The organism is Acidiphilium sp. C61, from assembly GCF_905116885.1.
GTDB lineage: Bacteria > Pseudomonadota > Alphaproteobacteria > Acetobacterales > Acetobacteraceae > Acidiphilium.
Window position 1 is genome coordinate 1 of the sequence record NZ_CAJHNI010000004.1, and the last position, 56,488, is coordinate 56,488.

The window sequence follows — 56,488 nt, forward strand, 5'->3', positions numbered from 1 at the left end:
GCGGTAGCGGAGGCACTCGGCCACGACCCGGCTATCGCCCGCCGCCGCCCGCCCGCGCGCCGCAGATTATCGACGATGCCGATGCGCCGTGGCTACAGGGTGACGATGCGCCCCAGGCCGGCAGCAAGAGTGCTGCGACGCCTCCGGTAGCATCACCTCCGGCCCGGACGGATGCGCCGACCTCTGATGGTGGTGAGCCGTTATTCGTCACTCCGGGGGGCAGCATCGTTGCAGTGCCCGCGAAGGAGCCAATTTCCGGAGTGCAGAAAAAGGAGCCGCCGCCGGCCGGACCGGCTGCAACCAAACCTGCCGCCGAACCTGCCGCCGAAGCGAATGTTACCGACGTGAAGACGTTCCTGAGTAGGGTTGTGAACGCCACCGTTCTCGATGAGGGCGAGGACGACTGACTCTTCCAGAGGTGGCCTACTGCCGGGTGCCCGCCGGAAGGCTCTCGATGCGCGAGACCAACGCGACGTTGGTCTCCTCGAAGACCCGAATCAGCGCCCTTGCCTTCCCGGTGCGCCCGCCGACCATGCAGAGCTTCGCCTCTCTGGCCAGGCGGTGCAGCGCCTCGTGCAGGACCTGTATGTCATCAAAAACGGGCTGACACGAGAAATGCCTCGCGCCATCGGATTTCAGCCACCGTCCGAGATGGCAGTTGTCGACTTCCGTCACGTCGAGCAGATGGTCGGGCAGGAAACCTCTGTCATTGAACGTTTTGATGAAGAGGTTTGTCCGGTGTACGTGGCCGGCAACGATCGTGTCTACCAAGTTGATGCTGGCCGGCTTCATCGGCCTGCTTTCGGTACGCTGGCAGTCGCGGATCCGCTTTTCGACCTCGATGCTCGGCATTGGCTTCGCGTAGAGGAACCCCTGAAGGTGGCTGACCCCCATGGTCGAGAGCAGGCTCTCCTGGTCGGTGGTTTCAACGCCTTCGGCGACAATATCGATGCCCAGCATCCGGCCGGCCGTGATGATTCCAGCGACAATCGCCATGTCCTTGGGGAAGTCGATCATCCGAGCCACGAATTTCTGGTCGATCTTCACCGTGTGTGTGGACAGGCGCTGCAGGTAGGAAAGGGAGGCGCTGCCGGCCCCAAAATCGTCGATCGCCACCCGGATGCCGCGGATGATGCATTCCTGCAGGCGCTCCTCGGCTCGTTCCAGGCTGGGGATCGGCGCGGTCTCGGTAATCTCGAACTCGATCCTGCCGGGCAAGATATCCGGATGCCGGCCGAGCGCGGCATCAAGGTCGGCAATGAAGCTGTCGTCGTTCAGATACCGCGGGCTGACATTCATGCAGACCCGGATATCGAGACCGCCCAGGTGCCACGCCTCAGCCTGGGCAAAGGCCGCTTCCATGACCCGGGCACCCAGAAGGCGCGCGTGAGCATCGGTGTCCAGCGCTGGCGCGAAAGACGCAGGCCCGGCCAGTGCACCAGTATCATCACGGAACCGTGCAAGCGCCTCGACACATTCGAAACCGCCTGTCGTCGACTTGATCGGCTGATAAAACAGCGTGAGCGTGTCCGGATCTGGAAGCCGCAGCCCCCCGCCCGCAATGTCAGCATGCGCATCAACGCCCGGAGGCACCGATCTCATTACTGCGAGTAGAGGCATTGGGACCATCACTTCATTCCGATATCTACCCGCGGCGCCTGCGTCTTCACCTGAAATCCAGGTTAATTGTCTGAAATATTTGATTAAGGATGAGGCGGCTGAACCTCATCGCCGGGGAGGGCGCGGGGCGTGTACGGGTGCCATTTCGAGGCCGGGGCGCCGCGGTAGCGGCGCCTGGCCCGGTGCGACAAGCAGGGCAGGCGCGTGCTGCCGCAAGACAGCAAGCGTCCTGTTGTGAAGTCGCGGGTCGACTTCCAGCGATGACGTGTCGGCGACGGATCCGATCGCGGGGATCAGGAACACAACAGCAGTCTCCATCGAAGCCTTACCCATCGTCAGGAACCCTCAAGTTTCGTGAGCCAATCTTTCATGCTGCCGTCAGCCTCGATGTTCGTATCGCGTCGGCGCAGCATCATTTTCGAATCCAACTCTATCCCGAGAATAATATTAGAACCAAGAATTTTCGACTACATCCGGAAAAATACGACCATCACGCCCCGTCTTGCCGGTATTTTGCTTGTTTTAACGTGGCGCAGTTTACTATACTAGCGCGATGGAGAACCAGGATATCACCGCTGGTAACGAAGATCTGATCGATGCCGCAGAACTGGACGAGCACATCGACCGCCTGCCGGACGATGCGAGTATCCGTCGGTGGCTTGCATCGCTGCCGCCCTATCTTGCTGATTTCGGACGAGACCTGCCTCAGGAGGATCTCGGCGTCCTTCTGAAAATCGCCATGCGGTCTGATGTCGATGAGCCCGACTTCGCATCTGTCTGCGATGATATGGGGCGGGGCGGCCGACTCAGGATGCTCGCCGTGATGATGGCGTCAATGGACGGCGACGGCCACCTCCTGATGGAGATCCTGCTGGGCCACGGGCCGGCGCAGAGCATGATCCGCGAGGACATCGACACCCTTGCGGCCCGCATCGGCTCTCGCGCGCTCGAGATGCTGATCGAGACACCCGGCTTCATTGCAGGGGTACGAGCGGCAATGCCGCTCGTGTCGCGTTCGCCGTCGATGGCGAGGTTCCCCCGCAACACCATGGAGCGTTCCGATGCGTAGCCGGGTCAGAGTCATAAGGGTCGCCATCGGCGCCTCAGCCTTGCTGGCGGCCGCCTCGCTCGCCGCGGTCGCGCAGACAAGCTGGAACGACCCGTCGCTCGGTGTTTCCAGCAGCACGGCCACGAAATCGACCGGGGACTGCTGGGCGCCGGTCCAACAGCACCTTGCCGCCGCCGAGCAACAGTCAATCGCCAACGGGTCGATGCTTGCCTCGCAAAACTTCCAGTTCCTGCCGCATGGGCAGACTTTCTCGCAGGCGTCCTGCCTGTCGAACCTGTTGAGCGGTAGCCTCGACACTCTTTTCACTCCGCCCAACCTCAGCGGGATTGTGAGTGCGGTCGTGAGCAAGGCGTGCTCGATCGCGACAAACTACGAGCAACAGGCGATCGCCCCGGTTGCGCGAGGTTTGCAGCAGGGGCTGCCGTCCTATGAGATCGCTCCTGGCATTTCCACAGGCGCGATCTCAGGCGGGATGTACATTTCTCCCAGTGTCGGGGGCGGCAGCGCGGGTCCGGTTTCCGTCAATGTGACACCAATGCTCGGCGGACAGGGCGAGAACTTCACATCGCAAACCTACTTCAACGGTCTTTTGGGGAAACAATGAGCATTTCCATCCGCGCGCTCCTCCTTTCTGGCGCCGTGGCCCTGCCCGGCCTGGCGCTCGCCGCGTCACCGACGCCCGTTCAGTTTTCAGCCAAGGGGGCCGCAGCGACGCAGGCTGATCAGGTGTATGCCGCCTTCCTGCGCAGCCATCCAAAGGCCCGCCTGGAAGCCGCCAGTCTCGACCTCTGGCACGGACACACCAGCGTTCTCGCCGTCCGGTTCGTCGACCCCTCGACCTGCACCGGTGACGAGTGCCACACCGTGCTGCTCGATCAGGTGGCCGGCCGCTGGCACGAGATGATGGCGCAGCGGCTGAGCACCCTCGCCGTCATCCCTCATCCGGCCGCAGCTCCGGCAAACCTCATGGTTGACGGCAGGCATGTCTGGCAGCGGCTCGCCGATACCTTTGTGCCCCAGATCCAGAGTTACATCGACGGCGCGCCGATGGTCGCCTCGACTCCGGTGGACGCATCCCATGCCGCCGTGATGGCGTCATATCTCGGGGCGGCCAAGGCGTTCGTGATGCAGTCGGTCAAGGTCGGCGGCAAGCTTGGCACGATCGACGTCGTTCAGCCTACGGGGGTGAATTGCGGCGAGGCCGGATGCCCGATGGTCGTTTTCGGCAACCAGCATCCGGTGCTTTCAACCACATCGCCGGGCCTGTTCGGCCTCGCGCCGGGCGCAGACACCGTCGATGGCGTCCGGGGACTCGTCGTGGCTGTCGTGAACGGGCTTGACTTCTACCGGTGGGACACCGCTGCCGGCAAATACGAGATGACACGGACGACCTATACGTCGTCCGTTACCCCGGTGCCGTGACATGAGCTCGTCAGGCTGGAGCCTTGTTCGCGCCCTTCTCGGCGCGACCGCTCTCGTAGCGGTCGCTTCCGGCGCAGCGCATGCCGCGTCGGGGCAGTGGATCAGCGATCTCGCCATGAAGGAGAGCGGCGGGAACCAATACCAGACGAACCCATATTCCACGGCAATCGGGTCCTACCAGCTCACAGAGGCCGCGCTGGTGAGCGCTGGTTATGCGACGCAGACCGGCCCTGTCACCGCGGCCGACTACAACGGCAACGACAGCAATCTCGTCTTCACCGGCAAGGATGGCGTCAATTCGGTCCAGGACTTCATGGCCAACCAGGCCGCCCAGACCAATGCGGCGGAGACTTACGCCAAGCAGGTCTACGGAACACTGAGCTCAAACGGGACGGTCTCCCAATATATGGGCCAGACGGTCAACGGTCAGGTGATGAACCAGTCGGCCATGCTGACCGGAGCCTATGTGCTCGGCCCGCAAGGGTTCAAGGACTACCTGGCGAATGGCGGGAAGGTCTACACCAACGGGGTCTACGATCCGACGCTGACGGCCGAGGTGCAGTCGCGTATCGCCGACGGCTCGCAGTATAACGCGTCGGCCATTACAGGCGGCTACACTACCGTGCCGAACAGTGAGCCGGGCGCAAACACTGGGCCGGTGACGCCGAATACGGTGGCCAGTTCGCTCTACTGCAACCCTTATGTATCAAAGCTCCTGGTTGAAGGTGCGAAGGGCTTCGTCAACCAGGCGCGCGCCGAGGTGATTGACCCTCAGACTGGCTACACCCTGCTTAACGGGAACAGCGTCGCCCAGGCCGCCGGCCTGGCTCCGGGCGGCTCTACAGTGGGCGGCGGCACCGGCACGTTCGGCGAGTTCGGGTGCCTCTCCAACCTGCTGGGCGGAAGCCTCAATGTGCTGTTTGAGCCACCCAACCTCTCCGGCATCCTGCAGCAGCTGGAGAATTCGGTCTGCTCGGCCGCCCAGAGCGAGATGTCGAACCTCGTCCAGCCTGTCACCAACGCCCTGTTCAACAACACCAGCCTCGGCGGCTTCTTCCCCGGCCTCGGGCTCGGCGCGCTTGCTGGCGGCATATCGACCAGCCTTACACAGGGCGGCGGTAACGGCTTCTCCGTCAATGGTGGGGTTGGCTCTTCAACGACCTGGTACTCGAGCACCGGCACGCCGGGGCAGGCCCAGGTCTACTTCAACGGTCTGCTGGGAGGATCCCACTGATGTGCCGCAAAATCCTCATGGGGACCGCGCTCGTCTCCATCCTGTTCACGGCCGCCCCCGGCATCGCCATGGCCAGTTACGATCCGGCCGTGCAGCAAGCCGTCATCGCCGCCAACAGGAGCATCACCTCAGCGGTGAACCAGAATGCCTCGACCATCAGTTCAAGCCTGCAGACGGACTTGCGCCTGCTGTCGGGGCAGAACACCTTGAATTCCAAGGGGGTGATTCAGGCGCTCAGCAACATCGCCACCGAGCAGGACAACCGAGCCGTCGAGTTGAAGATTGAGCAGGCCACGCTCAACGCCGAGAATCAGGCGAGTTCAGGCACGTCGGCTTGCAACATGATCACCGGCACTCTTGCAGGTCAGGCCATCAACGCGCAGGTCGCTCAGGCCCAGGAGCAGGGTACCGATGCCGAGCTCGCCTGGGAGATGGGTGGCGACAAGACGACGCCCTCGCCGAGCTACAACGGACAGGCCAGTGCGGTCGACAGTCTCATAGCCGCGCACTGTCAGAACAGCGCGACTGAGCAGGATGTCGAGGAAGGGCTTTGCCCGGCCGTCACTGCGCCGGCCTCCAGCCAGCCCGGCGCAGCTGGCGCGGTGAGCAACACGGTGCCGCCCGATGTTGACGGCGGAAGGATGATCAACCAGCCCAACGACGTCATTCCGGCGAATATGATGCCGTCGATGAAGCAGTTCATGGCGCTGGCCTTCAATCCAAATCCGATGGGTGCGATGCCGCCCGGTGGTGCCACCAGCCAGAGCGGCAAGCAGGAGGCTTACGACCGCCTCGTCGCCGCTGCCCAGGCATCAATCCCCGACAGCGTGGTGGCCGGCGTTCTGGCCGCCCGGACCCCTCTCCCGGACAGCAACCAGCAGATTCAGGGTGGCAGCGTTGGGGCGGGCCCGGTCTCGGTCACCCAGTGGGCAAATGGCACCGAGCAGCAGATTGCCGGTGCGGGCGCGGAGCCTGCCGGCGGCTACTTTCCCAATGGCGTGTCAGAAGATGCGTGGATCACGGTCAGGGCTGATGGCTGGTACATGAACCCGGATTGGTCCATTGCTCTGAACGGATATTCCGAGACCCAGGCGGTCAAGGATCTCGCGATGATTGCGTCGTTCCGAGCCTTCCTGCAGAACAAGCAGTATCACCAGGGTGAGAAGGAGTTGCTTCTCCTCGCCTCCATCGATCGGTCGCTGCAGACACTCGTCCACATGCACTGATCGCGTGTTGCTTGCATGTCCCCCGTCTACAATCGTCTGAACCAGACACTCGACAGGGCGTAATCCCATGAGCGACGACGAGCAGACCAACAAGCCTGAGGCCGGTAATGGCGAGCCGCCCCCGAAGGTTGTGAGCCTCCGGGGGCGGCGCCCGATCCGCATGCAGGATCTGAGCGACGACCCCACCCCTGTAGAGCCGCCCGAACCGGACATCGACCATCGGACGAACCTGGAAAAGGCCCGCGATATAGTGGCTGCCGTGCAGGGGGAGATCGACGAGAAATTCGGCCTGCAGGCCACTTTTGCCCGGCTGGATGCGGAGGATGCGGAAGAGCGGCAGAGGCGCGAGCGTCGCATGCTTCAGATGCAGGCCATTGCAAAGGCCCAGCAGGCCGGGCTGCATACCGACTACCAGAGGCGCATCAACGATGACTACGACTACGCCAGGGCATACCTCGAACAGGAATCGGACGAGCCTCCCGAGCGGCTGATTGTTCAGTCGACGGCGCCGAACTTCGCACAAAACGCTCCTGGAACGGCCGCTGCTACGCCGGATAGTGATGCATGGGCCGGAGACAGCCCGGAAGCCATTGCCGCCGCGGCGACAACTCACGACCATGATGCCGGTACTGGCGAAGGGCCGGCGCTCATCATGGCACGGGCGATTGATGAGTGCCGGCGGATCGATCTTGAGCTCGGTGAAAATCCGGACCCGGTCGAAGTGATGATGGCCGAGGCAAAGAAGCGGATCATCATGCGGACGGCGACAGATGCCGCGCGCAAGGTTGGCGACCTGAACCAGGACGATCAGATTCTGGCTCGAGAGATGCAGTCCTACAACCAGACCAGCAAGGGCGGCTCGGTGTCGTTTCTCGGCGCTCTCGCCCAAGGGCTTCTTGGTGGCAACGCCCGTGCGCACCGTGTGGCAAAAGAGATGAGGGAAATCGTCGACCGCCGGCGTCAGGTGATCGAAAAAATGGATCTCGAGCGGCGTTGGCTGACCACAGCGGCGGACCGGGTGATCGAAAAGCACCGCGATGCGCGGGCCAGTTTCGAGGGCGCGGCGGGTATCCTGTCCGAGGCCGGCCGGGTCTTCGGCGATACCGAGATCGGCCGCGAGCTTGCCGCATCGGTGACGATCGCCGCCCAGCAGGCCGATGTGCCCGTCGAGCAGCTGGTTCGCCAGATCTCCGGACACGAGCCGGTCAGTCCTGGCAACCGACAGGTCGTCGACCAGCTGCGGACCCAGTATGGTGAGGCAATGGAGCGGGCCGGTGATGACGCAGCCGAGGCGCGCTCAGCTTCCGCCCTTGCCAGGGAGCAGCTGGCCCGCGGGCGGTCCGCGATCGAAGATGCGATCAACGGGCTTGAGATGCTGGCAAAGAACAGTCCTGACCTTGAAGGGCTCGACCGCGGCAAGCTGGCGGACTGGTTCGGCGATTCAACCCAGCCGCTGGATGGCGCGATGGACGTCACCAGTCCGGCTGCCATCGCCGCCGAGCGCGGGAGGCTGAACGCTCAGATCGCCGAGCGCATCCAGGCAATCTTCGAGATGATTGACCGGGTGCTGCGCGCGGTCGTGAACCGGATCAGCGCCGGTCGTCATGGAGTCGAGGCCGCAGCCGCGGCGGAGGCGGAACCGGCGCCTTCCGTCTGATGCCCCGCGATCTCTGGATCATAGAGGCGCCGGGCAAGATCGCCACGCTCAGCAAGAGCCTCGCGGCCCTGAACCGCGAGGCTGATGTGATCGCGACGTCCGGCTACATTATGACGTTCAGAGGCTGGCTCGGGATCACCCCGGACCTCCGGGACAAGGGGCGCGTGCCGGTCAACGAAGAGATCGTCCCCCGTCTGCGCGAGGCGGCGAGGGTGGCGAGTCGAATCTTCATCGCCACAGACGCCGACAGCGCGGGCAACGTGATTGCTCTCGACGTAGCCCAGGTCATCGCGGACATCGCGCCATCGCCGCAGCGGGTCCGACTATCCGGCCTCGACAGCGAGTCGGTTCGCCGGGCTCTCCGCGATGCCGGCCCCGTCACCGCGTTCGACGCAGCGGCCGGTCGCGGCCGGGCCATGATTGATCGCATCATCGGTGTCGCCTTCTCCACTGGAAGCGGATCCACGGGGCGTATCAAGGCATCCGTGCTGTCTCGGGTCAGCGAGGCCCCGCCGGGCTACGCGAACGTTTACACCCTCGTCGCGCCGGCTAGCGACTCCGGTCCGGCATTTCACCTCGAGATCTCCCCCGATCGGCAGATCGGAATGGAGACCCTGGAGACGCTTCTGCGCGCCGGTATACGCCCCGTCCAGCCCGGCGATCTGTGCGACACCGGCTTCGCACCCCGGCATTTCGGCGACATCCTGATCGCGGCAACGGACGAGGCGGCCCGCAACGGTGAGGACCGCTCTGTGGCCGAGATCGGCCGGGTGTTCCAGCAAGTCTACACCGACGGCAAGACGAGCTATCTCCGTTCGAATACCCGTGGCTACTCCGAATACGCCCATGCGAAGATTAGAGCCTCGGCGGGATGGCTCGGGCCGGGAGTATCCGTCAACGAGAAGACGATCCGGGCCAGTGCCCGCAACGGCCACGACGCGCCGTACCTGACCGCACCGGCCTCCCCGGTTGGTGCGCCCGGCATGCTCACCCCCAACCACCTTCTGGCGGAAATCGGCAACGGCAACGTAAGGGCCACCCACTACTGGCCGGTGCAGGTCCCGGATGCCGCCGATCTCCGCCAGGCGCTCATTGAGGCGGGCGTAGACGCCGCCACGGCCAGGAAGCTCAGCGAGCGGCGATGGCTGCGCTGGGATGGCGCCGTGCCGCCCGGCCTGAAGCAGCACGTCACCTCATCGCGGCTTACCAGGCGCGCCGATGTCGCCGTGCTGGCCCTGATGCTGGAACACGGCATCGGCAAGGCTGGTTCGTGGCCCAACGTCCCTGAGGCCATGACCGGCGGTGAGGAGCCGCTGGTCGACCTCGATGGCGCCGGCAGTATTGCTCTCACCGCCGCCGGGCAGGCGGCACTCGATGCGACACCAGCTTTCCTGCGCGACCCGTCCTTCAGCACGGCCGTCGAGGCGGCCTGCATTGAACAGGCGGGCGGCGGCGATCAGCCCTGGCGACAGATCGTCATCTCTGTGATGGAGGCCCTGCCCATGGATGCGAAAGCACAGGTCAGGAAAACTCTGATGACAGGGCATGGGCCGCGGGAGGAGAGGGTTGAAGCATCCCAGATCAGCGTTCCAACGATCGCCGACCTCGGCGTGGACACCAGCGTCCGCGTGGACGAGCCGCAGCCCGTCATGGCGCCTATCAGGTTCGCCTGAGAATGTCATATGCATAATAATTTGAAATTGACTTTTTCAATATAATTCCGTATCTCTGAACGCGCCAAATGATCGATTCCAAACGCAGAAGGCGCGTCATTTATGTATTTTTCATGTTCGCCGGGTTATGCAGGGTCGGGCCTCCGCAATCTTCGCGGACTGCCCCTACTCAGCGAGATCAGGCGGATTGGAATGCAGGGCATTTGCGAATCATCGAATAGCGGTGCAGAGCAATCTTGGCGCTATGACGCAGAATTCCTCAATGAGGCGATCTCTGAGTGCCTTATTGCCGACATGAGGTCGGCCAGCCTCAGCCTCCCCGGGCTTTTCTCCGGCATCTATGATCGGAGTGGCGACGTGTCCATGTCGGCGGAACGCATTTCCCGTGGGGCGTCTCGATATGCCCGCGCCGAGTTCACCTGGACCGAATACGCCTCAGCCCGACACCTCGGCAGGATCGGCGTTCTCGCGATTTCACCGGTCTACCGGGCCGAAAGCGCGTTCGACCTCCTGGTGTTTCGCAAGGCCGGCGGGCGTATCGACGCACCGCCGGGCATCGTCGAGGTCGACCTCCACAAGTCCATGTGGTTCCTGGCGCATGAGGCGAGCGGGTCGGGCCCGGTCACCGCGGATGCTTTCCACCATACCGCCGCCTCCTTCCGGGTGGCGACGACACCGTTTGGTGAGCCCGGCCAGGCGAACCGCGCATGGCGCGTTCTGCCGCATACCCGAAGCGTCTTGCACACCCCGATCCCTCGTACTCTTCGATCGATGTTCATGACCAAGTCGAAGGTCGTCTCGAGCGGCGAGCCGCTGGATCCGTCTTTCCTGCCCGCAAGCGATGGCATTGTTGAGGTTGCCCTGACCTGGCTGCTGGCCTTTGCGGCAACAGACGGCTTCCAGGGCGCCACCCTTAACGGTGCCCCGCTGATCGCTTCAGAGCGGCTGGAGCGGGAGAACTGCCTCTTGCCGCGCGGCCCGGTCCGACTTCGTGGGTTCTGCCAGCCGCGCGGGGCCCGCTCGCGATGATCAAGCGGTTCGCCATCCGGCTCGGCCGGAGGAAGACGGTAGGCATGGCCCCGGGAATGCCGCTCGCATCACGCATCCTCGCCCTTGCTACGGCGAGCCAGGTATGGCCGGTTCCTGAAATCGGCCAGACGATCAGCTTGCTTTCGACGTCGGAGTGCTGGAGCGTCTCCCCGGGTCATCTGCACCGGGCGATCGCCGGGCTTCGGTCGACACCCGACCTCGGAGAGTCCGCCATGTCCGCCTTTGCCGCCCCCGGCGGCGATCCGCTGTGGGTCGAGTACGCTATGGAGGCAAAGAGACCGGCCCGCGGCGTGCTTGCCTGCCCCGACCCGGTCAATGCAGGACGGATCGCATTTTCGGGCTGGACCATGGGCAGCCAGCAGGTGCCGTTCTGGATCCCGGTCATTGCAGAGTGGCGACACGATGTCGATCATGCACCGGATGGGAGACCGCTGACACCGGTAGACCGCATTTTCTTCAGGCAGACCCCCGGCGGGATGAAGATGCTCAAGATCGCCGTTGATAACGGGGAACTCTCGAAGGACCTGAAGATCGAGGACTTGTGCGGGCCGATGCTCGATGTTGTTGCTCACACAATCGCGGTGATTACTGAACACGGAACCCATAGCAAGGACCGTCAGTCATGAGCCCCGATGTCATCCGCCTTCGCGAACTCCGCGTTGATCTCCACAACGAGGCTCTTGCCTCGAACACTCGTGCAACCTCCATAATGGCCAACGCAATGGGGATGATCGAGGCGGCCCCCTCCGGCGACAATTATCTCACCTTCGACAGCGCCAGCACCGACGCCTTGATTAACCGGCTGAAAGCCCGTCATGAGGTGGCGGAGGATCTTGCTCTGGCCGAACCATCGCAGCACCCCTTCTGGTGCGAGTTCACGACCAAGGCGGGCTCGTTCGCCACGATCACCACACCGTGGACGATACAGGGCGGCAGAGAGACCCTCTTCATTTCACGCCGCTTCCGTCATGGCGTTCCCGACCAGGCACCCTACCAGATGGTCTGGTCTCTCGAGGGCCTGCGTCGCCGGCTCCATTTCGATGAACTGGTCCAGGTCCAGTATGTCCGCACATCGATGCATCGCCCTGTCAGCGAGGTCGTCCGGGAGGATGTCCGTCGCGCTGGCCTTGCCATCGCCTCCATGACCCTTGCCGTCCAGGCGCAGATCTCCCGTGCAGCGGCCCGTCGGACCCGTGCCGAGGCTGAACTTGCACGGCTTGCAGAGCTGGAGCGGTTCGGTTCTCGCGGCCTTGTGCCGACGCTCATCCCGGTTCCGACAACTATCCCCCTGCCCGTCCTTCGTCATGCCGATATTGTTGACTGCCACCCGCACGCCGAACCGGCCGAAGCGCCGGCCATGAGTTTCTGACCAGGAGATGATGATGACCGGTCGCGACCAAACCGAGATCCAGATCGACAGCCTGCTCGTCGATGTGAAGATCATGACCCGCGGTCGGTCGGGCGAAATCAGCCTGATCCATGCGAACGCCTCGACCACTCGTATCGGCCTTGCCCGCGCGCGCGACGGACAGACCGTCGACTTGCGGGTCAAGCTCGGTGAAGCCCCTTCGGTTGCTCTGATGAATGGCAGTCGCGAGGAAATGCGGACCTGGCTGGAGTATGTCGCCTCGACGGCGACAGCGAACCTGCGCCGCGGCGCGCCCTCGCCGGTCCTCCGTATTACGGGACCCGGTGGTTCGGATGCCTCGTCCTCTGGCATGGATGCCGACTTTGTTGGCGTCGCCCCGCGCCCGTTCAGTCCCGCCAGTATTTTCGGGGCGCGATTGGCATCCCGCCTCACCATTGCTGGTGCCGTCGCCGGTGTCGTTGCCCTTGTGGCATTGCACTCTTTCCCGGGGCTGGAGACTGCTGGCTTTGGCGTATCCCAGCCGGCCATCGCTTCGAACACCACCGCGGCGCTGCAGACCCACGAGGCGCAGGACAGTGCGCCTCCGCCAACGCCAAATTCAGCGCCGGTCGCCCTTCCCGATTCGACATCAGCCGGGGTCGTCGCGCTTACAGCTGAACAGGTAAGCCGGGCGCCGAGGGATTCCTGGGGCACTCCGTCAGTGCCCAGGACAGCATTCTGGATGAAACCCGGCACGCATGCCTATTTGCCCATGCCGGGCGGCGGAACCGTCACCACGCCGTCTGGGCTCGCCGCATTCGGGCTTGGAGAATAAGACGGCCCCCAATTTAGGGGGGTAAAGCTGAAAATTCCAATTTTGGATCAGGCAATCAGTGGGGCGCACCGCCCCACTGATATTTATTGATTATTCCCGATCGCGCAGTGAATATGCGGTATTTCCGGTCAGGGGATTTTCACCGTGCATCTGCCAAAATTCAGATTTTTTGCCATTCTGATCTTCATTTTTCCGGGTTTGGCATTCGGATGTGGCACAGGGCATCCATTTTCAAAATCAGTGCATGTCGTGCCGGGTCCTTCCCAGCAAATGGTAATTTTAAGGCAACCAGACCCAGATGGGTGCAAATACGTTCTCGAAATCAAAAAAGCAGGACACATCATCCTGCATACAAGCATTGTTACCGGAAAAAAGAATTCTCAGCCGCCCTCCATGCATTTAATTGGGAAATCCACCAATGCAATAGAATTTGATATTTCCCTGGTTCATATTGGGGCGCTGAATCGGGACCTCGATGAAATTCTGATTTATGAATGGAAGACAAACGCGGACGCAGGCTCAAGCAACCTCAGGATGTTTGGGTATTTCAAGGGTGGGATCCGCAGGCTCCTGGATTTGTGGGGGTATCCCGGCGAGATGTCCTACCGGATGGCTGACGGGGAACTTCACGTCAGCGGCGATATGACGAAGAGCTGCTTGGTCTGTGGAAAGCCGAAGAGCCTGACTCTGAACTGGAACAACCGGCTCGGCGGCTTCACCCTACTTCACCCGGCAGACCACGCCTACGCCAAATACCTTGGCTACGATCTTCCGGGTGACGGGGTCAGATTCAGCTATTCCAGCGTCGTGTCCCAATACCACCAGGCCAGCGCGCACCTCCTCAAAATGTATCACAAGGCATATGACCCGGCCGACCAGACGGGGCGTGAGAAGCTGCGTCGCGCAGAGATCGCATGGATAGAGGAGAAGAGATCGGTCTGCGGCCATCAGCAGGAGGCGCTGGAGCCCGGAAACCTTGCGATCGCCGAATGTCTGATCGGGAAGACGGCTTCCCGCAGCCTTGAACTGGAGAGCGATACCGAAGGTGCTCAGGAAGTTGCGCAGGCGGCGCCGGCGGACGGGGGCGGCGGATCGAGCCCCGAAGGTCGCGCCACGCAGGCAACTCTGGACAAATGCCGGGACGGGTTCTTTATCTTGACCAATCAGCTCATGGTCACAAAGGCTCTGGCGACACGGAGCGGGTACTACGTCACCGCGATTACCTCGGAACCCTACCCGCCCCTATCGTCTGGCGATGTGAGCGACAGCTCATCAGGCCGCGTTGTCTGCGGCTACAAGAACACCTACGAGTTCAGCAAGAACCCAGTAGCGATGGGCATGCAGGTCCTTTACCGCGACGTCAGCTACGACCAGTTCGTCGTGAGGGACAGCAACGGCAAGGTTGGTGGAGTCCATTTCGTCAAGCCAAAGAGCGAGAAGCCAGGCGCCATGCAGTACCTGAAAGACGCCCTGCAAAGCCTTATCCACTGAAGCGCATTCCGAACTGCCCAAGGTGAAGCGGGCGACCGGCGGGGCGTTTGGAAAGGTGGCTGGCCACACGGTGCGGCCAACCACGCTGGAGAATCAGGTGCCGCTGCTGTTCGAGATCTGGGCAAGCGTGTCGTTGGGGCCGTAGCAGAAGAGCACGGTATGCTTGTGCTCCTTGGTCATGCTCTGGGCCGGGGTGAAGAAGATTTCAGCCAGCCCGAGCGTTGCGACATCGCCGAGCACCTCACCGGTGGTGATGAGCCCTTTGGAGAGCAGGTTGTGGCCCTCCGTGTAGAGCTTGTAGACGTCGCAGGACAGGCCCTTGTCATTGATGTGCCCCTGAGGGGCGCCAACCACCGAGACAACCTTCAGGCGCGGCTCGTTCTTGTGGAATTGCGACAGGTCAACCGGGGTGGGGCGGTCCGCCTCCATCATCGGGCTGCAACCCATGAGTGCGGTGCAGGTAATTGCCACGGCAAACATGCTGCGGGCTGCGGTACGAGGGTTCATGATTGGCCTCTTGATGTGAACGTCGTGTTCAAAAGCTATACAAAATTGAATCTATGAATGCAATGCAGAATTGACTTTTGATTTTGAATTTATATTCCTGCGCCCCCCCGCGGGAAGAACATGCCGCAGGATGCCATGATGTCGCTGCCGACGCGGGGCACGATGCGGCTACCCGCCTGGCCAAGTGATCCAGCCACCAGCCGGAACAGCTCAGTAAGCCGCTTCTCTTCCGTTTCGGCCCCCTGTCGCTGATCATGAGGGTTGTAGCGAACAAGATTGAATTTGGCCTTTATCCCCCGCACTTTCAGCGCTTCGAGCGTCGTGGCGACGTCATCAGGATCGTCGTTCTCGCCGGCGATGAACGCCCAGTGCAGAGCAATCGCGCGCCCAGTTCGTGCCTGGTAGTCGGCGATCAGGTCGAGCGCATGGTCGACTGGCTTTGCCCTTGGCAGCCAGCGGCGTCGAAATGCCGGGTTTGTCGAATAGAGCGAGTAATAGAGCATGCTCCGCGGGTCGGTCAGGAGGCTATCGAGCCTCCCGGTGTATTCGTCTGGGATGATGCTGGAGACGAGGAAGCGGGAGGCGAGATCCGGCATCAGGTTGCCAAGGAGCTCGAAGACGAGGCTCGACTCGCGAAGGAAATCCGGGTTGGACAGAGCCTCGCCACGGGCCATGAAGTTGTAATGCACACGCTTCGCCTCGGTCGCCACCATTCCAGCGTGCTGCAGCACGCGGTTGGCCTGCGCCACGTAATCATGGGCGCCGACCGGCACCATCATCGTCTGGCCGGTAGCTGTCAGATGGCAGAAGCGACAGGCGTGGCGGCACCCTGTGTGCGAGGAGAGATAGACGATGAAATAGTCGGGGTCGCGCTGAACAAACCGGGCCTCGATCATACCCCCATCCGCCGTCGGGAGTGTGAAGTTGACCGATGCATCCACCTGTGAAGCGTGCTTTTGCCATGACATGAGCCAAGCATGGCGGGCTGATGTGAAAGCAACGGCAAAGGAGGCACAGCAGGCTTCGCCCGGGCCACGTTGCTTTCATGCCTGAGGATTAGAGTTGGCGGGAGCCAAGGAGGGTTCCATGTTCGAAGCGAAAGCCGATGCCATCATCACCGGCCTCATGCTGAAGGATCCAGCCACTTTCGATCTCGACCTTGCCGAGGGCATGCAATCCCTGTTGCTTATGGCGGGGGCGTCTGAGGTTGCGTTCAGCTTTTCGGGCGTCGATCCTGAGGTGAGTGACGAGGGGCGACCGGACGTGAGGATCCGCTTCGACTCTCCGGGCATTGTCTCGCCAAGGATCATCAACCTCATCCAAACCCGACTGCTTGCCGTAGCGGGTCGCCATGCCGTGGCCAGTGGGCGCGAGATCCTCGAAAACCTGGGAATCACAATCCCATCCAGCTCGCGCCGGCTCCTGGATAATTCGCCCCCCGTGCTCCTCGACATCGATGTGGCGGTCAGGTGTTCCGAGAGCTCACGTTACGCTGGCATCTGTACGGATTCTTGGGCGTTCCACAAAGGGTGCATGCCGGATTGGTATGCCGAGAGCCTCGTTGTTTTGACGCATGACGACACCTCCGCCCCGGAAATGGAATGATCACGGACGGGAAATTCGTCGAGGCCGCCGGCGCCGTCGAACCGATCGGTCAGGTCGACCTGCAGCGCCCGGTGGACCTTGACGGCGCCGGCAATCATGGCCTCGTTTCCTTCAGGGCCAGTATCGGCCATCTCATCATTCACGATGTGCATGCGGAGTGCTTGCACGGCGGCGCGGTCATGAAGGAAGTCAGCGGCTTCACAGACGTGAGTCTTGGCCCCGCCTTTCTTGAGAGATCGTATTTCGGGGACGACGTACGCAGGTTCGTACGCCGGTACGGGATCAACACCGCGAGTACGGCAGTCGTTGTTGCAACGGCATGCCAGGAAGTTGTCCCCGTGGTTCTGTCGTTCGAAGGCGGCCGGCTCCCCGTCGCCCCTGAGAACCTGCACAGTGTGTTCGGCCGTAGGCGATATCTGCGGGTGCCGCCCGATTGGGCACTTGCCACACCTCCGGCCGACGGAGCGCTGCCTGGCCCCTCCATGGATCGAGGCGCCACCGCGCCCGAAATCTGCCAGGACCACGTCATCCAGCTTATCCCGTTCACGCGGCGGCGCGCCGAGATATGGCGTTCGGATCTGGACGTGGATGCCAACCGGCAGCTTCTTCAGGATTGTCTCGAAATTTTCGCCCTCAACCCGCTCAATCGGCTTCAGGGCCTCGCAACCAACGCGGAATGCGATGGGCTGGATCAAGGCTGCTCGCCCGGCTTTTGAAAGCGGCATGTCCGGTCCTCGATAGGCGAAGGCTGCGGCGTTGGGACCGGGGCTGCTCTTCCGGCCGGACTGTTCACCCGCCCGGAAGAGCAGCCTGATCCGGCAGCTCCAGAAATGAGGATAGGAGGCCGGCCAGGGCCTGTCGTTCATCCTCAAGACCGCCGCTGACCGCGATCGCCACCCCGCCAGTCTCACAGCGGCTCACACGCGCCTCGATATCGTAACGCCCGTCGAGATGCCCGTCCGGTGTCACCCTGTGAAAGGGGGCATTGATGATCAGCAGATCTGGTGTGCTCTCGGCGTCGATCCTGTACCCCCCGACGAAGCCACCGGTCTCCGGAATCAGGTCTTCCAGCCGCTCGACCTCGCGCTCTGCGTCTTCGATTGCCGCAAGCTGACTCTCCCGGCTGCCGGTCAGGCCGTCGGCTGCCGTTCGACGGGAGAGTGCCTGGAGAATGCTGTCGAGAATCGTGGTCAATGCGGTCTACCTCCAGAAAGTGCTTCTAGGAATACAGTTTCATGCTGTATAATTCCAGTGTTATATGGCGCATCTGTCGCGTGCCTGTTGGTCGCTGCAGTTCGGAGGAGTCGTGGCCGTGGAAGATGAGATCACCAGATCAGACTCCCAAAGTGTGCGAGAGCATCCGCCGCGGCCGGCTGCGGATGCTCTGCTCGCGCTCTTGGTGGCAGCCCGCAATCTCGGCATGCAGACGGCACCGACTGCGGACGAGCCCAACAAGGTGATCACGGTGCATGCCATCTCGGACTTGCCGAGCCGGGTCTTCGCCATGGTCAAGGCCATCGAGGCGCTCGATGAGATCGACTCATCAGAGCTTGCCCAGGTGATCGATGGGGCGGTGACGATCCTGCGTCTGAAGATAGCTCTTCATGCCGTGCTCGGCTGGATCGCAGCAAGAGGTCTACCGACGCGCGAGGTTTCCCAGATGGTCGTCGAGGCGGTGAACGGGCCGATCAACCCGAACGGGTCGGCCGTCAAGCTTAACCAGATGAGGACCGCGCTGCTGGAGACGATGGGCGCGGCGGCGCCGCGGGGCCCGACGCCAGGAATGTAGGCCGGTTCAGGCCGGGGCGGCCGGGGCTGCCGGGGCGGATGGGTTATCGAGGTCGAAGCCGTTCATCGACAGGATCTGGGCCTCGAGCTGGCTCGGGTATAGCCTCGCCTCTTCTCCGACAACCAGGGCTGTGGCCGGGCGATAGTTGCCGACCTGAACCTCGCCACCCGAGTCGATCACGCCCGGCGCAAAGGCATCGTCGATCGCATCTGACAGGTCTGCCGCCTGGCTGACAATGTCCTCGTCGCGCTGGTCCGCCCGCTCTGTGGTGACGCCGGCGGGCCGCCGGCCACGCGTAAGGGCCCTGGCCAAGCCGATCTCACCCGTTGCCTCGCCCTCCTCGGGTGGCTTTGCCGGGGTTGGAGGCGTGGCAACCACATTGCCACCCGTCGTCAGCCATTCGGGCGCGAGTCCCTCGGTGGCCTGCTCGGGTGCCGTATTGTCGACGTAGAGACGCCCCGCGAACCGGTAGACCCCCGGCATGTCCGTATCTTCGACATCGCAGGTGAGGCTCCGCGCACGGAGCAGCTTCTCCGCCATGACGGTCGGGACACCGAGGATTGTGGCATCGGCCGTGCGAAGACACAGGCCCCCATTAGGATCGGAGGATCGTGACAGCCCGTCCGTGTCAAGAGTGATCCAGCGCATGCCCATGTCAGGCACCGGTGGGATGCATGCGGAAGATGAAACCAGAAGATGAGATCTCGCAGGAAGAGAGCCGCGCCCGACGGGCGCCTCCTCGACCGATGCGGACATGCCATCCCAGTGCGCCGTCAAACCAGACCCGGAAGCTTGCAACCCCCTTGCGGCCGCGCTTTGTGGAACCGGTGCGGACGAGGACATTCGATGTCCCGACCAGATGGCCGCGCACGACTGGGTCCGAGATCAGGCGGATGTCGCGCGGCTCATCGGCGGAGCCCGGCGCTTTGCCTGGCGGCTGAAATCCGTTCGTGACGACTGGGATCTGCCTGACCATAGCCACAAAATATCAATTTGCCGATATATATTCAAGAAAAACAGGTGCTCTACCCGAAGCGCGATGCACCTGTCCATCCATGTTCAGTAAGCGTGTTCGAGCCACGGGGCGATCGGTCGGCGCGTGGCGGTGGCGGATTTCAGGAGGGGCGCGACAATCTCCGCCGGCCTGTATGATGGCGCCTCCCGTGCCGTGACATCGGAGGAAGTGAGCAGGTCGAAAGCCTCCTTGTGGAAGGCATATTCTTCCGGCGTGAGGCACGCATTCTCGATTCCGACCGGAGAGCCACCGGTATAGCCAGCAGCACACAGGATCATCTGGACCTCGAGACCCCTGCCGCGGCACTGGCGGGCCAGCCAGATCTCGCCATGGCAGTAATAGCCGACACCCCGCGGTTGGCGGCCGTTGTGGTCAACAAGGATGAAGCAGATCTCATCCCCCCAGACGCTCTCGTCGATCCGTTGGATCGAAAGCCCTGCATGCAGTGCGGAGTCGGCAGCGGCACGCCACATCTCATGCATAGGCAGGTTGCGGGCCGGAGCTGTGAGAGCCCGGCGGAAGACCCGCGTTGATTCCTGGTCACCACGGCTGAAGGTCGGATGTACGAACACATCCCCAACAAAGGCCGCGAAGGTCATTCCCGCGATGACAAAAGTGCTGGGCTGCATGGCCAATCCACTCCGGTGCTTGTTCGATCCCCCTAGTATGTGCCCGGTATGTGTAAGTGACATTAAATGCCGGACAGTAATTCGGACCCAAAAAATAATTTTTTGAGGTTTGAATTATCTATAGAAAATTTCTGATGAACTTCGACCGCCCATAAAAAAATCCCGGCACATTTCTGTGCCGGGTTCACTAAATCGTGAATTTTTGGGGGCGGTCGAGTGGGTCAGATGCCCGGCGCGGGGTCCTCTTCGCCTTGCGCTTCGGCCTCGTCGCCGATGAAACCACCATGGAGCGGCATCGGGTGCTGGTTCTGCGCGATGCGGTGCATGCCAAGCGCCGCACGGACCCGGGCGTCGTCGAAGGTGACCTCGCGCGGCTGACCCGTGATCTCGTTGAGCGCAGCGCGGCGCTCGTCGGTCTGGTAGTACTCGCGACCGCCCTTCCAGATGTAGAGGCGAACGCTGTCCGCCGGCGCACCATGAGCGGCCTGCTCGACGACGTGCATGATGGTCATGCCCGAGATCGCCTGTCCTTCGACCATCGGCATGGTGCCGACACGGACGCCATCGGCGTCGAAGACGTCCCGCTCGACGGTCGGATCGGCGTAGTTCTCCGAGATCAGGTAGACGCGGGTGCTCGGGCGGTAGCCCGGCATGATGCCTTCGAAGTCGAGCTGGGCGACCCGGACCGACTCGGCGTTCCCGGCACGGTAGGCTTCGCCGACACGGGCGAGCACCGTCTCAAGGGCTTCGCCCATCACGACGCGGGGCAGCGACTCGCCGGTCATGCGGACCTGCTCCAGGAAGTCGGGATACGCGCCGAAGATGTTGTGCAGCAGCTTCACCGAGGGCGAGCCGATACGGGCGTAGTAGTCGCGGGACTCGTCATCGAGTGCGATGGCATTCTGATAGGCGCGCGAGATCTGCTCGTGGCGCTCGGTGGCATCCACGTAGCCAGCCGCCGCGGCGGGGTAGAGGGGGTTATTGTCGGGCATGGATAGCTCCTGCTGGAAAAAAATCAACGGCCTGACAGTAGCGGAGCGACATGAAAGCAACGCCAGGCGTTGGCATGTTTATACAACGCACCATACCTAATTGCAATATATTTCGCCGCCTATGGGCCGAGCATTATTCGCACGCAATGCGCGTTCTATATTGCAAGCCATATATATAAATTGTATATATTTGAACCCTGCCGACACGGTGTCGGCACTGACGAATTCTTCAGTGCGGTGAAATTGCGTGGAAAATATTGAAGCTATCAGAAGGGCTTTGTTGCTTACGCACTCGTCCGCCAAGTTTTGGTTCCATTCTTGAAGCCAATCAGACCCCAGGATCACCCCATGACATACGTTTCGGATATCGCTGCGGAGCACGACCTGGCGACGGATTTCGAGACCGCCCGAACCACCCCGGCCGACCCATTCGCCCTCGAAATCGACCACTCACGGGATGACCTGATCACTCCGTTTGGACGAGCAACGCTGGATGACCGCTACCTGCTCCCCGGCGAGACCTACCAGGATCTCTTCGCCCGCGTGGCCCGCCGCTATGCCGATAACCAGATGCACGCACAGCGCCTCTACGACTACATGTCCAGGCACTGGTTCATGCCGGCCACACCGGTCCTATCCAATGGTGGCGCCGGCCGTGGCCTGCCAATCAGCTGCTTCCTGAACGAAGCCAGCGACAGCCTCTCTGGCATTGTCGATCTCTGGAATGAGAACGTGGCCCTTGCCTCGAATGGGGGCGGGATTGGGTCCTACTGGGGCAATCTCCGTTCGATCGGCGAGAAGATCAACAAGTCCGGCAAGACTTCAGGCGTTATCCCCTTCATCAAGGTCATGGACAGCCTCACACTCGCGATTAGCCAGGGCTCCCTGCGCCGCGGCTCGGCAGCCGTCTATCTGCCGGTCTCGCATCCGGAGATTGACGAGTTCATCGAGCTTCGCCGTCCCACCGGTGGGGATCCAAATCGGCGCGCGCTGAACCTGCACCATGGCATCGTCATTCCTGATGCCTTCATGGATGCGGTGCGGGATGACCTCGACTGGAACCTTGTCTCGCCGAAGACCGGCGAGATTATCCGCACCATCAAGGCGCGAACACTCTGGATCCGAATCCTCACCGCCCGTATTGAAACGGGAGAGCCATACCTGATCTTCGGCGATACCGTCACCCGTCTTCAGCCGGAGCACCACAAGCGCGCCGGGCTGAAGGTGAAGCTTTCCAACCTCTGTTCCGAAATCACTCTACCAACCGGCACTGATCATCTCGGCAAACAGAGGACAGCCGTGTGCTGCCTGTCATCACTGAACCTTGAGACCTGGTTTGAGTGGCACGACAACGAGCTGTTCATCGAAGACGTGATGCGGTTCCTCGACAACGTGCTGCAGGACTTCATCGACAACGCGCCCAGTTCCATGGAACGCGCCAAATACGCCGCGATGCGCGAGCGCTCGGTCGGCCTCGGTGTCATGGGCTTCCATTCCTTCCTCCAGTCCATCAACACGCCCTTTGAGAGCGTCATGGCGAAGGTCTGGAACAGGCGGATGTTTAAGCATATCCGGGAGGCTGCCGATGCGGCGTCCATGCGTCTCGCCCATGAGCGCGGCCCCTGCCCCGACGCCGCCGATTACGGCGTGATGGAGCGCTTCTCGCACAAGCTGGCGATCGCGCCGACCGCCTCGATCTCGATCATTGCGGGCTGCACCAGCCCCGGCATCGAACCGATCGCGGCCAATGTCTTCCTGCAGAAGACCCTCTCGGGGAGCTTCACGGTTCGCAACCGCCACCTCAAGAAGCTGCTTGCCGAGAAGGGGCGGGATGACGATGCGACCTGGTCGAGCATCACGGTCAACAAGGGCTCGGTGCAGCACCTCGACTTCCTGACCGACGAGGAAAAGGCCGTGTTCCGCACCGCGTTCGAGATCGATCAGATCTGGATCATCGACCTCGCCGCCGACCGTACGCCATTCGTCTGCCAGAGCCAGTCGGTCAACGTCTTCCTGCCGGCCGACATCCACAAGCGCGACCTGCACCAGATCCATTTCCAGGCGTGGAAGCGTGGCATGAAGTCGCTGTACTACTGCCGCTCGCTCTCGATCCAGCGGGCGGATACCGTGAGCGAGAAAGCCAGTGCGGTTGAGATCGATACCACCCAGCCGACCCAGGCGCCTGCGCAGGCGAGGAACTACGAATCCTGCGAGTCATGTCAGTGAAGCTAACCATTTCGCCGCTAGACCTCGATCTCGGAGGCTGCCCCCTGGTCGAGGCTGCCCGGCGCTTCGGGGCGGCCGCCCATGGGGCAATCGGTCAGATGCGGAGATACGTGGCCGAGCCCTACTTCGCGCACCCGGTTCGCGTTGCCGGGACGATCGCAGCCCTCGGCTATGGCGATCATGTCGTGGCTGCGGCGTTACTGCACGATGTCGTCGAGGATACCCCGGTCACGATCACTGATCTGGAACTGCGCTTTGGGGGCAGGGTCGCTGGGCTCGTTCACTGGGTGACCAACGTGGCGACCAGCCGCGATGGAGACCGCGCCGCGCGCGCCTCGATCAACCTCCTCCACATCGCGGCCGGCCCGTCCGAGGCGCAGACCATCAAGGCCGCGGACATCCTCGACAACACCCCCTCGATCATAAGCCACGACCCCTCTTTCGCTGCCGTCTACGTGCCCGAGAAGATCGCGACCCTGCGGGCGATGACGCAGGCTGATCGCCGGATCGTGGCTCGAGCCATGGCTGCATGTGAAGCGTTTCAACCGGCGCCTCACGCTGAGCCGACGCGCTGACTAAATGCGGATTTCTTGACTCTTTGTGCTTTGTCTTGTATTCGTAGCGGACCCGATGCGCCTCATTTTGCGTCACATGCACATCGCCCGCTTAGACTGGCTCCAAAGGAGAGCTTACATGACCAAGTTCAAGGAGTTCCGTCAGCGGGTCGATGAGGCGATGGATCGGTTGTTCGCTGTCGACTACCAGACGCTTATCGGCAATGCGCCGGCTCTGGACCGGGATCTCGGATGGCTGAATCATGCGTTCGAGGCCGGCTCCAGCCCCGAAGCATTCGCTCGTGCATTCGGCGAAACCTATCACTTCGTCGTCGTTCCGGACGGCATCGATGATAAGGCGGCGACCAGTGCCATCAGGGCCCGGATCTCGCAGCACAATCTCGACTTGGCCGGCATCTTCGAATTCGGCAACGACCCGGAGTGCGTCTGGTTCGCCGGCACCGATGGCGCCGCCTACTCCCGGAACGGGGACCAGGTGTGGCGCCTGTCGCTTGAGAGGACGGGTCGGAACGCACCCTTTGTGGTCTCGCGTTTCGTCGGTGGCGCCCCTATCGACTTTGCCTTCGACCCTCATGACCGCGCCGGGCGCATCCAGGTTGCGACGGACAGCGTGTTCGAGAGGGTTGCGACCGGCCACGATATTGATCTCGCGCTTGACGCCGCTGTTGCCGCCTACACCCGCTCGGTGCACGCGCAGGACAGCCACGTCATCGAGGGGCAGGCCACCGACAGTCAAGACGACGCGCCGACCATCGGCTGACGCCGAGGCTGCGCATCATGTGGAGGCAGGTTATCCGATGCCACTCGAACTGAATTTCATGCCTGACCTCCCTGCCGTCGCGCGCGGCGTAACCAACGATCTGATGCAGTCGATCTTCTGGGTCGGCCATGTCCGGGTGATCGATCATTCGGTTCGGGCGACCAGCGGGATGAACGTGAAGCTGTCGATCATCAGCCCTCAGGAGCAGGTCCATCCGTTCCTGAGCCAGCGCGTCGGCGCGGCCTCTGGGCAGCGCTTCCTCACCCGCTTCAGCACGGCCCCCGAAGTCGGTGAGCCCGAGCCAGTCCATGCTGGTGAAGTCGTGCTGGTCTGGTGGCAACACGACAGCAATGGCCAACACATCAATCTCAAGCTCGATGACGGGCCAGACGGCGAGGCGGTGAACCCGTTTCAGCAGGTCCGGGCCGGCCGTGACGGCGGCGACGTCCTGGCTGCAGCATTCTTCCGGATCGAGGACGATGAGTCCGTCACCCGTCGTCGCCGCAAGCGCTTCGCCGACATGTCCCCGGTCCAGCAGAGCCAGATTCTCTGCCGCACGGACCCCGAGTTCCAGGAATGGATTATCGGCATCGGGGCGATGATCGGGATCGTCCCAAGCCCGGGCGAGACGCCGGCCGAGTCCGCGGCCCGGATCGTCCGCGTCTGGTGCGGCGTCACCAGCCGCAGTGAACTTGGCCGGCCTGACCGCGGCGACGCCGTCAGCCAGTGGAACGAACTGCTGGTTCGGTTCAGAAACCGTCCGCAAGGCTGAGCTCAGGAGCACCCATGCACTACGCAGCCCACCACCTCGTGAGCATCCTGATCCACGCCGTCATCTACGGTGTCATTTTCCGCCTGATGCGTGATCTGAGCCCGGCGCAGCTGGCAGCCGTCCTCGGCTTCGCCCTTGTCGGCGGACTCTTCTTCTTCCGCCGCCGCCGCTACTAGCCGCTCAGGGGACGGTGGGGTCGTCCCCGTAAACCAGGAAGATCCGCTCGACGGGCTGACGGTTGCCGATCGTTCGGTCCCACCAGATACCCTCTGCCTCGAGCCACGGACCCACCGGCGGCGTGACCGTGATCTCAAGGGAGAAATACGGGGATTCGTCCTGCCGGTCCGGATCGACGGCAAGCCGCTCGATATGAACACCGACATGGATGCGTTCGATCGAGATCGTCGGATCCTCGTAGCGCATGGCCGCCCGTACGAGATCGGCACAGCGGTCGAGCAGCGCATCACGCAGGGTCTCGCCGTGAGTGTCTATGAAGCGGATCGGCTCGAAGCCGGTGTCGATCCGGAATTCGAGGTTATCGTCCTGGCCGCGGACGCCATCGATAAGAGGCGCGCCGTCCTGGTTGGACATGGCAATCCCCGCGGCAAACCGGTCGACAGGATCAACCTGTTTCGTCTCGTTCATTGGTCGGCTCTCTTGAAGTCGGTTGTCCACAAGAATCGCTGAAAGCGCTCTGCAAAGTCAACGAAATAGGCGGAAATTCCTCAAATGCCAGAAGATATGACATCGTCTGCCACTTCTGGCGCGGGGGCAGGCTGCATGATGTCCCGGAGGGCAAAATCACGTGATACATGCTTGTCGAGATCGATCGCTTTCAGGAACCATTGCGGCTCCGGATGCCATTCGGTAGATCCGTACCATAGGCCGCGAATCTCGACGCGACGCTCGGCCAACTCGCCTCGCCAGTTGCGATATACGAAGCCGACACGAAGGTCCTCTTGATGCTCAAGCATGCCGGGGTCGAGGCGTTCGCCGCTATGGGACGGCTCCATGCCAAGCACCGCCGACGGCTTGGCTGCCTGCTTGAGACGGATCTTGTCGATATTGAGCCACGCTCTTGCCAACTCAGCTTCGACAGCTTCGGTCTTGTCTATCCCGTACGCCGTGCACAGGGCGGTCAATGTCAGCTCTACGCCGCCAACCTCCTGGCGCCGCTCGCCGACCGGACGCCCATAGACATAGTCGACCAGGCGGTGCGCCCGCTCGGGAGGCATGTCGCACGCTTGCACAAGCTCGATGGCCTCCTCCAGGAACCGGTTCCCCCGTTCTTCGCGGTTGTTCGCGATTGTGGGGCCAAAGCACCTCATCATCCATTCATGTGTCCGGCGCTGGAGGCTGCCCGAGACCAGTGCCGCGATGTCGCGTGCGATATCAGCCGGGTCCCGCCCGTGCGCGCCAGCGAGAATGCCGGCGATTTCAGGTTCGAGCGGGCTGCTGGTGGCGGTGGCTTCCTCGTCTGACGAGGCGGGGTCTGCGGCCTGCGCATCCATGATCGATGTCTCCTGTGCCTGAAGTTGCGTGCCGGCTTCTTGCCGGCGCTGCCTTATGCGTGGGCGTCATCGGAGCCCTCGCCGTAATGGTCGAAATTGCGTGTCTCCGCGGAGGTTTCCTTGCGCGGGTCGAGGCGCGCGGCGGTGCCGGCGTGGTACAGGCCGAGACCGGCCAGAGCGACGCAGCCCGATAGGCTTAACCGTGGGATACTGTGGTCCAGGCGCCGCTGTGCCTCCCACCCCGGTGGATCGATCATCCGGCAACGGGCATCCTTGCCAATGGTCCCGCCCTCCTTGCGGTAGACGGTGTTGACCAGTCGGACCATCACCTCGTGCTCGCGGCGCGCCCTCGACTCGCGGGGGCCGAGCAGCGTGTCGATCTTGTCGTCGGGAGGGCGAACGGCATTCTGTCTGAAGCGCGCCACAAGGCTCTCCGCATCACGGACCCATCCTCCGCCTTGCTGCCGGGCCATCTCCTCGATCCAAGCCACCGCGCGCTCAATATCTCCAGCCGGCCAGAACGGATCGGCGCCGCGGATCGCTTCCGCACTCATCCGCCCGCCCGCCCGACGCGCCATCTCCGCCGCCCCCAGCCCGATCGTCTGGATGATCGCGCCGAACGTCGTCAGATCGTCGAGGATCGTTCCGTCAGGGACGATGCTCGAAATTGCATACCAGGTCGGTTTGACCGGCCGATAAAAGGCGCGCAGCCGGCCAAGAAACTGCAGCAGCTCTTCCTCGCGGTATTGGGCCTGGATGAGCGCGCCCCAGCCGCCCGGGTGAACCGGCACGCCGAGCTTGGCCTCACCGCCACGCATGGCAATCGTCTTCTGGACGATCGGCATGCGGATCGGCACGCCGTCCGCGTATCCGGTGCCCTCCCGGTCGAGCGGCATCTCGGGCTCGTCGTCGTCATAGGCCAGTGCCGCGGCCAGACCGTCGAGCACGTCGACCGGAAGCTCCAGCCTGCCGATGCTGACTGCGGCGACATGGTTCTTGTAGGCGTCAATGCCGCGAAGAGCACCAAAATGCCCCCAATCGATGTTGTCGGGCGAGGCCCAACTCTCGGTAATCGCCCGCCTGACTGCGATGGTCGCCCCAACAAGCACGCGCCCGTCAGCGTGGCGGGCAGCGATTGCAGACAGGACGTCGCGCACCTCGCCCAGCAGCTTGGCCGACCAGATGCGAGCCGGCGTTGCCTCTTTCGGCCCGAGCAAGCTCGCATTCGAGAAGGTGCGGGGGAGTGGCGCCTCCTTCAGGCTGCCGGGCGCTAGCATGACGCTGTGGAGGCGGTCATACAGGCCGGAGATCTCGACAAGGTCGGTCACCTGGACCTGGTCCGGATCGACGCCCCAGACCTTGGCGATAATCGCTGGCGCAGCGGATGCGTCGATCATCAGCAGGGGTGTGCCCTGCCAGTTCGGCAGTGTGCGCCAGGACAGGCGGATCCGTCGGTCGCCGGTCGTCGCGTTGTGCAGGACCTGGATGCGGGCATCGCCGGCCATGCCATGCACGACCGGCGCAGCCTCCTCGCGCAGGCCAACGATCCGTTCGGAGAGGATGGTCCAGAACCTCCACTCTTCCCGGGCGTGATGCCCTGTCGGCGCGGCCACCACCTTCTGCACCTCATCGAGGGACATGTTCGGCTTCAGAGAACTCGAACGCTGCATGCTTGCGGAGCAGAGGCGCCTGCAGGCATGGATCATCGCCGTCGACTGGCTCTCCGGCATGGCGGCGAACGCCTCGGCCGGGTCGCGCCGTTCCCGAAACGCCTCCTCGACGATGCTCACCGCATGCCGGCGATGTTCGGTGAGCCCGTCCTGCCACGCGGTGAGGTCGAAATCCTCGACCGACTGTTCGCGGCGGGTTGGCCGTGGCGGCCGGCGGGGCAGGTGGAGCGTGTCCACCGGGATCTGCGTCGAGTGAACGAAGAGATCGAAGACCCGCTCGTCGATGATGATGCCCCGGGCTTTCTTGGCCTCGCTTGGGATGGAAAGCGCGGTGAAGGCGTGAGGCATCAGCACCAGGTGAACCGCATGAAACATCTCGCGCTGCAGGATCGCTGGGCACGTGTCGTAATGCTGGCAGGACACCTCGGTGATCGCTCCGGTGGCCCGGTTGCGTTCCTTTGTCTTGCAGAGCGACGAAGCGCCTGCGCCGCCCTTGGTCGCGGCCTCCATCTGCTCGGCCATCAGGCACCCGGCCCGGACGCGCCCCTGGTAGACGCCGACCCGGAAGCCGCCGTGCGCCTGGCCGGGGCCGGCATACTGGCGGATGTCGCGCAGGGTGGCGGCGATGCGGTCCTCGACATCGGCCTCACTGATCAGCCCGGCCTCGCGTGCAGCAGCGACAAGCTCCTCGTCGTCGGCGGCGGCATCGAGGCCGAACATGATGGAGCGGGTGCGCAATTCATCGACATTCCGGTAGGTGGGCACCAGCATGATGTAGGGCGCGCGGATCCGCCCTTCGTCCGGATCGTTCAGGTCCTCGTAGGTGTTCGGATCATCGGCAATCCCTCGCAGCGCCCGGCTGGTCTTCCCGAGGCCAGGCGGGGCCTTGATGATTCTGATCGCCGGGTCGACCTGGCCGTCCTCGTGCTGGGGCAGCAATCCATGCCGGCGGGAGACCTGATCGAGGAAAGCGGTGATCGTGGCGCTCATCATCTCGCCGGCGCGCTCGAGAGCGTCAACGCCGGTGTCGTTCGCGGCCCGGGCATCCTGAGCGTCCGCGGGCGGCTGGGCCGCCGCGGCGGTGTCGGGCGAATCTCCTCGTGGAGGCTCCGGTGCGGTGTCATCCTCGTTGAGCATCAGCGGATCGGTCGCCACGTTGCGCCCGGCCTGCGGACGCGCCGCCCGGTTGCGGGTGATGATCACCCGTGGCGTGCGGATGTTGTCGAAGCGCCCCTGGGCAGCCTGTTCACAGACCCGGCGAACGCGCGAGAAGATCTCGTTGCCGAGGTTGGCGCCCGTCCAGCGACCATCAAGCACCGCATGCCGGGAAAAGGTCTCGAGGACGGTCTGCGCCACCCCGCGGACGGTGGCCTCCATCGTGAAGTCGACCCTCTGGCCGACGGCGTCCCGGACGGTATCGACGACAAGATCGTAGAGGAACTTCTCACGCCCGTCGGCGATCTTGCCGTCGGCCCCCTCGGTCCAGCCCGGCACCATCCAGGTCATCGCCCCCTGGACCGTCTGGGCAAACGGCATGAACTGCTCGATCTCGGCCAGCAGCGTCTCGACCGCGTCAGGCGTGACCACCGGCAGCTCGCTACTCCGAATGTCCATCGGATCCGCCTCGCCAATCCAGCGGAACGGGCGACCGGTCCCGTGATGCGTTCCGAAGAACGTCAACGCCTTCACGTTGGCGAGGACATCGATGCCGTGACCACCCAGCTCGGCGCTGATCTTCATGTTCCTGACCTGGCGCTGGCCGGCCGGCATGTTTCGGTAGATCATCGCGAATTTGGGCTCGCGCCCGACCCGGATCAGCGGTGTGGGGCCGAGGATCGATGTGGCAATCTGGCGAATGCGGCGGGAAAGGTCGCGATCGGTCACGTCGACGTCGATCGCGAGCGCCCCCGATGAACCGGGGCCCATCATGCATCCGACGTTCAGGTCAGGCAGGTGGCGTTTCCAGATGCCGACATCGCGCAGCGTGGGGAGCCGGTCGTCGAGGCCGTGGTCCTCCATCGGCTTGATCGTCCGGTCAAATAGAATGGCAGGGCGACGGTCGATTGTCTGCGGGAAAATGGCCCAGCCGTTGCGGACGAGGGTATCGCAGGAGAGGCCGAAATACGCGGTCTGCGTCCGGTCTGAATAGGTCCGCCCGGCACGGCTTCCGACTGCCAGCTTTTCCGTTGCTTCCGTCATGTCTCCAGTATAGTATTTATGATATGGTAATGGAAGAAAAAACGACTGGTTTTCTAGGTATTCCTGCTGGCGAGACCGTCATCTCGAAGGCGTCCTATTCGCCGGAGATCGGCGTACTGATCGACGCAATCGGCTGGACGGACACCGCAGCGGCCGCCCATGTCGGCGTCCATCGTAATATGATCGGTCGCTGGCGCAGGACTGGCGCTCCGCTCGACGTCATAATCTACCTTCAGGACGTTCTGGTGGCCATCCAGTCGGTCAGACCTGCAAGGGCACGGGTCGGCTGATAACGATCCGGTCAGAGCGTCGTGAATTCAGTTACTTACACATTTTTCTTATATTCTGGCGAGTGACCACCAGCCAGAGACGAGACAGATGACCAATGCCCGCGACAACACCGCGCCAGCCCAGCAGGAGGACAGCCAGTTCGCCGTCCTGACCCGTTGGGAGCACGTGCCCGCGGAGCGGCTCTGGAGCCTGTTTTGCCGGGACTTGCTCGCAAGACTGACCGGCGCCGCACCGGCCGCCAGCCGCCCCCGCCGGGTCCTGGATGACGGCACCGAACCGCGCGGCCGTATGTAGGATTCTTATGTTTTAACTTGATTTTGTTGTCTATTCTGTATATTGTTGCAGCTTGTCAGCAATCATCAGGATGACCCGATGCCAGCGAGTGCCGCCCGGAGCCCCGTCAAGGAAAACTACTCGGCGGACGATATCGATGTCCTTGAGGGCCTGGAGCCGGTCCGCCGCCGCCCGGGCATGTACATCGGCGGCACAGATGCGACCGCCCTCCACCACATGTTCAGCGAGATCATCGACAACGCGATTGACGAGGTGGTGGCGCGCCACGCCTCCCGGATCTCGGTAAAGCTCAACGCCGACGGGTCCCTGACGGTCCGTGACGACGGGCGCGGCATCCCGGTGGACCCCCATTCCCGCTATCCCGACCGGAGCGCGGCCGAGGTCGTGCTGACCGTCCTCCATGCCGGCGGCAAGTTCTCGAAGAAGAACTACAAGACCTCGGGCGGCCTGCACGGTGTCGGCCTTTCCGTGGTGAACGCGCTCTCCGACCGCCTCGATCTCGAGATCCGCCGGAGCGGCCATATCTGGATGCAGACCTATCGCCGTGGCGTGCCCGACGCACCGCTGGCACGCGGTGCCCGCTCGAAGGAGACCGGAACATCCATCACATTCCACCCCGACCCGGATATCTTCGGCGACATCGCCTTCGACCCGGCCCGGCTGTACCGCATGTGCGAGGCAAAGGCGTATCTCGTGCCGGTTGTTCAGATCGCCTGGCAGACCGAGATCGAGGCGGACGGGGCGCCATCGGAGGATGAGATCCACTTCCCGGGCGGGCTTTCCGACGCACTGGAGCGCGATATCGGCAAGGAGCCCGACATTGCCGCCCCGGTCTGGGCCGGCAGCGCCGACATGGCGGAAGAGGAGCGCATCGAGTGGGCCCTCGCCTGGCTTCGCAGCGGGCAGTCCGGTGTCACGAGCTTCTGCAACACGATCTCCACCCCTCTGGGCGGCGTTCACGAGGCCGGCTTCCGCGCGGCGCTGATCAAGGCGTTCCGTCTCTGGGGCGACAAGACGCAGAACCGCAAGACCAAGCTCATCACGATGGACGACCTGGACGACATGATCCGGGTCAAGCTGTCGCTCTTCATCGGCGAGCCCCAGTTCCAGGGGCAGACCAAGGAGAAGCTCACCAACCCGGACGTCGCCCGCCAGGTCGAGCAGGCGATGCGCGACCAGGTCGACCACTATTTCGCGGCCGACCCGCGACAGGCCACAGCACTGCTGACGGCGCTGATCGAGCGGGCCGAGGCGCGCGCCGCCGCGAAAGTCACCGTTGACCGCAAGACGGCGACCCGGCGCCTGCGGCTGCCCGGCAAGCTGGCTGACTGCAGCTCCAGCGACGCCGCCTCCACAGAGCTGTTCCTCGTCGAGGGCGATTCGGCCGGCGGTTCAGCCAAGCAGGCCCGCGACCGGTTGACCCAAGCGATCCTGCCTCTGCGCGGCAAGATCCTGAACGTGGCCTCCGCGTCCGAGGAGAAGCTGAAGGCAAACCAGGAGGTCCGTGACCTGATCGAGGCTCTCGGGTGTGGTTCGGGGCGACATTTCGACATCTCGCGCCTCCGCTATGGCCGGATCATCATCATGACCGACGCCGATGTGGATGGCTCGCATATCGCGACCCTCCTGATGACACTGTTTTTCCGTGAGATGCCGGGGGTCATTCGCACCGGGCGTCTCTATCTCGCGCAGCCGCCCCTCTACCGGCTGACCCACCAGAGCCGGTCGGTCTATCTCGCGGACGATGCGAAGCTGAAAGCGGCCCTCGCCGCCGCGCGCCAGAAGATGCCGAATGCCAAGCTGGAGATCAGCCGGTTCAAGGGGCTCGGGGAGATGCCGCCGGCTACCCTCAAGGAGACCACCATGAACCCGGCGCGGCGGACCTTGTTGCGTGTCGAAATCCCGCCGGACGGCGAGCCCGAGGCCCGCGACATGGTCGAGCGGCTGATGGGGCGAGCGCCTGAAGCCCGGTTCCGCCTGATCCAGGAGAATGCCGCCTCAGTCCGGGACGTCGACCTGTGACATCGGACTTCTATGGCTTCCGCCCTGCCCTCACCTTGATCGCGCGCGATGCGCTGAAGCTCGGTGGTCGCACGCCGCGCCCCGTCTTCCTGCGGGGCCTCACGGTCTATGCGGTTGTCTACGCAGCATGTCTTGCGACGCAGTCGGCCTCTACACTTGGTTCGGGCTTTCATCCGGCGCATGAAGTCGCCGTCCTGCTCATCGCGCTCGCCGCAGTGCCACTGACCACGCTCACGGTTCGCCGGCTCCGCGATGCCGGTCATTCGCCGGCATGGGTCTGGATCTGCTGGGTTGCAGCTCTCGTGGCCGCCTGGGCGATGTACCACGCGGTGATCGCGACCGCCCGCGGAGCAACCGATGCCGCACTATGGCAGGGGCGGATGCTCGCCAGCGTGATCACCTGGATCGCCATGGCCATTCTGACGCTCGTGCTGGCTATGAGGCGGTCCAGCGCGCAGGAGAGCGCGGCGTGAGGTCAGGTGCGCCCGACGATCGCCCGGTTCACGGACTGACCCATGATGCTGCACTCGGCGTAGGGCTCGCGCCCGAGACCGACTATACGGCACCTGACGGGGCCGCTCGCCAGAACCTCGGAAAGTACGTGGCGAGCCGCATCTCCGCAGGCCCACGGCGTGCCGTCGCCTCCATGGCAGATCATTCCGGCAGGTGGCGCCGTCACACCAGCGAGGGTCAGAACCTCGCCCTGGACGGCAATCATGTTGCCCGACAAGGCTGTGGCGCGTCCGCCAATCGTGGCGCCGATCGCCAATTCTGCCGCCGCATGCGCTGCAGGCGCGCCGGTCTTGCTCCCGTTCTTGTCGGAGGCCGCTGGTGCGCGGTCGGCCGCTGTCGGCTGCACTCCATTCCGCTGTGGCTTTCCGTCCCGCGGCTGCCCAGTCGCCGGTGGCGCCGGCAGGATGTACCCGCGAGCGAGGTTGCCGGCTGGTCCGCCAAAGTTCGGCTGGAAGGTGGGCGAAGTGCTCGGATAGACGGGCATCATCGGGGATTGAGCCTGTGCCGAGGCTGTCGGCGTTGCGAGCTGAAAGGCCAGGAGAGCGGCGCTGGCTGTGGTGACATGCCTGCGCAGGAGCCGAATTTTCATGGAGATCTCCATCACTCTTCCGACTATATGAAAACAAGGTCCAGCATACAAACTTTTTTCAGATTCCATCTTGACGGGTATCTGTTGCTTACATGTCTTCCGGATAGGGTCGGGAATGTAAGCCAAATTTCTTGCAAACCCATCGTGTAGGACACGCACACATGAATACCACTTCTCCTCCGGCTTTCGTCTCGCGCGGCGGGCGCAAGGGTAACTTTGTCCGCTCTGGTTCCGGCGTTCCCCCGCAGAAGATCATTGCCAAGGTTCTTGGCTACAACCTCAAGGACGAACCGCAGCCGACGGTAAGGCTCCAGCTCCTCATGGCGCTGACCGGCCGCGGCGGCGAAGAGGTCGCCAAGGGAACCGAGATCCTCGCCTACTCCCGCCCGGTCGACTTGACCAAGGCGAAGCGCGACGACCAGGGCCGCCCGATGACCCCTCGCGGCGTCGTCGACATGACCAAGGTTCGCGGCTCCGGCCCGGCCCTTGCTCCCGGCAGCATCGCCGAGTTCGACACCTGCTGGCCGAACGAGGACGGCAAGTGGAGTTTCCGCGGCGCGCACGGGTTCGCCCCGGTCGAGCACCTCACGGATGAGGTCAAGACGAACGCCGAGACTGGCGAACAGGTGAAGCTGCGACCGAAAGTGGTGCCGATCATCGACCAGATGATCATGGTGGGCCCGTCCTACCAGGCCCGCCCGCCGGCATCCGGCCCGCGTCAGCGGGCGACTATCATGCTCGTGAACAACGCGGCCCTTCTGAAGGCCGACGAAGCGGGGAGCCACCTGGCGAGCCTACGCTCGATCCTCGAAGCTTTCATGAAGTCGCCGGTGCCTGGTTCGCACGCTGTCGCGATCATCGCTCGCGACCTGACCGAAGGCGCCGCGGTAAATCCGCTCTCGCGCAACGGCATCACCTCCATCATCCTCGACAAGAAGGGTGATGACGGCGTCTATCGCCAGCAGACCGCCGAAGAGGCGCTGGCAGCCGTGCTCGAGGAGATGAAGGCCGAGAAGCCGGTCGAAGGCGCGCCGACCCTGCTCGACATCGTTGAGGGCAAGGTGCCCAACTATCAGGTGGAATTCGTGCCCGGCCTCAGTGCGATGGTGGCGCAGGATCTGATCCCGGGTGGCGGCGAGGAAGGCGCCAACCGCAAGCGTCCGGATCTCTCGCGCACGTCGCAGCTCTTCGAAGGCAGCTCGGCCGAAGACGTCAGCGAGTTCGGCTACGGCTTCTTCAACGGCTACGCCGCGCCCAACCGGTTCCCCGACGACAACGCCTACTCTCTGAAGATCATCGGCTCGCCGAAAGCCTACCCGCTGGTCTACTCGATCTACGACCTGCCGACGAAGAACATCACGCCGGAGCATGCCGAGGCGGTCCGGCTGATGGCGGAGTCGAACGCGGCGCTTGCCAAGCTGTATATGGAAAAGCACTCCGCCACTACCCGGAACGATGCTTCGGCGACCGCGCCGCAGGCGTCCGGTCCGGCCGCGCCGGATGTGGGGGCGATTCCCTTCTGATCTTCAAAACGGCAACATCCCCCGCCTGATCGGCGGGGGGAGGTCCTGGCGGAATGAGCATCGAAAACGTCAACTCAGAGGCCCTGGACGACATGAGAGCCCCAGATCATCAAGGTGACCTGGGGCTCTCCCTTTCTTTTGGCCTCGACGACGTGGCAGAATCGGAGCCAGTGACGCCTTCTTCTCCGCAAGACTCCGCGCTTACAGCGCCAACGCCATCCGCACCAATGACCGCCGGATCGGCAGTCGCTGCGGGGGCGGCATCGCCCTCTCCCGCGCCGGACGTCGCGGGCCCGGCCCCGACCCCTGACGTGCCAGCCCCGCCCCCGGGTCTGCAGATCGATTTTGGCGGCGACCCGGGCGTACCCCCGAAGCCATCGCCGAGCGCTTCATCGTTGCCGGCAGCCCCTCCCCCATCCGGAACACGTCAAGCAACGATCAGCCAGCCGCCCGCCGCCGCGGGCGAAGACCACCGGGTTGTCTACCAGGTTCCCTACCGGCCGGGCTCCTCGAAGCCTTCGACCGGCGCGTTGGTCCCCAGCTCCCTGTCTGAAGCCGTGCATGAGGCGATCGCCGAATTCATCCGGAAACACGGCCCTATCGACGATTATGTCTGCGAGGCGCTCCAGATCGACCATGATCGCCTGGAGGAGATCCTGACCGCGGAGCAAATCGATGCAGTGGCGCTGGCAATCAGTGGCCTGCTCAGCGGAGCCGAAATCATAGTCGCCGACGTGACCGGGTACGGGAAAGGCCGAACGCTTGCCGCTGTGGGCAAGGCTATGCTGCTCCAAGGCAGGAATATCATTTTCCTGACAGAAAAAGCGAATTTGTTCTCCGACTTCTGGCGTGACGTCTGCGATATCGGTGCCGAGGATGTCTTCGGTCCGCAGATAATTGTGAATTTCGGGAATAATGGTCGGATCGTGCACATGAGAGAGCGCGACTCCGATGGAAATCCGATTATTCTCCACAAGCACAGCCCGAAATTGCTGAAAGAGCTTCTCGCCCAGGAAAATCCGGAATGGCCTGACGGATATTCCTGTATTATGGCGACATATTCGCAGCTGAACCGGGCCAACTCGGATAAATCGAAATTACTGACCGCCCTCGCGCGAAATTCGATCGTCATCTCCGATGAAGCGCATAATGCGGTGAAAAATTCCAATATTGGAACCAACGTCAGGGAAATTAAAAAAGCCGCTCGCGCGGTCATAAATTCCTCGGCCACCTATGCTCGCGGCGTCGAGGAGATGGCAACCTATAGTGATGCGATGCCGTGGCTCAACATCCTGAGCGGCATTTGCGGCTTTTCTCTTGGTCGCCTCAGCAGGCCGGCCCGTGCTGCTCTGGGTGAAGCCAGTGCCACCCGCGCCGCCCGTATCGGTCGTTTGATCCGTCGCGAGCACGACATGAGCAACATGGTGATGCGGGCGACGGATGTCCGTGACCTGGTCGGCATCGCCGTGGTGGACGAGATCGAGGATCGCTTCTCCGCGATCGTGAACCGGCTTGCCCGTATCTGGCGGGCCTCGAAGGGGATCTCCGCCGCCCTGCCGCCGGAACCATACGGGAATGCGGCGCCCAGCAATTTTGGCTCGACTTTCGCTGCCCTGAATGGGCAATTCTCCCTGTCGGTCCTGCTGGATGCGGCGCGGCGCGAGGCGATCCGGATCACCCTGGAGGGCAAGAAGTATCTCGGCGTGATCGACTCCACCCAGGAATCCATGCTCGCGCTTATCCGCGATGTCCGTGCCGACCCCGAATTGATGCCTGGCATAGAGATCGCCGCCATGCCGGACATCCGCGACCTCATAATGATCGCGGCGTATCGCCTCCGCCGCATATCCTACAAGGTCCAGAAGGTGGAACAGCACATCTTCGCCGACTCTCCGGAGATCCAAACCCTGATCGGCGAGCTCAAGGAGATGTTGCGGGATTTCCCACCTCTCCCAATCTCGCCGCTCGACTATCTTGCTCGCGCGATCGAGGAAGAGGGGCAGCGGCTGTGCGAGACCGGGCGAATCGCACGGCCGTGGCGGGTCGGCGAGATCTCCGGGCGGACTCTCTCCCTTGCATCCGACGGATCGGTCGTGCCTTTCGTAGGAACGCCACGCGATAGCGTGATCTACGGCTTCAACCACGGGGGCGACAGCTATATCGACCAGCTGCTGCTGACGCGTGCCGGCTCGGTCGGGCTGTCCGCGCATGACGCGATCACGAACCGGGAGCCGGGTGTACGTCATATGCAGGAGATTTGGCCGACCCCGAATGTGGTCGAGCGCGTTCAGATGTGGGGACGTATCGGGCGCCGCGGCAGCCGCTCCGAACCCGAATACTCAATGCTTTGCAGCTCGGCGCCGGGCGACATCTACGCGATCGTCAGCCAGGGGCGGAAGATTGCCGAGGTCTCGGCGGTGGTCTCGGGTAGCTCGGAAACACTGCGCATGCTGCAGGAGATGGAAGATCCGATCGACCATGCCGGCGAGGTCGCCGCGACCAACTTCCTTGCCGATCACCCTCTCTACCGGCGCGATCTGATGATCGGTGTCGACGACGAAGAAGTTGAGGAAAGCGATGACGGGGTGTTCCAGGGGGATGGTCGCGAGTATGGCACCATTCTCGGCGTGCTCCGCCGGCTTCGCCTTCTGCCGTATGCTCGCCAGCGCCAGGTGTTCGACTCTCTCATCGAGCGTCGTGAAGAGGTCCTGACCGCCTTCCCGCGCGAACCTTCGATACTCGAGGGCGTCTGGACCGAGACCTCATCGAGGCTACTCGACCAGCCGCAGGGCGACGGCCCCCCTCTCCGACTTGTGGAGATCGAAAGCCAACGCGCCCGCCCCCCGATCGACTCAACCCGGCTTCGTGCGATCCTGCACAGCTTGCGCCCTCAGCAGACACCGGCGCCGGCAATGCGCCAGGCCCTGGAGAACAAGGCCCGCGAACTGCTCCGCCAGACGGCCCTGCAAAACCGGTTTGAGAGCGCGGGTGCCGCGCTCAGGTCGCCCATGCCCAATGTCGTGAAGGCGATGAAGGTACAGTTCGACGCAATGCTGCGTGTCATCGACATGCAGCCCGGCATGCCGGTGGTGGTGCCCGGTGAGGGCGGCCGCCCGGTCTACTCGATCCTCGTCGGGATCACGTTGCGAGACCCGACTGCGCCCTGCAACGCAAGGGCTTACCGCGTCTTCTATGTCGCTCCGGGCGACGAGGATGTCCGTCATGTGACGCTCGAGAGGATGATCCGCTCCCCCGAGCGCTATGGGCCTGTCCGTCTCGACGGAGACATCTCTGCCCTTGCCGCCCAGTTTGACCAGGCGGTCCAGCGCGAGACGAAGGTCCGTCGCATTATCATCTCTGGCGATCCGATCGACGAGGTCCTCGGATCGATCAGGCTGGGGGGCGGCACGCGCGCCACGTTCCAGCTGCAGCGGGAGGGCAAGGTGAGCTGGTCGCACGGAATTGTGGTGCCGCGGCATCTGCATCAGGAGGCGCCGGGCATTTCGGTCCGCATCGCCTCGGGCGAAATGGCTTGGGATGCGCTGCGGTCCGGCTATGACCTGACGACCCGGATCACTGACGAAGAGACCTCCGGCGGGCTGAGGATCCAGTATCACGATTGCTTTGCGGATAAGCTCGCGACCCTGAGCGCGCTTAGCGAGAGGAGTCTGTGGCTGATCCCCACCCTTGCGCGGCTGGCCCGCATGGAAACCAGGAACAACGGTACCATAATCCGTTTCCCCAATGAGGAAGTCGCTATAGCCGGCATCGGCACCATGATCACCGCCGGCGTTCCGTTCTTCGCCCCGGCGGCCTATCGCGAGGGTCCACGCCACGACCCTGCCCGCGACACCCCGCGCCGCGTTCCGAACAGGCCGGCACTCATAGCGCCCAGCCCCTGAGGTGATGCGGGTTTCTCTTGACTTTGTATTCCGTTTTCGTATTCTTGCAGGGCCACTCAAACGGAATCCCGCCATGCGTCGATCGATCACTCTCGGCCTTGCAGCCACCCTCCTTGCCAGCCTTCCGGCTTGGGCCAGCACTCAGGGCGGCGGGTTCGACTTTGGGAGCGCGCTCCCGAGCAGGGCACTGCCGGGAACTGGATCGGCCGCCAGTGGCAGCCTGAAATCTGCGGCCTCACGGGCCAACGGCTATCCGATGGCCCTGAAATACATCGTCCAGGAAGGGGTCAGGCCGGTCTACCTCGGATCCACCGGCGGCGTGGTCGCCTATCTCGGCGTGTCGCCTACTGGACGCATTCAGACCTTCTATGTCTGGCCGAACGGCGTGGATGTCGTGGCAGGGGTGATGTTCGACGCGGCCGGGCACAATGTATCAATGCGGCAGCTCGGCGCCATGAAAAAGCGCTTCATGGAAGCGGCCGACGGCGCCCAGATCGATCCGACACCGTCCGCTGCTCACCCTGCGATGGTGATGGACGGCAAGGATCCCGACACCATCCCGGTGATGCATCACATCGTAAGCCAGCCGGGTGTCCGGTCTCTCTACCTCGGCGGAGACGGCGGAACGCCATCTTATGCCGTGACCAGCTCGAATGGCGGGATGGAATTCTGTTATCCGACGCCGAACGGCAATGATGTCGTCATCGGGATGATGTTCGGCGTCGATGGCCGGAACCTCACCGCCGCGCAGGTGGCCGAACACCAGGTCGTCTTCCGCTCGTTCCTCAAGGGCGGCAATGGCGGCACCGGGAGCCCGGATAAATATGTGCCGCGGGGTTCGGCTCAGGCGGTAAACCCCGCCTCCACCGCGCAAGCTCCCGCCGCAGAACCGTCGGCAGTACCGGTACCGACGGAAGCCCCGGTCACCCCGCCGCCACCGCCATCCAGCCAGCATGCCGCGACAACTCCCGGCGTTACAAAGGCACAGTTCGAAGCGGTGATCCCATATACGGCGAGCTTTCCTGTCGGAAACCCGAATGCCCCGGTCGTGTGGATGTTCTCCGATCCGCAGTGCCCGTACTGCCACGCCGACTGGGAGGACCTGAAGCCGCTGGTTCTCGCCGGCAAGATCAACGTCCACGTGGTGCTGGTTGACCGAGTCCAGAGCTCGGAGAAGTACAATCTCGCGATCATGAGCCAGCCAAACCCCGGGATCGCGTGGCTCCGCGGATGGGGCAGCTCGGCGAACCTTGGGGACATCCCCGCACCGCCGCCGGTCGGCAGCAGCCAGTTCCACAAGGCCGCAACATGGCTGTCCGACAACATGGCAGCGGTCGGCAAGCTGCACATCACCGCGACCCCGTATTTTGCCTACACCGACAAGGCTGGGAGATTTCATGCCGCGCAGGGGCCGCGCTCGGTGACGGCATTCTTGAGGCCGCTCATCAAATAGGCCCGCCTCATACCGGTGGCTGCCGCCCAGCCAAACAAAAACCCCGCCTGCAAAACAGCTGGCGGGGTTTTTGTTTGGTCGAATTCCGCCGGTCAGTCGAAGATACCAGCGTCGCAGAAGAAATCCGCGTCGGTGTCGGAGTCGGTCATGCCCTCGAGATCCCTCTTGCAGCTCCCGCAGCGCCAGATCCGCTTGACATCGGGCGAGATGAAGCGCCGGCGGCACCTGTTGCAGGTCTTGTTGTTGCCATCCGCGTCCAACTTGAGCCCGGCCGCCTTCAGCCGCTCCACAAGGCTGCTCGATAGAGTGTTGCCGGAGCGATAGTCGTCGACCAGCCGGCCGAGGCGCTGCTGCCCGTACCCCTCGAAAAGACGCGCGACGATGGCATCGATAGTCCGTTCGACGCGGCGAGCAAAAGCCTCGGTCTCCCTGAAATTGGGGCCTCGCTCGTTGATTACGGCCAGCGCGCCGAGTGCAGCCACATCCTCATCCGTCCAGCGCGCGCGATGCCGCTTCGCGAATTCAGGGATCGGACGAACCGGCAGGCCGGCGCGGGAGGCGCGCGTCTGCACCAGAGAGGGGGACTTGTCGAGAAGGAGCGCGATCACATTGATCGGAGCTCCGGCATGCCAGAGGCTGTCGAGGCGTCCGTTGGATTCTTCGGTCCAGGTGAACCGGTTATCTACCGTAGCCTTCGCCCGCATAACCATCCGCATTGCTCGTACCAGCTATATAATTTCCGATCCCCAAAATAACCGCTTTTAGTAGGACGACGCAAGAAAAAGAGTTTCATATTATGCGGTTCATTTTGTATGATGGGCTCATGAAGCTGAAACGGCCCGAGAGCTCCCGCACACCAGCCGCGCCACCGGCGCGCCCCGCTGCCGCATCAAAGCAGGCGTCGCCCCCCGGCGACGTTCCGTCGATGATGCGGGATGACGAGTTCCTGCACGCAGCGCTGATGATTCGAAATGCCAACCGGCGGGCGGAGGCCGTGTCACGGCGCCGCAACGATCTTCTGAAGACCGGTGCGATCGTGTTTCTGGCGCTGATTGCCGGGCTTCTGGCGATCCGGCCGCCTCAGCACACGTATTTTGCCGTCGACGAGGAGAACCGAATCACGCCGATCATCGGCCTGAGCCATCCGATGCTCAGTCAGGCGGCGCTCTCGGCATGGGTCGCCCAGGCGATGATCGCGGTCAATACCTACGATTCCGCGAACTACAAACAGCAGCTTTCGGCTGTCGCACGGAAGGATTTTACACTCCCGGGGTGGGATTCATACAATAACGCGATGATCAAGAGCGGCACGTGGGACTACATCAAGTCCCAGCACGTGATTGTCTCGGCGACGATGACGGGCGCCCCAGTGATCATCCAGGCCGGCGTGGCGCACGGCCATTACGAGTGGATCTTCCAGGTCCCGATGGTGGTTACCTATCAGGGGCTCACGGGCGAAACACCGCAGAACATCACCTATCAGGTCACCGTCGTCAGGACCGAAGTCTACAAGCACCCGTCTGGCGTTGCGATCCAGTCGATCAACTTCAAGGGGCAAGGGGCATGAGCCGCCGTCTGATCATTCTCGCCGTCGCGCCGGCGATCGTCCTCTCGATGGCTCAGATTGCCGTCGGCGCTCAGCTCCCTGCCCAGCCTGTCGCGCTTGGCCCGACTGGCGCGCCGGTCGCCAGCCCGGATTTCTACGCGCCGCCGCAAGCGGCGGATCCGATCGCTCCACCAGCGATGCTTGTGCAGGACCCAAGCGAGCAGCCTCAGACATCGAATGGTCGGCCGGCACCGCCCCTGCCGCCTGGGGTGACCGGCGCGAATTTCGCTGCTGCCGCCGCGGCAGCAGCACCGACGCTGATGCCTCCAAGCGAGATCACCCACTACAAGCAGATGCTCGACGCCGTGGCGCGCGCCAAGGCCGCGACGGTCGGACCGCCGCCCAAGGCCGGAAACCGTTCGATCATGATGAGCCTTGTGCCGGGCGCGCCCGCGCCGATGATTCACCTCTACCCCGGCAACGCGACGGCGATCACCTTCGCCGACGAGACGGGTGCGCCCTGGCCCGTCACCTCGGCTTATGTGGACAAGTCGAAATACACGATCGACAACGACATCAGCGGCAAGGGCGCCAGCACGAACATCGTCGTGATTTCGGCGAACCAGGCACACGCCGAGGCCAACAACCTCGTCGTGACACTCAAGGGCCTTCCGGTTCCGCTGACCTTCAACCTGACCACCGGTGGGCGAAAGGTTGACTTTGGGGTCAACGTCACCGTTGCTCGCTTGGGGCCGAATGCCCAGGCCGCCGCCGTTCCGGTGAGCAGCCTCGCACCCACGAATGACGCGGTGCTGCAATCCTTCGTCGACGGCGTCCCGCCGGGCAACGCCCAGGCCCTGACGACCAGTTCGCCGGCGGTGCAGGCATGGTCTCTGAACGGCACCTATTACGTCCGCACCCGCATGACGCTGATCGGGACCAACACCGACAACTCCTCGGACCAGAACACCACCACGCACATTCAGAACAGCGTCTACGGCGTCCACGTCTACGAGATAGCACCCACTCCGGCCGTGCTTGCCTCGTCCGACGGCCATACTTCCATCGTGACACTGGAGCCCAAGCAATGAGCACCCCCGAAAATGATCAGGACGGACTCGGTGAGGATGTTCACGACGAGGGCCTGACCGCGGCGCCCGACGAGCGGCTGACGGGGAAGACCAGCCGCCGGGCCTACATGCTGCGCGGCATCCGGGGCGCCTCGGACAAGCGCCTGCTGATGCTCGTGATCGGCCTCGGGGTCTGCGCCGGGATCTACTTCATCTATGAGGCCACCGGCGGCACCCGAGTCCACAGCACGACGGCGCCGGCGCCGCAGACGACCTACATTCAGGGAACGAAAGCGCCCACCCCCGCCTATCGGCAGATGCTTGAGCAGCAGGACGCCCAGCGCGCTGCGAAGGCGGCGCAGACTGGTGGTTCCGCGCTTCCGACGATCGTTGCCTCGTCCCCGGTCACCTCATCGTCGCCAGGCGCACCGACATCGCCCGCTCCGGATGAGACGCCGGCCGCGCCAGCCACGCCCGCAACGCCAATCCTGCCCGCCGCTCCGGCGCAGCAGTCAAGCATGGGCACATCCCAGGTGGTCCACACGGCTCCCAGCATCGTCAACGTCAATCCGAACCGGGTTCAGGCGATGGTGAAGGAGATGGAGGCGCTCAACAGCGCGATGTCCGGCGGCCCGATTAAGGAGGTCAGGTTCTCCTCGAACAGCGAAACCAAAGGTGCAACCGGTCAGGCAGGGGGCTATCCGAGCCGGGCCTACACCGGAACGGCATCAGGGGGCGCCCAGCAAGCCGCTAGGGCCACTCCTGCATCGACCACACCCGCGCGACCCGCCGGCCCGTATAGCGCGCCAGCACCTGGAACCCGTCTCGCGGCCGTTCTTGACGGCATGGACTCTGACGCACCGGGCCCGGTGACCGGTGTGATCGAACAGGGGCCGTTGACCGGCGCCCGTCTACTCGGACAGGCAGAGACAACCCGTGACGGTGCGGCTATCCGCTTCACCAGCATGACGGTTCCATACCGGAATGCCGATGGACAGCTCACCACCCAGACAGTCTCCATCAGCGCCTGGGCGATAAGCCCGAGCACGGGGACGACTGACGTGGCGACCTCTGTGAACCATCACCTCGCCGAGCAGCTGGCGGTTGCGTTTACGACCTCGCTGCTGAGCAATTTCGGGCAGCTGATCGCGAACAGCGGCGCCAGCACTGTAATCAACCCCACCGGCGCGATCGCGGTCACTAACCCCGCACTCAGCACGACGGATCAACTGGCCTCGGCCGCCGGATCTGCGGCCGGCACGGCCGGCACACTGTTCCAACAGATCTACGGCAATCAGCCGACAACGATAAAGGTCGCCCCGGGGACCCCATGCACCCTGCTGTTCGTTGGCAGCAATTAAGGAAGGACTGAGATATGCCACTCGACGAACACACGACGGATGATCTCGGCTGGAGCGAGACAGACGGCGCAGACGGGCAACACCACCCTCAGGGGCACGAAGCCGACTTTGGCCGGGAGCACGGTCAGGACGCCGACCATGCTCCCGGCGACCCCGGTTCAGGACCAGCAGGTGCCGATCAGCCGCATGCCCATTTCGATGGAGGCGACGGTGATGACGGCCTTGGCGGCGAGGATGGCGGCTACGACGAGATCGGTGAGGGGCCAGACCAGGAGGTCGCACCGGCGCCTCGTCGGTCTCGCGGGAGCAAGGTGATCACGGTTGCAGGCTGCGGTGTTGCCCTATTGATCGCGTTCTTTGGCTACCAGTACTATCAGCAGACGCATGAGCGGCACTTCGTTCCGGCCCATCGCCTGGCCGAGTCCCAAATGCCCGCATCTCACGCCGCAGACGCCTCCCTGCCAACCCGGCCCAGCACCGCGGCTCCCATCGAGCTGGGTGGATCGATGAGCGCGCCGATCATGCCGCAGGCGGCAGGCGCCGGCGCAGTGGGGACGTTTGGCCACGCCTCGACCTCCCTCCCCAAGACGGCGACCGGATCCAACACCGCGCCCGCAGTCCACTCGCCAGCCAGCCTTCCCGGTATCCGGCAGAATGCGCCGGCCATTGCCGGTATGGCCCATCCGGGAGCGCCGCCCCCGGCACTACTGAAGGCGATCGACGACCAGGGTGCCATGCTGAAGGCCCTTCTCAAGTCGACCAGCGCAACGGCCGCCGCGGAGAAGAATGCTCAGGCAGCCCAAGCGAAGGAGATCAATGATCTCGAGACCAAGCTTGGAGCCGCGCAGGCGGATATCACGAAAATGTCCGGAGAGATCACGACTCTCCAGGCCACTCTGGTCAAGCAACAGGCTGTCATGACCGCCGAAAAGGCGACCGCGGCGAAGCCGGAGCACGCTGTAGCCAAGGCCATGTCGAAAAAGTACATCCACCATGCAGCCACCACCTCGACGCGGAGGGACCATGGCGCGGAAGACCATCTGGCTCCGCACCATGTAGACCCCAACCGCGTCCTCACCGGCTGGAGCCTGACAATGGTCTCGCGGACGACAGACCAGGTCGAGGCCCCGGGTGGCCGACGTGAATTCGTGCGCCCAGGCCAGTCCGTCAAAGGGTTGGGGGTGGTCGGCCACGTTGTCCCCTACAGGACACCGGCAGGCGTGTCCTCCTACCAGCTGTTCACCAGCGAAGGCCGCATTCTCCCGCGGCTTGGCGGATAGTTCGAAACATGGATGACATCGAACTCATCCCGCTCGAGATTTCAGTTCGGCCGGATACCTGGCTGATGGATGATGACCAGTTCGCGATCGCAGATCCGAACTGGTCCAGAATCCGGCGAGAAGTTCTCGTCCGTGACGATCATACCTGCCAGCACTGCGGACTGCGGTCGACAAAGTGGCAGGAAATCGCGCACATCGATGACGACCACCTGAACAACGATCCGGCGAATCTGCGCACGATCTGCTCGTTTTGCCATCTCTCGTATCACCTTGGCGCCGCAGCGCGGCGCAATCTCGCCACGCTCTGCTGGATACCAGAGATGAGCCAAATCCAGATCAATCACATGATCAGGTCAATGCTGGCTCTCGAAATGTGGTTGAGCCGGATGCCGCCCAACGCGCCGGTTCCGGAGAATATTGCCTACCGAGCCATGCTCGACACCTTGAAAGGCGCGCTCGCGGTCCGGTCCGGACTGGTGGCTCACGCCTTTGGCTCAAGCTCTCCGATGCACCTCGGCTCGGCACTGCTCGACCTCGCTGCCCGGGACCCCGAAGCGTACGAGGATCGGCAGAGCCTAATCGATGGGATCCGCCTTGTTCCAACAGGCGGCAAGCGAGAGACGCCGGAGGGGCGGGACACCACCGCTGAGATGATTGCCCACTTGATCGACGTTTCGGGGCCTTATGGCGGCGCGATGCCGGTTTCATGGATGCCCCTTCTTCAGCAGTACGCGACGCGGCTCAACGGAGGGTTCTGATCAGAAATTCGAATTTTCGGCGAACCGCCGTCGGCTCGTGCAGGAGGGCGGCGAAAATTCGAATTTCTGATCCGGTTGACGGAATTCAGGTGTGGGTATCATGGAAATCAAGAAATTCGGCGCGATAATCTTTGACAGCAAAACATCCCCGACATCGGGCTGGGCGAGCTTCGGCGATAATGGAGCACCCATACAATTCATCGATCAGACTGAACTGCCAAGTGACGTCCTCTGGTGGAGCGACTGCCCCTACGAGGCATATCACGAGCATGGACGATTCTCTTCGAATATCCGCCCCTCAAGCTATTTGAGTGTCACGCCAAAGGAGATCATGGCAGAGTGGGATATCAACGAGAAAAACATAGATCCAGAAGCGTGTGCCAGGGTCTGTGGCACAGTCTTCAACCATGCGATGAGAATAGTCCGAGGCATTCTGAAACTTACCTGCCCTGACAGGGACGCCGGCAGCTACTTTTCAGAGCCGACACTTGCGGCCGACTTGGCAGGCATCCTCCCCCCTTTCGACTATCCCAAAGGGGACGCCCTCGAAATCCTGAAACCGAATGTCGCCTATTCCAACATTTCTCATACCACCGTCCCTTGGGGCCCATCACTGGAAACGATTGCGGTACGCCGGCCTCGGCTTGATCATGCCATCAGGCTTCTGGGCTCACCGGCACCAGTTGGTCCGTTCGAGCATGTAAGAGGAGCCGACCTTCCACCCCTCCCGGATCTCATTCATCTCGATCGTCCCGTCCTGGCAGAGATCGTCGTCCACCGCGCAGACCCGCGCTATGCCCCCATTTTTGGCTGGAACGTCTCTGGCTCCCGCGGTGTCAAGGTGCAGCGAAGCTGGGCAACACATCCGGAGCTCGCCGCACTGGCGACGTTCGCGGACATCGAAATTCGCAGCGCCTACATCGGGTCGGCCTACAACCACCTAAGCTCGCAACTCCCCGATGTTGTGCGGTCACTGGTCGCGGAAGGTAGTGGGTCGCTATCTTGGTCGGCGGGCGTGGCAGTGGACACCCTTTGGCGCAGTGCGACGGTGGGGAAGTCCATCAAGAGTGGGACCAAGTATCGCCGAGCTCACACAACCTGGCAGGGCGCATGGCTGAAAGCATACGACAAGGTCGAAATGTTCCGTCTCGCCATGGCGCTTCACCAGTCCGGGTTCCGCGTCGCCAATTACGGCAACGGCCAGGTCAGGTGCTACATGCCAAAGGAGCGGTATCTCGAGCTCTTTCTGACTGCTTTTCAGCTTGGCATGGTCCCGGCCATTGTCGAGGTAACGCAGCCCGTCAGCCCCGCCCTGCTCAGGCAGCGGATATGGGGGGGTGACACCGAAACCCGAAGCCTGGCGTGGAAAATCTTGACGCGTGAGGCCGGTGACCTGTGGATGATGAACCGCTACCCCATCGCCAGCCGAGAGGACCGGGCCGCGATGGTGGAGAAGGTCAAGGCTTGCTGATTAACGGACCGGACCGGCGGCTTGCGTCACTGGTCCACGCCCCGCAAATCTCGCTCGCCATAGTGGCGTCTTCTCGAATATCCGCGACAGGCATGGATATTGTCCGCAAACCCGGAACCGATACCCGCAGCGCGTCCTGCTGCCCGACAGGAAGCGCTCCCATGGCCCGCGCGATTGCGCCAGGCGCCGTCCCGCTGCTCGTTAGGGTCATTACGCCGGCGCGATGCCCGACAACCAGACCAATCGAGTGGGAGACGCGGCCGACGGAAATCATGGCAGAGACCCTGCCGGGGGGGATGGCAGGCTGGTCGGGGGTGGCAATAAGTATTGCCTGCTGTCCGGTGGCGCGCTGACAGACGATGCTGATTGCCGGCGACGTCATCCTGGCCTTCGGGTGTCCGCGATAGAGCCAGAGCATGGCATGGGGCGACTTTCCAGGCCCGAGCATGAATCGCCACCCGCTACCTGCATCCGCAAAGATAAACTTGTTGGTCTTTGGAGTGGGCGCGCCGGCGAAAGCGGAGGTACAACTCATCAGCAGCGCCGCCGCGTGCAGGGAGAGGCGGGTATGATTCATTTCAGGGTCTCCAGAAATCCATTTTCAAAATACAATTATTATTGCATATTTTTCAATAAGAAATCAGTGCCCCTTGCCTTGCGTAGCGTACGCTGCTTTGCCATCGCGTTTTTATCTAGCGTCCCGCCGTCATGTTTTGGTATTCTAGGCTCAGTCATGGACAATCAGGCATGAAACAGAACCTCCTTACCGGCATTTTTCTCGGCGGCATTGCGGCAATCGGCCTCGCGGGGTGTGCCCAGCCGCCCCAGTCCGAGGCCAGCGTGCACGCTGGCCCGACATCCTTCGATGCCTCCCCGATGTCACAGAGCCGACTGGGGTTCTCGGCGCCTCTCAGCGATCCGGCAGCCGACGGGATGGCCGCGCCTGTAATGGCGAAGATTACTCCGGTCGACGCTCATGGCGATCCCACAGGAGATACCCAGACACTCGCCGTCTTCGCACCACGCATTGGTAGCGCCGAAGCAGTATCGCCCGCGGCCATAGGCGCTTTCGGCCTCCGGGCTTACCAGCTGGATGGCAATGATGGTGCCATGATCACCGGACCGGCCCGGCTAGTCCATTACACGGTCTTCGCCAGGAACGGCGGCCCCGGCCCCGTGCAAATCTCCGGGGAGTTCTCCTTCCCGGCGCGGGCCGCGAGCCACGCCGGGAAGTCCTTGCTCGCCAACCTGAACGGTAGGCTCTACTCGGTGAAGATCTCCGCCAGCGTTCCCAAAGCCGCGTCTGTACCCAGAGGCATGCCCTCGAGAACTCTACGATTTCCGGACGAATAAACGGGTCCATTCGCCTCAAAAGCATAATATTGCTTGTATTTGTGGCATCATCTTCATATTGATAGCGAAGATGCCACATGGATATGTCATGCTTGCCGATCCGGAATTCGCCGCCGATCTCGAAGTCGCCACCGCCCGCACCAGCAGCGCGTTGGGCGGGGACAGTCTTTGCGGCCGAATGATCGCCCTGGCCGCCTCGCACCACGCGCTGGCGCTTCGTGACGACGCAAGGCTTTCAGCGGCCCTCGCGCTGACTCCTGAAATTGCCGCTTCCTTCAGTTGGATTTCCAACAGGGCCGTCGATCTGCATCAGGGCGCGACTGCAGTAAAGTCTCTGGCCGCCAGTCTCTTCGGGGCAGAGCCCGCAGGTGAGCAACCGCGGGCGGTTGAATTCCTGCCCACAGATGATGGTGTGACCATCGTCGAGCAGGGTGCCAGCCCCTGCTAAGGAGCGTGCAAGGACGCGATCACTAAAAATCGCGTTTATGTGGAAATATTTCTGGCATTTGTATATTGCAAGGCGGTAAACTGACGGGAGATCGCGTAGCCACATCCGTCAGGGTCCCCTCGATATGCCAAGGCCGTTCGCCACCTTTCTGCTGACAAGTACCGCCGTCCTGTCTCTCGGCACTACGTTGGCCCAGGCAAGTGTCTTCGGGTTCGGCAGCGACGAGCCGCTGACCGTCGCGGTGAAAGCCATCATTCCGCACTCCGAGAGGGTCAGCTACGATGGATCGGTCAATCGAAACACTCGCGTCTCGTGGCACGGCGGTGCCTCCTGGCGCGCGGTCCTAGAGTCGGCCCTTCATCCCGCGCACCTGGAATTCGTGGATGCTGGCGGGAAACTGCATATCTTCAGCATCGCCACGGGGCAAAGGGGGGCTGGCGACCATCCGACTGCAGCAACGGCGCCTGTGCGGGCATATCCAGTCCATGCCATCGCATCGCCCCGTGAGACCAGCGCGGTCGTATCCCCCGGCCTCTCGATTGCCTCTATGGAGCTGCCGTCGCCCAGGCCGCCCATCTCCGCATCGGTAGCGATTCAGCCCGGTGGCGCTATCTCCACATCCGGGCTGGAGATCCTGGCTGCGCAAGCACCCGTCAAGACAACGGTCGATCACCTCCCCACACCGGTGAAGGTTGCCAGTCTTGGACGCGCCAACACACGCGCGCCGATCCGGTTGCCCCTGTCAGCTTCACCCGCAGCTACGGCGGCGGCGCCGGATATAAAGCCGACCGCGCAGCGGCTCCCCCTGCCGCCGGCCGCCCCTGTCGCGCGTGTCGTACCGGTCCATGTCGAGCAGACCTGGATTCTGAAGCGGGGTTCCTCGCTCAAGAACGATCTCGAGCAATGGGGTGACCGGGCCGGGTACCAACTCTACTGGGAGGTCCAGGACGGCTCTGGCCACGGCCAGACGCTGATCATCCCGCAAACGATCCGCATCACCGGTTCGTTCCAGCAGGCCGTCGATACCGTTGCCCGTGCGATGCACGCCTCACACGTCGATTTCCACGTCCACTACAACGTATTTCCCGGCGCCAATTCAGCGACGATCTCCGGCATCTGGCCGGGTGATCAGTGAAATGCGCCAGATCAAGGAACCCGGCATGATCCGTCTTTCCCCGCCTCGTCGCTCGGCGCTGATCGCGCTCGCTCTCGCCAGCACCGCATTGAGCGGATGTGCTGATTTCAAAGCGGCGCAGAAATTCCAGAACGATACCGCCGCGGCGGTCAACGCGATCCCGAAGCCCGAGAATGCGCCGTTGATCTCGACCTCGAACCTGCCGAATCTCGGCAATCACATTGTCCGGTTGTCCAACACCTTCCCGAGCGTCTTCACCAGAGACAGGATCACAATCATCTCGCAGCGGAAATACTCCCTGCAAGAGATCGGAGCGAAGATCACGGCCCAGACAGGCATCCCCGTGATCGTCGATGTCGGCACTTCGTCCAACGGCTCAACCGGCGGGAATGGGCTCTCGCTGCCGGGCCTTCCGGGCCAGGGCTCTGTTACGATCCCGGGGCAGCAATCACAGACCCCGACGATCGCCGCCATCGCCATCTCCTACAACGGCACGATCAAGGGCCTGCTGGCCTATCTGGAGTCCCGCTACGGTGTCTGGTCGAAATACGAGGACGGAGCGGTCCGCCTTTATCACGACGAAACGAAGACATTCTCGATCGCGGTGACGGATATGCCGCTGACCGAGAAGATGAGCATCGTCGCGAATGCCGGTGGCGCGCTTGGCGACACGCAGCTGGGCGGCGGCATGGGCGGTGCCTCAAACAACTCGAATAGCAATAACGGCTCCACGACGATCAAGACCCAGACTTCATCGAACGTCTGGGGTGGCATCCAGGCCACGGCAACCACGCTTGCCGGCCCGGGCGCCAAGGTCGCCATCAATCCCTCGATGAACAGCCTCACTGTCTATGGGACACCGGTCCAGGTCGGACGCGTCAGCCGCTGGGTGAGAAATCTCAACCGCTCGATGGCACAGCAGGTCGAGATCAGCGTTCATGTCTATTCGATCACCCGGAACCATGAGCAGAATTACGGTTTCAACCCGGCTGTCGCCTTCAATCAGATGGCCAACAGGTATGGCTTCTCACTGCAAGGCGTCGCTGCACCGAGCATCAGCAACGGCGTCAGCCCGTTCCAGCTCGGTGCCTTCATTGGCTCAGGCAATGCCCAGTTGGCCGGCACCACTGCTGCGGTTCAGGCTCTTGCAACACTCGGATCCGTTACCGAGACGTTCGAGCAGAACGTGGTGACGATGAATCATCAGCCAGTCCCCATCCAGGTTGCCAAGAACACCGGCTATCTCGCGGCGGTCAGCACGACAAGCACCGCGAATGTTGGCAGCACGAACTCCCTGATCCCGGGCAATATCGCAACCGGCTTCACCGGCCTGTTCACACCTTCGGTGGTCGACGGACGGATCATGCTGACGATGAATATCACGCTCAGCTCGCTGGAGCAGCTGACGAAGGTCTCCAGCGGCGCAAACATGATCGAGGTTCCGACCTCCAACAATTCGGAATTCAGCCAGGCGGTATCGCTCCGCCCGGGCCAGACCCTGCTGCTGACTGGCTACAAACAGCACAACGACCAGACGACCCACAATGGCGTCGGCTCGCCCTTCTTCGCCCTGCTTGGCGGCGGCGCGGACGCGACGCGCAACAATCAGATGATCGCGATCACCGTCACAACGAGGCTTCTCCGCCAATGAACAGAATGACGACCGCCCTGACGATGGGGCTGATCCTTGCCGCCACAGGCTTGGCCCGGGCCGGCACGGTGTCCGCGACTCCGGCGGCAGTCAAAGCGCCTGCAAACAAGGCCGCGACTGCCTCGCCCTCCGCAACAGGCGTCGCGCCGGCGGCAAAGCATGACGAGACATCGGCGCAGTTGATTGCGAGACTGCCGGGCACGGCCTCCACCGAGACGCTCGACAAGCTGAACGCGGCCATTTTCGTCGCAGGAAGAGAGCTCAAGCTGGCGCAGTTGAAGCGAGATATTGCCAAGGCGCGAGAGGCTGAAAAAGCAGCCAAGGATGGCAAGCCCGCTCAGTTCCAGCCGGTCGGTGCCCAGCCCGGATTCCCGTTCGCCGCGCCAGGGCAGTTCGGTCGGGCCGAAGTAAAACCGGCCACGGCCACCCCGAAGACCGTCCAGTACCCGACCGTAGAGTCGATCGTCGGCTTCAACGGGAACCTGGAAGCCATGATGATCATGCCCGACGGGCACATTATCCGGGTCCGACAGGGCGACACCATCCAGGATGGCTTCAAGGTCGTCTCAATCTCGCCGGCCGGGGTCAGGGTGCAGCATGCCAAGTCAATCGTCATGCTCACCTTCGGGCCGCCAGAGCCGATTTCAGAAGATGAGAATTCGTCCAGCACGGCACCGCAAGCAAATGGATTTCCGAGCGGCACACCTACGGCTGGAGTGCCCGGCCCAGGTGCGCCGCCAATCCCGCCGCGCCCGGGCAGTAATGGAGGTGGGAGCAACGACTAATGGCCGACGATGATTTCGATCTGCCGGACATGAGCGACCTCCCGGGCGGGGACGGCCATGATGGGCTATACGGGCCCCGATCTGGTGAAAGCATGCGCCAGACGGTGACACGGGCTCCGGAGTGGACCAACTCGCAGGTTATCGATCTATCGGGAGGGCTCTGGCTTGTCGGCATGGATTGGGAAAGCCGCGAGGCTCCCCAGAGCAACTCCCAGATCCGCGCTCGCGCCCGCGAGATCGGCGCCGACATGGCGGTCCAGCGCATCGTCGATGGAGCGGTCCAGGTCGGCTATGGCTTTCCCATCGAGGGACTGAAGCCGGCAGGAAATATTCGATCGCTTGCAGCCTCTGTCGCGCAGGGGGTGAAGCAGCCGTGGCTCGGCATCTACCAGCTCGATGAGGAGCGCTACTGGTATGTCGCGGTTCGTGACGGGTTTCAGATCATGCCCGGCTCAGACATTGTCGCTGACCGGGAGACCGTTGACGCGCTGCGCCGAGAGCATCGTGGCCTGAGTGGCGACTGGACGCAAAAGGAAGGCACGCTCGAACATCTTGAGCTTCTGATCGACCAGTTCGCGACCCGCTCCCCGAAAGTCTGGTTTCTCAACCGCAGCAGGCGCCCACTTTACCTGACAATAGCCACCTGCTGCCTTGTCCTGGCAGGCGGGTATTTCGCCTACCGCCATCACATCGATGCGGTGAGGGAGGCCAGGCAAGCGGCCATAGCCCGCCTGGAGGCGGAGCGCGCGCGGCTTGCCCATCACCCACTCGAGCTCCCCCCCTCACCTGTTGTCCGCCTGCCGATGCCCGACAGCGTCACCAAGACATGCATGTCACTCATTGGCCAGGTGCCGGTCTCGATCGATGGCTGGACCGTGGCTGACCTGTCTTGCACCAACGACACTGCCACGGTCGGCTGGAAGCGTACCGACGGCGCGACGCTCGCCGCCATGCCTCGAGGGGAAATCAGTCCGGACGGCAACACCATCGTGAACACCGTGAAGCTGCCGATCCCCCAGGAGAGCCGCAACGATACGGTCATTCTCAGTGTCGCGATCGCCGACCTCAGGATCTACCTCCAGTCTGCAGGCGTCGAGCGATCTTCGGTCATCATCCACATCCCACCGGTGAAGAAACGCGACCTGTATCAGCGCGCCGTGAGCCACAAGCCGCCTCCTATCCCGCCACCGCCGACCGCTACCGTCAGCTTTGTCTGGCCGGTCAGCCCGACCGGCACGGACTGGAATCGTATTCCGGGCTTCCGGATCACCTCGATCATTCATGAGCAAAAGGGCTGGAAGATCGGCGGCACGATCTATGGGAAGCGTCCTCCGATCACCGACATCGCATCCTGAAGCAAAACGCCCGAAACAGAAAACGAGCAGACCATGAAACTGATCCAAACGATCGCCAGCGCTCTCCAAACCACGCCGGCAGACCCGGCGGCACCGATCGTTCGGGCACGCGTTCTGCCAAACCTCGGCCGGAAGCCCAAGGCTGTACAACCCACACCGGTCAAGCCGGTCTCACGACCTGGCGGCATTCGCCCTTCCACCACCGCAGCCACCTCGCCGACCCGCACCGACAATGGGGGGGCTCCTCGCCCCGCGGCCAATTCGGAGGCGATAACCCGTCGGCAGGGCAGCGAAGCGCGCCGTCCCCAACAGGAGCAGGGCAGTGGCGAGGAAGAGGCAAAGCGGCGGGAGCGCGAGTTCCCCGCTTTGCCCGACCGCTTCGAGGACCAGGTTGCAATACATACCCTCACTCGGACCGTCTATGTGACGGACCGCGCATTTGGGAATCCCCTGTTCATCAGCTGGTTTCAGCGTGTTCGTAACTTCGATCCGGCATTCGTGCAGAAGCCGATAGACCTGAAGGGGCTCAGCGAGCTCCGAAAGCAAGGCATAGGCACGGAGGTAGAGACCGAGATTAGTCGTGACGATGGCGGTGATAGCGCCCGCGCAAAGGCGTATGACATTCTCCGACACGCCGCGGCAATCGGTGCGACCGACATCCACATAAACGTCCGCGCCGAGATGACCGAGATCCATGTCCGTCACAAAGGCCGGATCAAGGTGCTCGAGGAGCTGCCCCAGGTCGAGGGGCTCGCCATCAGTCGAGTGCTTTATCAGGGCTTCGAAGGTGTCAGGTCGACGTTCAAGCCGACC

Annotated in this window: 54 protein-coding genes and 1 pseudogene (1 of these 55 cut by a window edge); 41 read left to right on the forward strand and 14 right to left on the reverse strand. The window is 63.0% G+C overall.

Annotated elements, in window-relative coordinates; all coding sequences use genetic code 11:
• Positions 1-407 (forward strand): annotated as a pseudogene (locus HUW10_RS18235) (hypothetical protein); the annotation flags it as partial.
• A gap of 16 nt (positions 408-423) precedes the next feature.
• Here the strand turns inward: HUW10_RS18235 and HUW10_RS01360 are convergent.
• Entirely contained in the window at positions 424-1,593 is a 1,170-nt protein-coding gene (locus tag HUW10_RS01360) for an EAL domain-containing protein (RefSeq protein ID WP_174501871.1), read from the reverse strand.
• A 580-nt stretch (positions 1,594-2,173) separates the two neighbouring features.
• Between HUW10_RS01360 and HUW10_RS01365 the strand changes: the two genes are divergently transcribed.
• The 12 genes from HUW10_RS01365 to HUW10_RS01420 all read left to right on the forward strand — a co-directional run bounded on the left by HUW10_RS01365 (position 2,174) and on the right by HUW10_RS01420 (position 14,625).
• Complete coding sequence (locus HUW10_RS01365) at positions 2,174-2,689, forward strand: hypothetical protein (protein WP_174501872.1); 516 nt, start codon at positions 2,174-2,176, stop codon at positions 2,687-2,689.
• Positions 2,682-3,293, forward strand: coding sequence for a hypothetical protein (locus HUW10_RS01370; RefSeq protein ID WP_174501873.1), 612 nt, complete (start codon positions 2,682-2,684; stop codon positions 3,291-3,293). The genes HUW10_RS01365 and HUW10_RS01370 overlap by 8 nt, the downstream gene beginning before the upstream one ends.
• Positions 3,290-4,111 carry a hypothetical protein gene (locus HUW10_RS01375; RefSeq protein ID WP_174501874.1) on the forward strand — a complete coding sequence of 274 codons (822 nt, stop codon included), beginning with the start codon at positions 3,290-3,292 and terminating at the stop codon, positions 4,109-4,111. The genes HUW10_RS01370 and HUW10_RS01375 overlap by 4 nt, the downstream gene beginning before the upstream one ends.
• Before the next feature lies 1 nt (position 4,112).
• Complete coding sequence (locus tag HUW10_RS01380) at positions 4,113-5,345, forward strand: hypothetical protein (protein WP_174501875.1); 1,233 nt, start codon at positions 4,113-4,115, stop codon at positions 5,343-5,345.
• Positions 5,345-6,571, forward strand: a complete 1,227-nt coding sequence (locus tag HUW10_RS01385) for a hypothetical protein (RefSeq protein WP_174501876.1) — start codon at positions 5,345-5,347, stop codon at positions 6,569-6,571. Before HUW10_RS01380 ends, HUW10_RS01385 begins: the two co-directional genes overlap by 1 nt.
• 67 nt (positions 6,572-6,638) lie before the next feature.
• Positions 6,639-8,228, forward strand: coding sequence for a hypothetical protein (locus tag HUW10_RS01390; RefSeq protein WP_174501877.1), 1,590 nt, complete (start codon positions 6,639-6,641; stop codon positions 8,226-8,228).
• Positions 8,228-9,901 carry a toprim domain-containing protein gene (locus HUW10_RS01395; RefSeq protein ID WP_174501878.1) on the forward strand — a complete coding sequence of 558 codons (1,674 nt, stop codon included), beginning with the start codon at positions 8,228-8,230 and terminating at the stop codon, positions 9,899-9,901. Before HUW10_RS01390 ends, HUW10_RS01395 begins: the two co-directional genes overlap by 1 nt.
• A 192-nt stretch (positions 9,902-10,093) precedes the next feature.
• Complete coding sequence (locus HUW10_RS01400; protein ID WP_174501879.1) at positions 10,094-10,930, forward strand: hypothetical protein; 837 nt, start codon at positions 10,094-10,096, stop codon at positions 10,928-10,930.
• Entirely contained in the window at positions 10,927-11,577 is a 651-nt protein-coding gene (locus tag HUW10_RS01405) for a hypothetical protein (RefSeq protein ID WP_174501880.1), read from the forward strand. Before HUW10_RS01400 ends, HUW10_RS01405 begins: the two co-directional genes overlap by 4 nt.
• Entirely contained in the window at positions 11,574-12,320 is a 747-nt protein-coding gene (locus HUW10_RS01410) for a hypothetical protein (RefSeq protein WP_174501881.1), read from the forward strand. Before HUW10_RS01405 ends, HUW10_RS01410 begins: the two co-directional genes overlap by 4 nt.
• A gap of 13 nt (positions 12,321-12,333) precedes the next feature.
• A complete protein-coding gene (locus HUW10_RS01415; protein WP_174501882.1) occupies positions 12,334-13,134 on the forward strand; it encodes a hypothetical protein in 801 nt (266 codons plus the stop codon).
• Between the two features lie 144 nt (positions 13,135-13,278).
• Positions 13,279-14,625, forward strand: coding sequence for a lysozyme inhibitor LprI family protein (locus HUW10_RS01420; protein ID WP_174501883.1), 1,347 nt, complete (start codon positions 13,279-13,281; stop codon positions 14,623-14,625).
• A 93-nt stretch (positions 14,626-14,718) separates the two neighbouring features.
• Here the strand turns inward: HUW10_RS01420 and HUW10_RS01425 are convergent, their stop codons facing one another.
• Entirely contained in the window at positions 14,719-15,132 is a 414-nt protein-coding gene (locus tag HUW10_RS01425) for a hypothetical protein (protein WP_174501884.1), read from the reverse strand.
• An 89-nt stretch (positions 15,133-15,221) separates the two neighbouring features.
• The gene (locus tag HUW10_RS01430; protein WP_174501885.1) at positions 15,222-16,028 is read right to left on the reverse strand and encodes a radical SAM protein; all 807 of its coding nucleotides are present in this window, start codon (positions 16,026-16,028) and stop codon (positions 15,222-15,224) included.
• Between the two features lie 190 nt (positions 16,029-16,218).
• Between HUW10_RS01430 and HUW10_RS01435 the strand changes: the two genes are divergently transcribed.
• Positions 16,219-16,737 (forward strand): hypothetical protein, encoded by a 519-nt coding sequence (locus HUW10_RS01435; RefSeq protein WP_174501886.1) that lies wholly within the window; start codon positions 16,219-16,221, stop codon positions 16,735-16,737.
• Positions 16,734-17,453: a hypothetical protein gene (locus tag HUW10_RS01440; protein WP_174501887.1), complete on the forward strand. Its 720-nt coding sequence runs from the start codon at positions 16,734-16,736 to the stop codon at positions 17,451-17,453. Before HUW10_RS01435 ends, HUW10_RS01440 begins: the two co-directional genes overlap by 4 nt.
• Before the next feature lie 73 nt (positions 17,454-17,526).
• Here HUW10_RS01440 and HUW10_RS01445 read toward each other — a convergent pair whose 3' ends face one another.
• Positions 17,527-17,931 (reverse strand): hypothetical protein, encoded by a 405-nt coding sequence (locus HUW10_RS01445; RefSeq protein ID WP_174501888.1) that lies wholly within the window; start codon positions 17,929-17,931, stop codon positions 17,527-17,529.
• 226 nt (positions 17,932-18,157) lie between these two features.
• On the opposite strand from HUW10_RS01445, the gene HUW10_RS01450 reads away from it, so the two are divergent.
• Positions 18,158-18,526 (forward strand): hypothetical protein, encoded by a 369-nt coding sequence (locus HUW10_RS01450; RefSeq protein ID WP_174501889.1) that lies wholly within the window; start codon positions 18,158-18,160, stop codon positions 18,524-18,526.
• A 6-nt stretch (positions 18,527-18,532) separates the two neighbouring features.
• Here HUW10_RS01450 and HUW10_RS01455 read toward each other — a convergent pair whose 3' ends face one another.
• The 4 genes from HUW10_RS01455 to HUW10_RS01470 form a co-directional block, all read right to left on the reverse strand.
• Positions 18,533-19,066 (reverse strand): hypothetical protein, encoded by a 534-nt coding sequence (locus HUW10_RS01455; protein ID WP_174501890.1) that lies wholly within the window; start codon positions 19,064-19,066, stop codon positions 18,533-18,535.
• Positions 19,067-19,181: 115 nt separating this feature from the next.
• Entirely contained in the window at positions 19,182-19,502 is a 321-nt protein-coding gene (locus HUW10_RS01460; RefSeq protein ID WP_174501891.1) for a hypothetical protein, read from the reverse strand.
• 83 nt (positions 19,503-19,585) lie between these two features.
• On the reverse strand, positions 19,586-20,170 hold the full coding sequence (locus tag HUW10_RS01465; RefSeq protein WP_174501892.1) for a hypothetical protein: 585 nt from the start codon (positions 20,168-20,170) through the stop codon (positions 19,586-19,588).
• A gap of 221 nt (positions 20,171-20,391) precedes the next feature.
• On the reverse strand, positions 20,392-21,162 hold the full coding sequence (locus HUW10_RS01470; protein WP_174501893.1) for a hypothetical protein: 771 nt from the start codon (positions 21,160-21,162) through the stop codon (positions 20,392-20,394).
• 348 nt (positions 21,163-21,510) lie between these two features.
• On the opposite strand from HUW10_RS01470, the gene HUW10_RS01475 reads away from it, so the two are divergent.
• The 5 genes from HUW10_RS01475 to HUW10_RS01495 all read left to right on the forward strand — a co-directional run bounded on the left by HUW10_RS01475 (position 21,511) and on the right by HUW10_RS01495 (position 25,671).
• On the forward strand, positions 21,511-23,388 hold the full coding sequence (locus tag HUW10_RS01475; RefSeq protein ID WP_174501894.1) for a ribonucleoside-diphosphate reductase subunit alpha: 1,878 nt from the start codon (positions 21,511-21,513) through the stop codon (positions 23,386-23,388).
• Entirely contained in the window at positions 23,379-23,963 is a 585-nt protein-coding gene (locus tag HUW10_RS01480; RefSeq protein ID WP_255540008.1) for an HD domain-containing protein, read from the forward strand. The genes HUW10_RS01475 and HUW10_RS01480 overlap by 10 nt, the downstream gene beginning before the upstream one ends.
• A 118-nt stretch (positions 23,964-24,081) precedes the next feature.
• Complete coding sequence (locus tag HUW10_RS01485) at positions 24,082-24,723, forward strand: hypothetical protein (protein ID WP_174501896.1); 642 nt, start codon at positions 24,082-24,084, stop codon at positions 24,721-24,723.
• 37 nt (positions 24,724-24,760) lie between these two features.
• Positions 24,761-25,495 (forward strand): hypothetical protein, encoded by a 735-nt coding sequence (locus HUW10_RS01490; protein ID WP_174501897.1) that lies wholly within the window; start codon positions 24,761-24,763, stop codon positions 25,493-25,495.
• 14 nt (positions 25,496-25,509) lie between these two features.
• Entirely contained in the window at positions 25,510-25,671 is a 162-nt protein-coding gene (locus HUW10_RS01495; protein WP_174501898.1) for an LPXTG cell wall anchor domain-containing protein, read from the forward strand.
• Positions 25,672-25,675: 4 nt separating this feature from the next.
• Here HUW10_RS01495 and HUW10_RS01500 read toward each other — a convergent pair whose 3' ends face one another.
• The 3 genes from HUW10_RS01500 to HUW10_RS01510 form a co-directional block, all read right to left on the reverse strand.
• Positions 25,676-26,140, reverse strand: coding sequence for a hypothetical protein (locus tag HUW10_RS01500; RefSeq protein WP_174501899.1), 465 nt, complete (start codon positions 26,138-26,140; stop codon positions 25,676-25,678).
• An 80-nt stretch (positions 26,141-26,220) separates the two neighbouring features.
• Complete coding sequence (locus HUW10_RS01505) at positions 26,221-27,006, reverse strand: hypothetical protein (RefSeq protein ID WP_201712564.1); 786 nt, start codon at positions 27,004-27,006, stop codon at positions 26,221-26,223.
• 53 nt (positions 27,007-27,059) lie between these two features.
• The gene (locus HUW10_RS01510; protein ID WP_174501900.1) at positions 27,060-30,875 is read right to left on the reverse strand and encodes a bifunctional DNA primase/polymerase; all 3,816 of its coding nucleotides are present in this window, start codon (positions 30,873-30,875) and stop codon (positions 27,060-27,062) included.
• 29 nt (positions 30,876-30,904) lie between these two features.
• Between HUW10_RS01510 and HUW10_RS01515 the strand changes: the two genes are divergently transcribed.
• From HUW10_RS01515 to HUW10_RS01530, 4 genes are all read left to right on the forward strand, one after another.
• A complete protein-coding gene (locus tag HUW10_RS01515) occupies positions 30,905-31,165 on the forward strand; it encodes a hypothetical protein (RefSeq protein WP_174501901.1) in 261 nt (86 codons plus the stop codon).
• An 88-nt stretch (positions 31,166-31,253) separates the two neighbouring features.
• Positions 31,254-31,460, forward strand: coding sequence for a hypothetical protein (locus tag HUW10_RS01520; RefSeq protein WP_174501902.1), 207 nt, complete (start codon positions 31,254-31,256; stop codon positions 31,458-31,460).
• A 78-nt stretch (positions 31,461-31,538) separates the two neighbouring features.
• The gene (locus tag HUW10_RS01525) at positions 31,539-33,482 is read left to right on the forward strand and encodes a type IIA DNA topoisomerase subunit B (protein WP_174501903.1); all 1,944 of its coding nucleotides are present in this window, start codon (positions 31,539-31,541) and stop codon (positions 33,480-33,482) included.
• Positions 33,479-33,955 (forward strand): hypothetical protein, encoded by a 477-nt coding sequence (locus tag HUW10_RS01530; protein WP_174501904.1) that lies wholly within the window; start codon positions 33,479-33,481, stop codon positions 33,953-33,955. The genes HUW10_RS01525 and HUW10_RS01530 overlap by 4 nt, the downstream gene beginning before the upstream one ends.
• 2 nt (positions 33,956-33,957) lie before the next feature.
• Here the strand turns inward: HUW10_RS01530 and HUW10_RS18240 are convergent, their stop codons facing one another.
• Positions 33,958-34,584, reverse strand: coding sequence for a hypothetical protein (locus HUW10_RS18240; protein WP_217425388.1), 627 nt, complete (start codon positions 34,582-34,584; stop codon positions 33,958-33,960).
• A 161-nt stretch (positions 34,585-34,745) separates the two neighbouring features.
• On the opposite strand from HUW10_RS18240, the gene HUW10_RS01540 reads away from it, so the two are divergent.
• The 3 genes from HUW10_RS01540 to HUW10_RS01550 all read left to right on the forward strand — a co-directional run bounded on the left by HUW10_RS01540 (position 34,746) and on the right by HUW10_RS01550 (position 41,462).
• A complete protein-coding gene (locus HUW10_RS01540) occupies positions 34,746-36,107 on the forward strand; it encodes a hypothetical protein (RefSeq protein ID WP_174501906.1) in 1,362 nt (453 codons plus the stop codon).
• Between the two features lie 53 nt (positions 36,108-36,160).
• Entirely contained in the window at positions 36,161-40,009 is a 3,849-nt protein-coding gene (locus HUW10_RS01545) for a strawberry notch-like NTP hydrolase domain-containing protein (RefSeq protein ID WP_174501907.1), read from the forward strand.
• Between the two features lie 73 nt (positions 40,010-40,082).
• Positions 40,083-41,462, forward strand: coding sequence for a thioredoxin fold domain-containing protein (locus HUW10_RS01550; RefSeq protein ID WP_174501908.1), 1,380 nt, complete (start codon positions 40,083-40,085; stop codon positions 41,460-41,462).
• A 92-nt stretch (positions 41,463-41,554) separates the two neighbouring features.
• Here the strand turns inward: HUW10_RS01550 and HUW10_RS01555 are convergent, their stop codons facing one another.
• Positions 41,555-42,070 (reverse strand): hypothetical protein, encoded by a 516-nt coding sequence (locus HUW10_RS01555; protein ID WP_174501909.1) that lies wholly within the window; start codon positions 42,068-42,070, stop codon positions 41,555-41,557.
• A 215-nt stretch (positions 42,071-42,285) separates the two neighbouring features.
• Here HUW10_RS01555 and HUW10_RS01560 point away from each other — a divergent pair, with 215 nt between their 5' ends.
• The 6 genes from HUW10_RS01560 (at position 42,286) to HUW10_RS01585 (ending at position 48,948) form a co-directional block, all read left to right on the forward strand.
• On the forward strand, positions 42,286-43,029 hold the full coding sequence (locus HUW10_RS01560; RefSeq protein WP_174501910.1) for a DotI/IcmL/TraM family protein: 744 nt from the start codon (positions 42,286-42,288) through the stop codon (positions 43,027-43,029).
• Positions 43,026-44,099, forward strand: a complete 1,074-nt coding sequence (locus HUW10_RS01565) for a DotH/IcmK family type IV secretion protein (protein WP_174501911.1) — start codon at positions 43,026-43,028, stop codon at positions 44,097-44,099. Before HUW10_RS01560 ends, HUW10_RS01565 begins: the two co-directional genes overlap by 4 nt.
• Complete coding sequence (locus HUW10_RS01570) at positions 44,096-45,439, forward strand: hypothetical protein (RefSeq protein WP_174501912.1); 1,344 nt, start codon at positions 44,096-44,098, stop codon at positions 45,437-45,439. The genes HUW10_RS01565 and HUW10_RS01570 overlap by 4 nt, the downstream gene beginning before the upstream one ends.
• Before the next feature lie 14 nt (positions 45,440-45,453).
• On the forward strand, positions 45,454-46,719 hold the full coding sequence (locus tag HUW10_RS01575; protein ID WP_174501913.1) for a hypothetical protein: 1,266 nt from the start codon (positions 45,454-45,456) through the stop codon (positions 46,717-46,719).
• Between the two features lie 8 nt (positions 46,720-46,727).
• Positions 46,728-47,477, forward strand: coding sequence for an HNH endonuclease (locus HUW10_RS01580; protein WP_174501914.1), 750 nt, complete (start codon positions 46,728-46,730; stop codon positions 47,475-47,477).
• A 100-nt stretch (positions 47,478-47,577) separates the two neighbouring features.
• Entirely contained in the window at positions 47,578-48,948 is a 1,371-nt protein-coding gene (locus HUW10_RS01585) for a hypothetical protein (protein ID WP_174501915.1), read from the forward strand.
• Here the strand turns inward: HUW10_RS01585 and HUW10_RS01590 are convergent.
• On the reverse strand, positions 48,935-49,525 hold the full coding sequence (locus HUW10_RS01590; RefSeq protein ID WP_174501916.1) for a hypothetical protein: 591 nt from the start codon (positions 49,523-49,525) through the stop codon (positions 48,935-48,937). The two genes, HUW10_RS01585 and HUW10_RS01590, sit on opposite strands and share 14 nt — an antisense overlap.
• A 170-nt stretch (positions 49,526-49,695) precedes the next feature.
• Between HUW10_RS01590 and HUW10_RS01595 the strand changes: the two genes are divergently transcribed.
• From HUW10_RS01595 to HUW10_RS01625, 7 genes are all read left to right on the forward strand, one after another.
• Positions 49,696-50,301: a hypothetical protein gene (locus HUW10_RS01595; protein ID WP_174501917.1), complete on the forward strand. Its 606-nt coding sequence runs from the start codon at positions 49,696-49,698 to the stop codon at positions 50,299-50,301.
• Positions 50,302-50,389: 88 nt separating this feature from the next.
• A complete protein-coding gene (locus tag HUW10_RS01600; RefSeq protein ID WP_174501918.1) occupies positions 50,390-50,749 on the forward strand; it encodes a hypothetical protein in 360 nt (119 codons plus the stop codon).
• A 124-nt stretch (positions 50,750-50,873) separates the two neighbouring features.
• Positions 50,874-51,884 carry a TcpQ domain-containing protein gene (locus HUW10_RS01605; RefSeq protein WP_174501919.1) on the forward strand — a complete coding sequence of 337 codons (1,011 nt, stop codon included), beginning with the start codon at positions 50,874-50,876 and terminating at the stop codon, positions 51,882-51,884.
• Between the two features lies 1 nt (position 51,885).
• Positions 51,886-53,535, forward strand: coding sequence for a secretin N-terminal domain-containing protein (locus HUW10_RS01610; protein ID WP_174501920.1), 1,650 nt, complete (start codon positions 51,886-51,888; stop codon positions 53,533-53,535).
• A gap of 5 nt (positions 53,536-53,540) precedes the next feature.
• Complete coding sequence (gene pilP / locus HUW10_RS01615) at positions 53,541-54,320, forward strand: type IV pilus biogenesis protein PilP (protein ID WP_174501921.1); 780 nt, start codon at positions 53,541-53,543, stop codon at positions 54,318-54,320.
• Complete coding sequence (gene pilO2, locus HUW10_RS01620; protein ID WP_174501922.1) at positions 54,320-55,675, forward strand: type 4b pilus protein PilO2; 1,356 nt, start codon at positions 54,320-54,322, stop codon at positions 55,673-55,675. Before pilP ends, pilO2 begins: the two co-directional genes overlap by 1 nt.
• Positions 55,676-55,708: 33 nt before the next feature.
• Positions 55,709-56,488, forward strand: the 5' end (the start) of a protein-coding gene (locus HUW10_RS01625; RefSeq protein ID WP_174501923.1) for a GspE/PulE family protein. The gene runs 1,107 nt beyond the window's last position; the window shows 780 of its 1,887 coding nt (coding positions 1-780); it begins with the start codon at positions 55,709-55,711; the stop codon falls past the right edge of the window.

Bases quoted from the DNA above. Each gene is read 5' to 3' on its own strand.
- HUW10_RS01395 (WP_174501878.1), top strand. From the start codon at position 8,228: ATGCCCCGCGATCTCTGGATCATAGAGGCGCCGGGCAAGATCGCCACG.
- HUW10_RS01570 (WP_174501912.1), top strand. From the start codon at position 44,096: ATGAGCACCCCCGAAAATGATCAGGACGGACTCGGTGAGGATGTTCAC.
- HUW10_RS01595 (WP_174501917.1), top strand. From the start codon at position 49,696: ATGAAACAGAACCTCCTTACCGGCATTTTTCTCGGCGGCATTGCGGCA.
- HUW10_RS01460 (WP_174501891.1), bottom strand. From the start codon at position 19,502: ATGGTCAGGCAGATCCCAGTCGTCACGAACGGATTTCAGCCGCCAGGC.
- HUW10_RS01485 (WP_174501896.1), top strand. From the start codon at position 24,082: ATGACCAAGTTCAAGGAGTTCCGTCAGCGGGTCGATGAGGCGATGGAT.
- HUW10_RS01450 (WP_174501889.1), top strand. From the start codon at position 18,158: ATGCAGACGGCACCGACTGCGGACGAGCCCAACAAGGTGATCACGGTG.
- HUW10_RS01490 (WP_174501897.1), top strand. From the start codon at position 24,761: ATGCCACTCGAACTGAATTTCATGCCTGACCTCCCTGCCGTCGCGCGC.
- HUW10_RS01525 (WP_174501903.1), top strand. From the start codon at position 31,539: ATGCCAGCGAGTGCCGCCCGGAGCCCCGTCAAGGAAAACTACTCGGCG.
- HUW10_RS01520 (WP_174501902.1), top strand. From the start codon at position 31,254: ATGACCAATGCCCGCGACAACACCGCGCCAGCCCAGCAGGAGGACAGC.
- HUW10_RS01495 (WP_174501898.1), top strand. From the start codon at position 25,510: ATGCACTACGCAGCCCACCACCTCGTGAGCATCCTGATCCACGCCGTC.
- HUW10_RS01590 (WP_174501916.1), bottom strand. From the start codon at position 49,525: ATGAATCATACCCGCCTCTCCCTGCACGCGGCGGCGCTGCTGATGAGT.
- HUW10_RS18240 (WP_217425388.1), bottom strand. From the start codon at position 34,584: ATGAAAATTCGGCTCCTGCGCAGGCATGTCACCACAGCCAGCGCCGCT.
- HUW10_RS01515 (WP_174501901.1), top strand. From the start codon at position 30,905: ATGGAAGAAAAAACGACTGGTTTTCTAGGTATTCCTGCTGGCGAGACC.
- HUW10_RS01505 (WP_201712564.1), bottom strand. From the start codon at position 27,006: ATGGATGCGCAGGCCGCAGACCCCGCCTCGTCAGACGAGGAAGCCACC.
- HUW10_RS01545 (WP_174501907.1), top strand. From the start codon at position 36,161: ATGAGCATCGAAAACGTCAACTCAGAGGCCCTGGACGACATGAGAGCC.
- HUW10_RS01385 (WP_174501876.1), top strand. From the start codon at position 5,345: ATGTGCCGCAAAATCCTCATGGGGACCGCGCTCGTCTCCATCCTGTTC.
- HUW10_RS01405 (WP_174501880.1), top strand. From the start codon at position 10,927: ATGATCAAGCGGTTCGCCATCCGGCTCGGCCGGAGGAAGACGGTAGGC.
- HUW10_RS01560 (WP_174501910.1), top strand. From the start codon at position 42,286: ATGAAGCTGAAACGGCCCGAGAGCTCCCGCACACCAGCCGCGCCACCG.
- HUW10_RS01425 (WP_174501884.1), bottom strand. From the start codon at position 15,132: ATGAACCCTCGTACCGCAGCCCGCAGCATGTTTGCCGTGGCAATTACC.
- HUW10_RS01480 (WP_255540008.1), top strand. From the start codon at position 23,379: ATGTCAGTGAAGCTAACCATTTCGCCGCTAGACCTCGATCTCGGAGGC.
- HUW10_RS01575 (WP_174501913.1), top strand. From the start codon at position 45,454: ATGCCACTCGACGAACACACGACGGATGATCTCGGCTGGAGCGAGACA.
- HUW10_RS01585 (WP_174501915.1), top strand. From the start codon at position 47,578: ATGGAAATCAAGAAATTCGGCGCGATAATCTTTGACAGCAAAACATCC.
- HUW10_RS01390 (WP_174501877.1), top strand. From the start codon at position 6,639: ATGAGCGACGACGAGCAGACCAACAAGCCTGAGGCCGGTAATGGCGAG.
- HUW10_RS01605 (WP_174501919.1), top strand. From the start codon at position 50,874: ATGCCAAGGCCGTTCGCCACCTTTCTGCTGACAAGTACCGCCGTCCTG.
- HUW10_RS01475 (WP_174501894.1), top strand. From the start codon at position 21,511: ATGACATACGTTTCGGATATCGCTGCGGAGCACGACCTGGCGACGGAT.
- HUW10_RS01580 (WP_174501914.1), top strand. From the start codon at position 46,728: ATGGATGACATCGAACTCATCCCGCTCGAGATTTCAGTTCGGCCGGAT.
- pilO2 (WP_174501922.1), top strand. From the start codon at position 54,320: ATGGCCGACGATGATTTCGATCTGCCGGACATGAGCGACCTCCCGGGC.
- HUW10_RS01500 (WP_174501899.1), bottom strand. From the start codon at position 26,140: ATGAACGAGACGAAACAGGTTGATCCTGTCGACCGGTTTGCCGCGGGG.
- HUW10_RS01610 (WP_174501920.1), top strand. From the start codon at position 51,886: ATGCGCCAGATCAAGGAACCCGGCATGATCCGTCTTTCCCCGCCTCGT.
- HUW10_RS01440 (WP_174501887.1), top strand. From the start codon at position 16,734: ATGATCACGGACGGGAAATTCGTCGAGGCCGCCGGCGCCGTCGAACCG.
- HUW10_RS01470 (WP_174501893.1), bottom strand. From the start codon at position 21,162: ATGCCCGACAATAACCCCCTCTACCCCGCCGCGGCGGCTGGCTACGTG.
- HUW10_RS01600 (WP_174501918.1), top strand. From the start codon at position 50,390: ATGCTTGCCGATCCGGAATTCGCCGCCGATCTCGAAGTCGCCACCGCC.
- HUW10_RS01455 (WP_174501890.1), bottom strand. From the start codon at position 19,066: ATGGCGGAGAAGCTGCTCCGTGCGCGGAGCCTCACCTGCGATGTCGAA.
- pilP (WP_174501921.1), top strand. From the start codon at position 53,541: ATGACGACCGCCCTGACGATGGGGCTGATCCTTGCCGCCACAGGCTTG.
- HUW10_RS01375 (WP_174501874.1), top strand. From the start codon at position 3,290: ATGAGCATTTCCATCCGCGCGCTCCTCCTTTCTGGCGCCGTGGCCCTG.
- HUW10_RS01465 (WP_174501892.1), bottom strand. From the start codon at position 20,170: ATGCAGCCCAGCACTTTTGTCATCGCGGGAATGACCTTCGCGGCCTTT.
- HUW10_RS01415 (WP_174501882.1), top strand. From the start codon at position 12,334: ATGACCGGTCGCGACCAAACCGAGATCCAGATCGACAGCCTGCTCGTC.
- HUW10_RS01510 (WP_174501900.1), bottom strand. From the start codon at position 30,875: ATGACGGAAGCAACGGAAAAGCTGGCAGTCGGAAGCCGTGCCGGGCGG.
- HUW10_RS01435 (WP_174501886.1), top strand. From the start codon at position 16,219: ATGTTCGAAGCGAAAGCCGATGCCATCATCACCGGCCTCATGCTGAAG.
- HUW10_RS01365 (WP_174501872.1), top strand. From the start codon at position 2,174: ATGGAGAACCAGGATATCACCGCTGGTAACGAAGATCTGATCGATGCC.
- HUW10_RS01410 (WP_174501881.1), top strand. From the start codon at position 11,574: ATGAGCCCCGATGTCATCCGCCTTCGCGAACTCCGCGTTGATCTCCAC.
- HUW10_RS01550 (WP_174501908.1), top strand. From the start codon at position 40,083: ATGCGTCGATCGATCACTCTCGGCCTTGCAGCCACCCTCCTTGCCAGC.
- HUW10_RS01540 (WP_174501906.1), top strand. From the start codon at position 34,746: ATGAATACCACTTCTCCTCCGGCTTTCGTCTCGCGCGGCGGGCGCAAG.
- HUW10_RS01370 (WP_174501873.1), top strand. From the start codon at position 2,682: ATGCGTAGCCGGGTCAGAGTCATAAGGGTCGCCATCGGCGCCTCAGCC.
- HUW10_RS01400 (WP_174501879.1), top strand. From the start codon at position 10,094: ATGCAGGGCATTTGCGAATCATCGAATAGCGGTGCAGAGCAATCTTGG.
- HUW10_RS01565 (WP_174501911.1), top strand. From the start codon at position 43,026: ATGAGCCGCCGTCTGATCATTCTCGCCGTCGCGCCGGCGATCGTCCTC.
- HUW10_RS01380 (WP_174501875.1), top strand. From the start codon at position 4,113: ATGAGCTCGTCAGGCTGGAGCCTTGTTCGCGCCCTTCTCGGCGCGACC.
- HUW10_RS01430 (WP_174501885.1), bottom strand. From the start codon at position 16,028: ATGATCGAGGCCCGGTTTGTTCAGCGCGACCCCGACTATTTCATCGTC.